This window comes from Ornithinibacillus proteolyticus (assembly GCF_039581225.1).
In the GTDB taxonomy this organism is placed as follows: domain Bacteria; phylum Bacillota; class Bacilli; order Bacillales; family Amphibacillaceae; genus Ornithinibacillus; species Ornithinibacillus massiliensis.
The window spans coordinates 1-55,770 of sequence record NZ_JBCPXV010000023.1 but is presented as its reverse complement, the minus strand read 5'-3'; the positions used below and the strand labels follow the sequence as shown (position 1 = coordinate 55,770).

The window sequence follows — 55,770 nt, the reverse complement described above, 5'->3', positions numbered from 1 at the left end:
TCCGTATATTTCCGGGTAATGATAGTGATTGTTCGTTTTTTATTACCTTTGTTTTCGTTTTGTCCCAGCCTTGTCATCCTACAGCTTGTTTCATCAGCAATTCCTTTTCATCCGAAGAATGAATTGGATATTACCATCACAGGCTTTTTAATTTGATGGAGGTTAGCTAAGTTGATGCTGTTCCAATTGCTGTTGTAACTGTTGTAATTGTTGTTTTTCTTCTGGTGTCGCATCATTCATAGCAGCTTGGATCGCATTATGAGCAGCTTGTTTATCTTGTGCTGAAGCGTTGCCACCAGTAATATTGCTTGTAAATTGGGTAACGGCATCTTTGGCTTGTTGGAATAGATTTTTTTGCATTTAGAATCCTCCTACTGTATGATTATCTGCTTCATCCCGTTTTCGTTCTGCATCGGTGAAGTTAGAACGATATGGGAACTTCTCTGCATGTCTTTTTACAGCATCTGCGCTTTGTTGGCTGAATCTTTTTGATTTACTCCCTTTGCCCAAGTAAGATTCCTCCTTAGAAAAACTAGCATTCGTTCGAATGTGTTCGTTTTTCTTATGTTGGCAGGTGAGATATTTATACTTTCCTATCTGCCAACAAAAAAGTGAACGTTTTTACGTTCACTAGTTAGTATGGAATGATGAAGTTTTTTTATAGTAGGTAAAATACGGTACACCTGTTTTTACTTTACATTCGAATTAAGGCTTAAGTATTCTTCTAAGAACAAGCCAATACCACTTTCTTCATTGGTAACCGTTACATGGTTGGCAATGGATTTTAACGGTTCAATCGCATTACCCATCGCTACACCGACACCTGCATAATCAATCATTTCTAAATCATTATCCTCATCGCCAAATGCAATAATGCGACTCTGTGGAATTTGATAATAATGCGCAATTTTTTGTAAACCTACTGCTTTATTAATTCCTTTTTTGACGATTTCAATCACGTTCCATGGAGCTCCCCATTTTCGATGTTCGATTACTTCTGCATGATATTCATCTAAATGGTCACGTAATGATGTGATATGATCCTCTTTAGGATGGATTAACAGGGAAGTAGGATCTTCATTTAACTTACTCTTTAAATTTCCAATAATAAAAGGGGTGTCATCTCCCGTTTCATAAAAGATATCGATCAAATCTTGACTATATTTATCAAGATAAACTTGATTTTTTACTTCTGCCAAAACATTATAGACATCTAAGTCATAACAAGCTTGGACAATACTTAGAGCAGTTCTTTTAGGCATTGGATTGTGAAGAACATCCCACTTTTTATCTTCTGGATGATGTATTAATGCACCATTAAAATTGACCATTGGGGTTTTTAATCCTAGTTCATGATAATATTGAATGCTTGCACGATGTGGTCTTCCAGTAGCAATCACGACAATATGTCCATCTGCCATGGCTTTAGAAATGACTTTCTTATTTTTTTCACTAATGACCTTATTGTCAGAAAGTAATGTACCGTCTAAATCTAACGCGATTAAATGTTGTTGTTTTGTCATATACTCACCTCATATGAATTAAGTTTATTCGTGTTTACAACAGATGTAAAGGAATATAAAGTAATCTTTACGTTAAATTAGTTTAATTATTTGTAAAAAAATACTATCATATTATTAACAGGACAAATAAGGGGATTATGCAGATGATTGGAATAACTAAAAAAAGTGTTGGAGGAGTGCCAAGTTTAGTTGTAGTTGATACAGAGAAAGCTAAAGCTTCTCTACCAACAATCGTGTATTTTCACGGTATAACAAGTGCAAAGGAACACAATTTACCACTGGCGTTTTTATTGGCAGAAAAAGGGATGCGAGTTATATTGCCTGATAGTTTGTATCATGGTGAAAGAGAGACAGATGAAGTATCGGATGTTCGTTACTTTTTATTCCATATTGTGTTACAAAATTTGAAGGATTTACATAGCATTAAGGTGGAATTAGAGGAACAAGGCTTACTTTTAGATGAAAGAATTGGAATTGCTGGAACGAGTATGGGTGGAATCACAACCGCTGCTGCCTTAACCCAGTTTCCTTGGATTAAAGTAGCAGGAGTATTAATGGGATCTCCCAAAATTACGACTTTCGCAAGAGAACTGGTGGCATTCTATTCGAAGGCTGGAGATCTCCCATTAACGGAACAGGAAGTTTCACAGTTATATAATTCGCTTGCAGATTATGATTTATCGCTTCAAGTTGAGAAATTAAATGAAAGGCCTGTACTATTTTGGCATGGAGATCAAGATTCTACCGTTCCATTTGATCATTCCCATAGCTTTTATCAACAGGTTAGGAACGAGTATCACGATCATGATAAAATAAAATTTATTCGTGAAGAAGGCCGAGGTCATAAGGTCAGCAGGTATGCTATTTTAGAAACGGTCAAATGGTTTGATATGCATCTGTAATGCAAATCATTTAAAAAACAAGCAAAATATGTTTAAATGAAGATATGAAAGAATAAGGAGGGAAGACCATGGATGAAGCATTAAAAGAAAATCTCATGGGAGCTCTTGAAAATGTTATTGACCCCGAATTAGGTATTGATATTGTCAACCTTGGGTTAATATATGATGTAGATCTTGATGATGATGGTGTATGTACAGTAACGATGACACTTACAGCAATGGGATGCCCACTTTCTGCCCATATTGAAGCTGACGTACAACGTGCTCTATATGATTTACCAGAAGTAAAAGAAACAAGAGTTAATATTGTTTGGGACCCACCATGGGGCAAGGAAAGAATGTCTCGTTACGCAAAAATTGCTTTAGGAATTCCGGATTAATAATTAGGGTATACCGTAATATGCCAACATAAAACAATCCCCTACCACGATTAGCATGGTAGGGGATTGTTTTATGTTTATCTTTATCTTAAGAAGAATAATGCGAAAGCACCTACAATGAAGCAGTAGAATGCAAAGTATTTTAGATTTCCTTTTGCCATAATATTCATAAACCATTTAAGCGCAAAGTATGTCGCGATAATGGATGCTATAAATGCAATTAAATACGGAATCATTAATGAATTTAATTCTGGATCAGTTACAATATCTTTAGCAGAAAGCAACCCAACCCCTAAACTAACCGGAATATATAATAGGAATGAGAAACGAAGTGCTGTTTCCTGCTTCATTCCGAGTAACATAGCAGCGACAATGGTTGCTCCAGATCGGCTAATTCCTGGGAATAATGCTACAGACTGTGCAAGGCCAGCAATTACCGCATCTTTTACCGTAATTTGTTTATCCCCTTTTTTACCACGTAAATTACGAATGATCCAAAGGGCAATACCGGTAATGATTAATGTAATACCTACTAAATATGGCTTACTTATATTCCCTACCACATCTTTCAATAAAATTCCTAGTATACCTGTAGGGATTGTTGCTACAATTAGCATGAGAATAAACTGGAAATCACTTTTAGCATCAGGATCACGAGAAACGATGTAGCGCAACCCGTTTTTTATTAATCGAACGATGTCTTTGAAATAAACCATAATAACTGCTATTAGTGAACCGAAGTTTACAAATGCTTCAAAGGATATTCCCGGTGTACCTACTCCTAATAGATCACGTGCTAATATAAGATGGCCACTTGATGAAATAGGAATTGGCTCAGTAAATCCTTGTAGTAAGCCTAATAATAAATATCTAAGTAAATCCAATAAATTTTCCATTTTTTATACTCTCCCTAGTTATCAGTTACTTAATTGGCTAATACTGTCACCTCTAATTAGGCATATGAATAGTCTAGTTGATGAGGAGGTCGATCAAAATGTCTCATAAAAAACAGGTTTATGACTTATGTAAGACACATATGCATTCTTATGTATTAGCCCAATTAGATGACGGTACCAGCTTTGATGGTATCATAACTGGTTTAGATGATGATTATGTTTACTTTGCTATACCAATTGATAGTGAAGCAACTCCGCAATTACAGCCATACATGTTAGATCAGCGTCAGTTTGGATATGGTTATCCGGGTTATGGCTTTCCAGGGTATGGTTTCCCAGGCTATGGAGGCTTTTACGGTAGACCACGCAGAAGGTTTAATCGACTAGTGTTACCACTTGCAGCACTTACTGCCTTAACCTTATTACCTTGGTATTAAATTCTTAATTGTAAATACCGGGAAGCAGCAAACCCTTGCCATGTAGTTCAAGGCAAGGGTTTTGCTTTCGAGACGAGTTACTGCTCTTTCTTTTCCTTCAATAAACCGTCTCCTAGAATGAAGATAGCAATGGAAAGAATCGCTGCCATTACTAATGTAGCTACAAGGTCTAATGATCCTCCACCCATACTGGATAGTACGTAGGATAGTACGAACGTTATTAATACAGCCCAAAGAATGGTTGCAATGTAACGCATATGTAACACCTCAATTTCTAATCTACTTTTAATTTAGCGTAATACACAATTTCTTTATTAAGTTTACCAAATGCACACATAAATGAAAAGTATTTCTTCATAGTTTACATAGAGAGGAGGCTGCCCATGTCGATTAGCATTTATAATTGTTTTTCTTGGATTGGGTATCATTATGTCCATTACTTTTTAGAAAAGGGTATAGAAGTAAACGGAATAGACAAAATTGATTCGGAGAAAAAAGAAAATCTCCATATGTTAGTCGGTAGGAATAGTTCGTTTCGCTTGATTCCACCAAATAGTATTCCGAAAGACCTTGTGGCGTTAGTCATTGGAGGTACAGAATTACCAATTTATGCGGATAGAATCATTCAAATTAGAACGAGAGAAATGAAAAAAAAGCTATCCAATGCTATAGTAATTAACGCACCTATCCTTTTTGGAGAATGGATGGAAATGACGGAGGAAGATATCAAGGTAGGAAATCGTAATGTTCGCTTTCATTCAAGAGAATTTCAATCGGACGCTATTTATATTAAAGATTTTGTTAAAGCAACAGCTCCACTTTTCCATTCAAGCAATAAACCTTCGGAACTTAGTGTCTTTTCAAAGAAAGTTTTCCTAAATGAAGCGGTAAAACTTGAAAATTCGATTTATATTCGTGACAATATACCTATAGAAGAAAACGTTAGAAAGGTACTAGCTCATTATCGACGCTATAAAGATTTGTATGAATACGATAGAAACTGAATGGAGTGCAGAATTTGAGAAGAACGTATAGTATAGCAATACTATTAATACTCGGAATAATTTTAGTAAGTGGTTGTAGCAATAAGGTAGAATCAGGGAATCTTTATAAGGCAGCTATGATTATGGAAGGGAAAATGGAAGATAAACCATGGAATCAAAAGGGCTATAAAGGTCTGTTAGAGATTGAGAAAAAACTAGGAGTGGAAATTGAGGTCATAGAAGATGTTAGTACGGAGGCTGAATTATCTAAGGCGGTAAGTGATCTTGTTGACGAAGGGACCAATCTAATTTTTGGGCACAGTAGTAATTATGGGGAAGCATTTTATAATTTATCTCAAACCTATACCGATATCCACTTCGTTTATTTCAATGGGAACTACTACAGAAATAATTTAACTAGTATGAACTTCAACTCGCATGGAATGGGATTTTTCGCTGGAATGATTGCAAGTAGTACAACGAAGACTAACGAAGTAGGCATTATTGCTGCTTATCAATGGCAGCCTGAAATCGAAGGCTTCTATGAAGGAGTAAAATATCAAAATCCACAAGCGAATGTAAGAATGGAATTTATTTATGATTGGAATGATAATGAAGCAGCTTTAGATGCATATGATCGATTGAAAAATCAAGGGGTAGATGTGATTTATCCAGCAGGAGATGCTATCAGTGAGGATATTATTAAACTTGCAGGGGACGATGGTATATATGCTATTGGATTCGTGTCCGATCAAATAAATGTCGAACCGGAAACGGTACTAACTAGTACAGTGCAACATGTTGATCGTTTGTATGTACTAGCAGCAGAGAAATTCAACGAGGGAGACCTTAATGGCGAAATAATGACATTTGATTTTGCGGATGATTATATTACAATGGGTGAGTTCAGTAAATCTGTCCCTAAATATTTTCAACAAAGATTAGTTGATTATATTGAGAAGTATAAAGAAACAGGCTTGCTTCCTAACCAATATTGATTTGCTGGTTTGATTTTCTAGTAAGGATAATTAGACCTTGCAAGTCTGTCTTTTTTGCATTAAAATTAGTACCAAGTCATAATATTTGATAACAACTTATAATGTTAGGGGATGTATTATATGGGTGTAGGAGTTATAGGAGTAGGTCATTACACACCTTCCAAAGTCGTAACGAATAAAGACTTAGAAAAAATAGTAGATACAAGTGATGAGTGGATCCGTACTCGTACTGGTATAGAAGAGAGAAGAATTGCCGAGGATGATATGGATACTTCTGATATGGCTTACCATGCATCACTTAGTGCGATAGAGGATGCTGGTATTAAACCGGAAGATATTGATTTGATTTTAGTAGCTACCGTTACTCCAGATACACCTTTTCCATCTGTATCTTGCATGCTACAGGAAAAGCTTGGTGCATGGAATGCAGCAGCAATGGATGTCAGTGCAGCATGTGCTGGCTTTATGTATGGGATGATAACTGCGAAGCAATTTATCGAAACAAAAGTATACAAACATATATTAGTTGTCGGAGCTGAAAAGCTTTCGAAGATAACAGATTGGTCAGATCGTAATACATGTGTACTATTTGGTGATGGTGCAGGTGCAGCGGTTATGGGAGAGGTTTCAGAAGGAAAAGGAATCCTTTCCTTTGAATTAGGTGCCAACGGTTCTGGTGGCAAACACTTATATCAAAAAGACGACGGATTTATTACAATGAATGGTCGTGAAGTTTTCAAATTTGCTGTTAGACAAATGCCTGAATCATCCTTAAATGTATTGGAGAAAGCTGGATTACAAAAAGAAGATGTAGATTATTTAATTCCTCACCAAGCTAATATTCGTATTATGGAAGCGGCAAGGGAAAGATTAGACATTCCAGAGGAAAGAATGGCTAAGGTTATTACAAAATATGGGAATAATTCTTCTGCTTCTATACCTATGGCTTTATCAGAAAGTGTTAAAGATGGTAAAATTAGCGATAATGATGTCATTGTATTAGTTGGATTTGGTGGAGGTTTAACATGGGGAGCATTGGCATTACGCTGGGGAAGGTAATGGATACCTGCCAGTAATGTCTGCTCTTTAATTTCTAATAATTATAGGAGGAGTACCGAAATGTCTGATAGAAGAGTAGTAGTGACAGGGCTTGGAGCTGTTACCCCAATCGGAAACGATGTGAACACGATGTGGGAAAGTCTCCTAGCTGGTAATTCTGGAATTGATTTCGTAACACAAGTAAATAAAGATGATTTTCCAGCAAAAGTTGCAGCAGAAGTAAAAGAGTTTGATCCAACATTATATGTCGATAAAAAAGATGCTCGTAAAATGGACCCGTTCACCCAGTTTGCTGTTGCTGCATCGATGATGGCGTTAAAGGATGCTAAACTTGAAATAACAGATGAGAATGCTCAACGTGTTGGTGTATGGATTGGGTCTGGTATTGGTGGAATGAAAACATACGAAGAACAATTCACTAAATTTATGGAAAAGGGTCCAAAGCGTGTAAGCCCATTTTTTGTACCGATGATGATTCCGGATATGGCTGCAGGACAGGTTTCCATCCAAACTGGTGCTAAAGGAATTAATTCCTGCTCAGTTACCGCTTGTGCTTCTGGTGCAAACTCTATTGGAGATGCGTATAAAGCTGTACAACGTGGGGATGTCGATTATATTATTGCTGGTGGTACAGAAGCTCCAATTACGAATATGGCATTCGCAGGATTTAGTTCTGCAAAAGCATTATCCTTCAACGATGACCCGAAGACAGCTAGTCGACCATTTGATAAGAATCGTGATGGCTTTGTCATGGGTGAGGGAGCAGGGATTCTGATATTAGAAACATTAGAATCAGCTCTTGAGCGTGGAGCGCATATTTATGCGGAAATAGTAGGCTATGGTGCTACTGGAGATGCATACCATATTACAGCTCCTGCTGAACACGGTGAAGGTGCTGCTCGTGCAATGCAACAAGCTCTACGCGATGCAGGATTACAGCCAGAAGAAGTGGATTATATTAATGCGCATGGTACAAGCACCGATTTAAACGATAAATTTGAAACAGAAGCAATTAAAACTGTTTTTGGCGAACATGCTTATAAACTCGCTGTATCATCAACTAAATCGATGACAGGTCACTTATTAGGAGCTGCTGGTGGAGTAGAGGCAGTGATTTCCATTAAGTCCATTGAGGATGGAGTAGTTCCTGCAACAATTAATTATGAAACACCAGATCCAGATTGTGATCTAGATTATGTGCCAAATGAAGCTAGAAAACAAGATGTTAATGTAGTCTTAAGTAATTCCTTAGGCTTTGGTGGGCATAATGTATCGCTTATATTTAAGAAATATCAATCATAAAATGATGAAGGACTGACTAAATGGGTCAGTCTTTTTTCATACTAGGAGAATGATGGGTTTCATGAGCTTGAATCCCGAAAATATAGATATTTTCTTTACAATGGAAACAGTGTGCGTCATAATCTTTTCATTAAAAATCTCCCCCTCTATCTTTTCTATCATGCCATGTAAACCACTAGCATATAATGAATTATAATCTATAGGACAAGCATAGGTGGTTGTATTATGGGATATATTCTTTTATTTTTAATCGGATTTGGACTTAGTGTCACCGGTGGTGTTACATTGATTGCCTATATGAATTTTTTACCGGCCGGTGTATCCTGGACCGAGTATTTTCTATTTGTAAGTGGTCGTTTGGAATGTTACTTTCTCCCCGTTGGCTTATTCCTTATGACATTCGTTGTATATTCATTTCCTCATCGATCTTAATCCATATTTTGCATACACTCGAATAAATTTTTAAATGATGGTCATAATGTATTTTAAAGTGAGTGTTCAAAAATTATGGTATAGATGGTAATTTTTTGAACAACCTCAGAGTGATTCATTTGGGAAGTGAGGGGTGTTGTATGTTATATTTACACGATGTTTGGGTGAACTGGTTTGAAGGAGAAGAAAACGGCTATAATGTATGTTATTTTCATGAATGGCGTAAGGATGACGGAATTGAGTTACTAGACCAAGTGCCATTACTATACATAACGGACTCACTATATCAATACATTGAAAATGATATGCATGACTTACCTCAAGGCTTACTTGATGCCATTTATAAGCGGGCATATACTCGTAAAGGACAAGAACGATCAGTGGTAGATTATGCTTGTATAGTAACCGATGGTAATGATATAGTTGCGTTCGATACGATAGGGTATCGTATCCCAATTCGAAAGAGTCGGTTAATCCCAAGACAGGAACAATTAGTCTATGAAATGATTGATAAGGCGAAACCACAGGGCTTTGGTTTTGATGATGCTAATTATGTAAAAGAGTATCATATGCTTTCCATGTCTCCGGAACTTGTATTTGGATTAACGAGAAGAGAGCGACAATTAAAGCAGTTACTAATGATGGGATTGGATCAGCTTCGTACATCGAATAATATTGAAGAATTACGTTATTGGTTAACGGAGTGGAATCCTAAGAAATATCCAGATATTCGATTTATGGACGAAAATGAGGTTTGGCAGGCATTGTATGATGGTGTCAAATCGGGTTGGAGTCTTGCCCATGAGGAACTATGTGAGAAGTTAATTAAGGGACAACCGTTCCTGGAGAAGATGTGGGAGCTTGAAAACAATGACGTAGAAGGTGCATCCAAACAGAAATCAAAAAATCAGTGAGGCTTCTCACTGATTTTTCTTTTTCACTCGGCCAAGGCCCATTGCTTTTTTAGCTTTTTGTATCGTTTTATTCGCAACTAGGGATGCTTTTTCTGCACCTTCATCTAAAATGTCGTCTAATTCACTGGATTCTAAGATTTCGTGATATCGGTCTTGGATTGGTTTTAGAACGGCAATGACCGCATCGGCTACCCCTTGTTTGAAATCCCCGTAACCTTTACCCGCATATTTTTGTTCTAGCTCAGCAATAGTCTCACCGGAGAAAACAGAATGAATATCTAATAGATTAGAAACTCCAGGTTTATTTTCTTTATCGTATTTAACGATTCCTTCTGAGTCTGTAACTGCACTTTTAATTTTCTTTTCAATTTGTTTCGGTTCATCCAGCATAAAGATAGATGCTTTCACATTTTCATCTGATTTACTCATTTTTTTCGTAGGGTTTTGTAAGGACATAATACGAGCGCCGACTTTAGGGATGCTGATCTCCGGAATGGTAAAGACATCTAGGAAACGATTATTAAAGCGCTGTGCTAAGTCACGTGTTAGTTCTAAGTGCTGTTTTTGATCATCGCCAACAGGCACTAGGTCTGCTTGATAAAGCAGGATATCCGCTGCCATTAAGGAAGGGTACGTGAATAGTGCTGCTGATACAGCTTCTTTTCCCTCTGATTTATCCTTAAATTGGGTCATTCTTTCTAATTCACCCATATAGTTAATCGATTGCATCATCCAGCCTAGCTGTGTATGTGCCGGAACCTCCGATTGAATAAAGAGGGTTGCTTTCTCCGGGTCGATTCCAGCTGCCAAATATAATGCTGCAAGAGAGCGGATGTTTTGACGCAATTTTAAACGATCTTGTGGGACAGTGATAGCATGTTCGTCCACAATACAGAAGTAACATTGATGGGTATGTTGTAGCTCAACGAATTGACTTATAGCACCAACATAATTGCCGATTGTTAATGAGCCACTTGGTTGGATTCCTGAAAAAATGGTTTTCATATTAAACACTCCTTTATTTTAAACAATAAAAAAAGCCCATTCTATCCCTATATCGAAGGGACGAATGAACCGCGTTGCCACCCTAATTATCTTAAACCGTTAAGATCACTTCATTAAAAATAAGCTCCAAAGTCCAATTCCTATTTACCTTGATGCTTGTTTACACCAGCCACAAGCTCTCTTGAAACAGCGGGTAAATAGTACTACGCCTTTTTCATTGCTATTAATATAGAGTTTGTTTTATTATATATAGCTTTTTTTTGAAAATCAAGTAGAAGAGTACGTTCTTACTAAAAAGGGTGGTTTTATGATAAGCATCCTTAATATATCATTTCATAACTGCTTAAGAACGCTCTTTTCTTTGTTTATTCATTTTATGCAGTGTATGGTTCTTTCCCCATTCATGCATGGCAGATAAAATCGGTTCTAAGCTTCGTCCATACTCCGTGATAGAATATTCAACTTTTGGTGGTACTTGAGGATATACGACTCGTTCCACAATGTCTTCTTCCTCTAACTCACGTAGTTGCTTTGTTAACATTTTTTGAGTAATACCAGGTACATTCCGTTTCAACTCACTGAATCGTTGGGTACCTTTATCCAAAAGATGTAAAAGAATAATGGGTTTCCATTTTCCTACTAGAATGCCTAGAGCATCTTCTACTTTGCACTGTTCTGGCTCAATTGTCATGATAAACACCTCCAATAGTATCCTTTTTGATACTATATTACATTAAAGTGCGTACTTGCGAAATCAGGTTCTATTGTTCATAATAACATAGGAAGAAGAAAGATAAAAGATACCTTATAAATAAAAAGAGGGAACACTAAACCTATTCCATTAATCATACATGTGATGCAGGTGAGAAAGGCGGAAGGGAAAATGGAAAAGTATAGAATCGATCCAGCGAAAGGGCTAGAGTTTGGTATTTATACATTAGGAGATCACTTACCGAATCCAATTACAGGAGAACGGATATCAGCAGAAGAAAGAATTCAGGAAATTATTGAATATGCTAAGCTTGCTGATCAAGCAGGAATTGACTTTTTTAGCGTAGGGGAAAGTCACCAAGAATTCTTTGCAACACAAGCTCATTCTGTTGTTCTAGCAGCAATAGCACAAGCAACGAAAAACATTAAAATTGCGAGTTCATCTACTATTATCTCTACGTCTGATCCGGTTCGAGTATATGAGGATTTTGCTACATTAGATTTAATTTCCAAAGGGCGAGCGGAAATCATTGCTGGCCGAGCTTCAAGAGTGGGACTTTTTGATTTGTTAGGCTATGATCTTCGTGACTATGAAGAGTTATTTGAGGAAAAATTTAATCTGCTACTTCAGATTAACGAAGAAGAAGTTGTGAATTGGAATGGCGAATATCGTGCACCACTAAAAAATGCTAAAATACTTCCACGTCCGAAAAATGGTAAAATGCCAATATGGCGTGCTGTTGGCGGAACTCCAGCTAGTGCGATGAAGGCTGGTTATGCTGGTGTGGGAATGTTTATGGCTCATTTAGGTGGCCCGGTATCCGTGTTTAAACGAACAATTGATGCCTATCGTGAAGCAGCAAGACTTGGTGGACATAATCCAGATGAATTACCTGTTGCCACAGCGGGATTCTTCTATGCAGCAGAATCGTCCCAGCAAGCTTTAAGGGATATGTATCCACATATTAATGAAGGGATGAAGCGAACAAATGGTCAAGGATTTGCCAAGCAGCTATTTGCACAAAGTGTTGATTCGCGAAGTATTATAAATGTAGGTAGTCCTCAGCAAATTATCGAGAAAATCTTATATCAGCATGAACAATTTGGACACCAGCGCTATATTGCACAAATTGATTTTGGCGGGGTACCATTTGACCGATTAATGAAAAATATTGAGTTGATTGGTAACGAAATTTTACCAGCAATTAGGAAATATACAGCAAAGAAATAAGGTGGTAAACGAGATGAAAATCGTAGGATTGTCAGGTTCGAAAGTTGGCTCTAAAACAAGAACAGCAATGAATTACGCAGTAAAATCCCTTTCTGAAACATATCCAGATGTAGAAGTGACAGTGATTGATTTGGCTGACTATGAGATTCAATTTAGTGACGGCCGAAATTATTTGGAATATGAAGGGGATACAGGGTATGTAACGAAAACGATTATGGAAGCTGACGCTATAATAATCGGAACACCTATATTTCAAGCGTCTATTCCGGCAACCTTAAAGAATATTTTTGATTTGCTCCCTATCAATGCATTCCGTGACAAGGTCGTTAGTATGATCGTAACAGCTGGATCGGCGAAACATTTTCTCATAGCTGAGCAACAGCTAAAACCTATTTTGGCTTACATGAAGGCCCAGATAGTACAGACCTATGTATTTATCGAAGAAAAGGATTTCTATTTAAAAGAAATTAGAAATGATGATGTTCTACTCCGGATTAATCGTTTAGTTGAAGATACGGTTACCCTAATGGACACCTATAAGAAAATACGTGATGAAAAAGAAGCAATGTATGATTTTTAACATGGTGGTTTAAGGACAAATTGAAAAGAGGCTAGGACAAAACAATTTCTAACATAGGATAAACCGAATATGAAAGTTAGCGCATCAAACCCGCCCCGGAAATATACTTGCGGTTAGTGCGAAACCGGGAACCCCACGTAAAACTAGAAATCTTCGCGCGATATACGATCAAATTCGCGCGAGAATCATAAAAAAACGCGCGACATTTAGCATAAATCGCGCGACAAAGAAAGTCTCGCGCGATTTATGGGGGAGCCCGCGCGAAATTCATGGGAGCTCTCGCGAAAATAGGAATCCTCGCGCGATTTTTGAGGTAGTTCGCGCGAAAATTAAGTATCGTGGGCGGCTGGTGAGCCTCCTCAGAGCTAAAGCTCTTCCGGGGTCTCAGGCCGTGCCCTTTCCTCCCACAGGAGTCTCCGTATATTTCCGGGGCTAATGTGTTAAAATGTTCTTTTTTATTACCTTTGTTTTAGTTATGTCCCAGCCTCTTTTTCATAAATTTTACTGTTTAAAGAATGGATAGAAACGCTCTTCTTCTTGAACGCTAATCCATTTCACGGTCGTGAATTTCTCTATAGCCCACTCGCCACCGAATCGGCCAACACCCGAACCTTTTTCTCCACCAAATGCTACATGTGCTTCTTCATTGACAGATTGGTCATTCACATGAATCATTCCAGTTTCAATTTGTTTGGCAACTTTGACACCATGGTTAATATCACCACTAAAAACGGCACCGCTCAGACCATATGGGGAATCGTTCGCAATGCGGATGGCATCTTGTTCATCCTTAGCTTTTATAACAGATGATACCGGTCCAAACATTTCATTTTGGGCAACAGGCATATCATTTGTTACATCTTTCAGAATGGTTGGGTAAAGTACATTTCCTTCCGCCTGTCCACCAATAACTACTTTTGCACCTTGGGCCTCACTATTTTCTATCTCTTTCAGAATCCTTTTAACTTCACTTTGGTTAATTAAAGGGCCAACTGCTGTTTCTGGATCAGATGGGTCACCCGCTTTTAACTGACTTACTTTTTCTTTAAATACATCGACAAAATTATCATAAATACTAGCATCGACTACCACTCTGTTTAAAGACATACATATTTGTCCTTGGTGTAAGTAGGCACCAAATGCAGCTGCTTCTGCTGCCCGTTCTATATCAGCATCATTCAGTACAATTAGGACATTGTTTCCACCTAATTCAAGTGCTACATCCTTCAATGTACGACCAGCAATTTCGCCAATTCTTCTTCCTACTTCTGTTGAACCTGTAAATGATACAAGTTTTGAAATAGGATGTTCGACAATATCATCACCAATTTCTGAGCCTTTACCTACAATAACATTTAGTACACCCTTTGGTAATCCTGCTTGCTCCAAAATATCTGCTATTAAAAATCCGGATGTTATTGGTGTTGATGATGCGGGTTTTAGTACGACACTATTCCCAGTTGCTATCGCAGGAGCAACGGAGCGCATTGTTAAGACTAATGGAAAATTCCAAGGGCAAATTACAGTTACCACACCTTTAGCGGAACGATAGATGCGATTTTCTTTTCCAGGTACATTGGAAGGTAATATGGACCCTGTGACACGATAAGGGAATGAAGCGGCTTCTTTTAACGTAGCGACCGTACCACCCCATTCGATTTCCGCTTTTATTCTTGTACTACCAGATTCCTTTACTAGCCAATCGATTACTTCTTCTTTGCGTTCGGTAAAAATTTGTGCTGCCTTCTCAAGAATCGTACGTTTCTCATCTGGGAGCTTTGCTTCCCATTCTTGCTGTGCTTCCTTAGCGGATTTGAATGCACGATCAAGGTCTTCTTTCGAGGCACCCTTTATTTCATTTATTACGTCATTATTATATGGGTTCGTGTTAGTAACCACACTATTACTTGAACCTTCAACCCATTCTCCAGCTATAAATTGTCTTGTGTATTTTTCCAAGATAATTCGCTTCCTTTCGGATAAATTCGATATCTTCTTACTCCTTGATGATAGTACTGAAATCGTTTTAACATCAAATTATCTGCGTAATAGCAAATCTACTTCAGACAGATTATGATAGGTCTAAAATCATTGGTTCTTCACCTTTTTTATTCATTAATCTAATTTGAATAGGTTTAATTTCTAATACAATATAGTTTGGATCATGTGGCCCATCAAACCATTTCTCCATATTCGTATTCCACAGTTTCTGCTTCAAATCTAACGAATCAGAAATATGAACTTTCCCTTCATACTCCACATACGCATCTCCGTATGCTTCACCTTCATAACCTAAAAGGATGTGTGTGTAAGGGTTGTTTTCTAATTCATCTACTTTATGTGTATGCTCTTCTGTTGCCGTATAAAGATTTAATTCCTCATTAAAAAATGTCATATAGCGTGCGTGTGGTATATTGTTTTGAACTGTTGCCATAATACCGACATTGCTATCGCTAAGTATATGCTGGATTGCTGTTTTCAGTTTATCTTGTGTCATTAGTCTCACTCCTTAATCAGTATCATTCTCATTATTCCGTTAGTGCAAAGAAAATAACCATAATTTTTAGCTATATTGGTATGAACCAATACATTAAGGTGGATGATAATAATGATTGTTACTTTGATTAAGGGAGGTGAAGAACAGATGGAAGCATTAAGAAGAATTGCATTAGCTCTAGTAATCATAGGTGCGATTAACTGGGGTTTAATTGGACTTTTCCAATTTGATTTGGTAGCTGCACTTTTTGGTGGGCAAGATGCGTTACTATCTAGAATTGTATATACGTTAGTTGGTTTGAGTGGTTTATATTGTATCACCTTATTATTCGAACCGGCTGATGAAAGAGAGACTACCGGTACTGGACGACTTAATTATGGTACCGAGTTTGGTGAAGAAGACGATTTTTCTCGCGTTAGGGAAGAAGATAGGGATGTGTAAGCCATTAGTCGTCATCATGAACATCCCTTGATAGAGTACGAATGACATTCGCTCCGGAGACGGTTTCTCCTGTATGCATGAGGGACACGATAGAGTGCTCATGTTTTGGTGGATCCCGTGCTTGACTGTACCAAGTTGAGCAAACAATCGCTTGATTTCCGGAGCGATTATACTGCTTAGCCGCTACTGTTTATTAGTAAATCATGGCTTCATTGTCAAAGTTAATAGGAAGTATAGCATATACAAGCCAATATAGGATCCTGATAGTAAAAAGAATGGGTTTAAAAAAATAGCATGAATATTTGTCATTAATACTGTACCGTCGATGATTATTTGGTAGATAGATAAAGAAGCGATTATCCCAAAAACCATCGTAGAAATAATAGCAACGATGTGGAATAGGAATCGAATATTCTTCCATGTATTGGATAAATAGTACATTAAAAAGGGTCCTATTACGATTCCTGCAATTAAAAGGATTCTCATGATAACCTCCCAGTAAAATATATTCCCATATAGTATGTACATTAGTAAAAATATCAACCAGTGCTGTAAAAGATTTTATCGCTCATATCTTTCATTCTGTGAAAATAGTAACCAATTTCTATGAAAATATGTATATCTAAATAAAGATTTGGAAATAATAAACCTATAAATACCTTCGTGCTTGAACGAAGAATAAATTAGAGGTGAAAGAAATTTGAAGAAGTATGGTTTAGTTAGTTTAATAGGGGTGCTAGTAGTTGCTGCAATAATCTTCCTATTTGTATTGGACAGCCCAGATAAAGAGAAAGAGCAAGCTAATAATGATCAGGATGATGCAATTCAGGTCTTTGAGGATTCCATTGAAGTTATAGCATCGGATGATGGCAACATCAATGCCAATAAATTATTTATTCCATGGACTATTAATAAACATGCAGGGACTTTTTATTTAAGCCAAAGGGATGGAACGATTGTTGCGATTGATGGTGATTTCGGATTAGTAGAGGTTCAAAATGTAGAAGTTTCAAAAGATATTCTACATAAGGGAGAATCTGGATTTCTTGGCTTTACATTAGCGCCAGATTTTGAAAATACGAAACGAGCATTTGCATTTCATACCTATGATAAGGAAGGGGAAATGGTAAATCGTATCGTAACCCTTGTTCTTGATGGTTCCACTTGGAAGGAAGAAGATGTGATTTTGGATCATATTCCTGGTGGGGAAATGAATAATGGCGGAAGAATTAAAATTGGCCCAGATGGTATGCTCTATGCAACAACAGGTGACCTCGGGCAAGGTGATGTAGCACAAGATTTAGATAGTTTAGCTGGTAAAATTTTACGTATGGAGCTGAACGGTGAGATTCCGAACGATAATCCATTTGAAGATTCTTATGTTTTTTCTTATGGTCATCGAAACTCACAAGGGTTGGCTTGGGATGAACAAGGGGTTCTTTATAGCTCTGAACATGGGGAAAAAGGTAATGATGAAATTAACATAATTGAAGCAGGTAAAAACTATGGATGGCCGATTATTGAGGGGGATGAAGAGGCGGAAGATATGGTTAGTCCGCTAGTACATTCAGGTGAAGATACATGGGCGCCATCTGGTGTTGCCTACCATGATGGACAATTATATATAACTTCTTTAGCGGGGAAAAGAATTTTAACGTATGATATAGCAACACAAGTGATGGAAGATTTCTATGATGAAGCAGGTCGACTTCGCGATGTGTTTATTGAAGAGGATGCATTATTTGTCATTACAAGTAATCGTGATGATCGGGGAGAACCGACTGATAAAGATGACCGTCTAATCCATCTTCCATTAGCAGAAAAAGCGTCTAATTAAATGAAAAAGAGGGTTCTAGGTTTTATTTACTCTAGAACCATCTTTTTTAAATTATTCTTTCATTAATGTTTTTAAATACTCTTTTACTGCTTCAATTTGTTCTTCTGACAATACGCCTTCAAATGGCGGCATACCACCACTACCATGTTTAATTTGTTCGATTAATTCCTCATCGGTCATCTCAAGGTTTTCAAGGTTAGGTCCATTATGGCCACCTACACCCTTGGCACCGTGACAGGATAGACAATTGCTTTCATATATCTTAAGACCTTGTTCTGCCACTTCACCACCACCATCTGTACCGGTTTGACCTTCACTTTCCTGGTTATCTGTGTCTTGTTCCTCGGCGGTTGGAGATGTATTAATTGCGTCTTCTGGTACGTCTTCTAGAGATGTGTATTCTCCCTCTAAAGAGAAGGTGTAAATTTTATCCCCGTGGGTAGTCCCGGCTAATGAATTACCAGCAGCAAAGACGGAAATATATTGCTTTCCATCAACGGAATAAGTCATTGCTGGAGCATTAACACCGGCATCAGTCATGAAATCCCATAATTCTTCACCTGTCGTTGCGTTATAGGCAATAAGCCTTCCGTCATTATGACCAGCAAATAGTAAATTCCCTTTTGTAGTTAATAATCCACTAAAGGCAATGGTCTCCCATTCCTCTTGCCATGCAATTGTATTGGTTTTAACATCAACTGCTGTGATTAATCCGTGCTGTGGTCCACCTTCCATTGGTTGCCAAATACTTCCAATCCATTCTTTCCCTTCATCAAAAATATTCGCTTCGTCTTCTTCGTTGTGTGCATAGGCAAAATAGTTACTGTTTACTTGTACATAATACAATTCTGTATCTGGATTGTAAGCAGATGGTGGCCAGTTACCTCCTCCTTGAGGCGAAGGAGTAATGGTTAATGGTTCATCCCAGAATGGTGTGAATAAATCCCCAACTTTTCCATCAAAATCATCTGGAAAATCTCGTTCGATATCTTCCTCTGTTATGGATTGTGGTACTAGTGCGTCTCCAATTGGATATGGTTGTGTAGGAGACGTTTTTTGTCTTTCATCTTGTGGTACCGGTCGTTCTTCTATCCCGATTAATGGTTCACCGTTTGTACGATCTAATATATATACCCAACCAGTTTTCCCTGTTTCTGCAATAGCATTTCTCAATTCACCATCAATTTCTACATCAAATAATGTAACTGGATTAGCAGGGTCTAAATCCCATATATCATGATGCACTTGCTGGAAGTGCCATTGGTATTCTCCTGTATCAGCATCTAAGGCTAGCATGGAGTTCGCGTAAAGATTATCTCCTTCGCGGTTACTTCCATCAAGGTCAGGTGAAGCATTCCCAGTTGAAAAATAAATCATATTTAGCTCTGGGTCAACAGCTGGAGTCTGCCAAATAGGCCCTCCGCCAGTTAGCCAGCTATTGTTATCATCTGGCCAAGTTTCAGATCCTGGCTCACCTGGTGCAGGAATTGTATACGTTCTCCATACCTCTCTTCCGATATTAGAATCATAAGCAGCTAAAAAGCCTCGAATGCCGTATTCTCCCCCAGCTACTCCTGTGTAAACTTTTCCATCATAATAGAGGGGGGCACTTGTGATGGTGTACCCTTTTTGCCATTCAGCAACAGGTGTCTCCCAAACAACATCACCAGTTTCTTGGTCTAGTGCTACTAGACGGGAATCTAATAGTCCGACAAAGACTTTTCCATCTCCTAATGCAACACCGCGGCTAATCCAACCACAGCAAGCGGTGTCAAGGCCATCGGCGAGTTGTGGTGTGTACTCCCAAATAATTTCTCCCGTAGTAGCATCAAGAGCTTGTACAACATTAGCACCGGTAACATTAAACATTACCCCATCATATACAAGAGGCGTTGACTCACCGGAATATTTGAATTCTAAACCCGAACCTAAGCTAGTAACCCATTCTAGCTTTAAGTCCCCAACATTAGATGTATCGATTTGCTCTAACGGTGAGTATCTTCGGTTGTAAAGGTCACCACCATTTGTAATCCAATTGTCAGTAGGAGCGGCTGCTAGCTCTTCAGCGGAAAATTTAGGTGCAACCTCTCCTGTGTAGTCCATATGTTGAACAGACTGATGATTCTCTTTCTCTGGATTCTTGGTTTGTTCTGGAGTAGTATCTTGTTGTTCATTTTCGTTTTGTGTATCTTCGCCAGCTGGAGGTTCAGCATGTTCGTCATCATTTATCCCTTGAAAAGCGAAAAATCCTACAGCAGTGATAATAGCTACAGCAGCAATAACAAACCATACTTGTCTATCCATATTTCAAGCTCCTTTCTTCATGACGTTATACATTAGGTTCTTTTGTAATTTGCCCTTATAACGTCAAATTACCCTTCTAATGTAAAAATCATAAGAAATGATGAAATAGAGATATATGTTCCGAATAATTTGATATTTCGGTTCGTTTAACGATGGAAAGAGAGTAATTCGACAATACGACAAAAAGAATGACAAAAATCTATTATTTTCCATTCAAAATCTAGCGTTTCTGCCTTATAATAGATGGAAAGGGTTGCAAACGAAAGGTTGTCTGCATCAACTTAACGTAAGCAAGCTACACTTATGGAATAGGAGATTGATAGAATGAAGAATACACAACTGAAGAGATTTTTAATCCCAATTGTTCTCCTGCTTGTTATTTTACTTCCGTTTGCAATACCAGAAAAAAGTAGTGGGGACGAAGAATTATTTGCCCATGATCATGTAGCAAGACAAACATCTATTCAATTAATTGAACAGGGTGTTTCTATAAAGCGCTTCGTAGTTGATTCTGGATATAATTTTGAATATCCAGATGCAGTAAGAGGTATTTATGTAACTGGTCACTCAGCGGGTGGTAGTCGATTTAATTCATTAGTGGAATTGGTGAATAATTCTGATCTGAATGCAATGGTTATTGATATTAAAGAAGACCATGGATATTTAACATTTAAACCTGATGAAGATTCACCATTTGTAGCAATTGGTCAAAATTATATTAAAGATATTCAGGAAATGATGAAAACATTAGAGGAAAATCAAATTTATCCAATTGCCAGGGTTGTAGTATTTAAAGATAGTGTGTTAGCTGAAAATAGACCGGATCTTTCGTTTACAGAGAATGGTTCTGTTTGGGAAAATAACCGTGGCGAATCATTTGTAAATCCATTCCAAAAAGAGGTTTGGGAATATAATGTTGATATTGCTAAAATGGCAGCCGAAATGGGCTTCAAAGAAATTCAGTTTGACTATGTTCGATTTCCAGAAGGGTTTGAACGTAGGGATGGCGACTTAACCTATTCACAAGGTGCCTATGAAGATAGTGAAGAAGATAATGTTCAACGGCGAGTTCAGGCTGTTACAGATTTTGTGGCGTATGCGAAACAAGAATTAGAGCCTTATGACATAGATGTGTCTGTGGATATTTTCGGTTATGCAGCTACTATTCCTGAAGCACCAGGAATAGGTCAAAACTTCTCCAAAATATCGGAAAATGTCGATGTCATTTCATCCATGATATATCCAAGTCACTGGTCTAATAATTATTTTGGAATCCCACTTCCTGATGCAGAGCCGTATCGTTTAACGGATGAATACGCTAAAGTGGAAAATGAGGTACTTTCTAAATTGGAAAATCGACCAGTCTCTCGACCATGGATACAGGATTTTGAAGCGCCATGGATCTATAATGGTACAGGTATACCAGTAACAAAATATGGAAAAAAAGAAGTGGAAGCACAGATAAAAGCCTTACAGGATAATGGAATAAATGAGTACTTAATTTGGAATGCTGGTAACACATATACCCAAAATGTTGATTATAAGCCATAAATTACGAAAAAAAGCGAAACAATAAATAAAAGTTTCGCTTTTTTTCGTTTAACTACACATACTGAAGATATAAGTGTATAACAGGGATTTAACATCTAATCCTATTTTCGTTATACTAGCAACAGAAAGGCTTTCAGGATTGTTTTACAAAATCGTTAAGAGTTTGTTAGCTTTCTTTTAGAAAATACGAAGGAGTAGATCCATGGATTGGTATGAAAAATTAAGTAAATATTTCCCTATTGAAGAAATGAAATCAAAGGAACATATGGAACTGTTATTGAAGGAAAAAGGGGACGTTTACCATAAAGATGATGGTCCATATCATGTTATGATGTATGCTGAATTTGATTCCTTTATTTTTATTGATTATGTATGGGTTTCAGCTAAAGCGAGAGGACAAGGTATTGGACATAAGTTAATTGAAAAATTAAAAGAACATAATAAACCGATAATATTAGAAGTAGAACCGGTTGATTATGATGATTCAGATACCGAAAAACGACTTCATTTTTATAAGCGTGAAGGGTTTAAGCATGCTCAATCAATTGGATATAATCGACGTTCATTGGCGACTAATGAGGAGACCCCAATGGAAATTTTATATTGGTCACCGAATGATGAATCGGAAGAAGTCATTTATGAGCAAATGAGAAAAATGTATGAATCGATTCATACGTATAAAGATGAACAGCTTTATGGGCAGTCTTATCAACCTGTAGATGAAGTATTAACATTTAATGAGGACAGAGAGTCAGAGGATATTTTATCGAGGCTAGATAGAAATCAGATGAAATAATATTTATAATTCGGTCGTCTTAAACCTTTGGTTAAGACGACCGTTTGTGGTGTTTAAAAGTGTAGTGTTTTCAATGTGTATTGCTTATTTTATATCGTTTTTCCTTCGGTGTTTCCGGCAGGGATATTGTTTAAGCGATCTGCTAATGCAAGACCTACATTTGGCGATTCAATCTCATCGTTAGTTAACAATGTGTCCTTGAAGTCATAAGCATTAGAACCGTGTTCTGCAAAATCAAGTCCTGCAATTTCTTCCTCTTTCGATACACGAATTGGAACAAACTTGTTTAATACATACGTAAATCCACCAATGGTAAAGGCTACCCATAAGATGACCGCGAGTACCCCGATGGCTTGAATTCCAAGTTGTGCAAATCCATTACCATAAAACAGGCCAGTAGAAGTTGAAAATAAACCTACAGCCAATGTACCCCATATACCAAGTAGACCATGTACGGTAATTGCACCAACCGGATCATCAATTTGTAACTTAGCATCGAAGAATCGAATTCCTTCTACGAGAATCACTCCAGAAATTAATCCGACTATAATAGAGCCGCCGAGAGATATTTCGGCACACCCTGCAGTAATTCCTACTAATCCTGCTAATACACCGTTTAATGATAATGAGGCATCCACTTTCTTGTATCGGAATCTGGTGTATAATGCACTTGCAACTAAGGCAGCAGAGGTAGATAACAAAGTAGTGCCAATTACCATGGGGACTAATGTTGGATCAGCTGCTAGTGTGCTACCCCCATTAAATCCAAACCATCCAAGCCATAGGATAAAAACACCTAACGCGCCGAGAGGGATATTATGACCTGGTATTACGTTAACTTTTTTCCCTTCGTATTTACCTACGCGAGGTCCTAAAATAAGAACAACTACTAATGCGCCTACAGCGCCTGTTAAGTGAACTACGGTAGATCCAGCGAAATCGCTAAATCCAAGAATCGTTAGCCAACCGTCTCCTTGCCAAATCCAATGTCCCACTACTGGATAAACAATTGCCGTCATAGCTATCACAATTAAAATATAGCTTCCAAGCTTAATCCTTTCTGCAACAGCACCAGACATAATGGTGGCACAGGTGGCTATAAACATTGCTTGGAAGACAAAGAAACCAATATCCTCTACGCCGCTAAGCAAAAAGCCATCGGAACCGACTATAGAGCCAAAAGTACTTCCGAACATTAAACCATACCCGACAACAAAGAATAAAATTGCTGAAACACTAATGGTTAAGAAGTTCTTCATTAATATGTTTAACGTGTTTTTGGATCTAGTAAACCCTGATTCGACCATCGCAAATCCTGCATGCATGAAGAATACAAGAAAAGCGCCTAACATTACCCATACTAGGTTAATGGCTAGCTCTAATTCTTCTGTATTCATTCTTTCCCCTCCTAATCATAAACTCATTTTATAAAATGGCTTGCGCTCCTCGTTCCTTTGTGCGAATTCTAATGACTTCTTCAATCGGATAAATGAAGATTTTTCCGTCACCAATTGCTCCTGTGCTACAAGTGTTGATGATTATGTCGACTATTTCATCAACTTGACTATCATCCACGACTGTTTCTACTTTAAGCTTAGGTAATAACTGTAGCTGAAACGTAGTACCGCGAAATAATCCGGTTTGCCCTTTTTGTTTCCCAGTACCAGCTGCTTCTGTAATCGTTAAACCGCCTATCCCTATCTCGGATAAGCTACTACGTAAAGATTGGAATGTTTCTGGACGTATTATGGCTTCAATCTTTTTCATCTACTCCCCTCCTTGTGTTAGGTTTCCTCACATTATAATTAAATGATAAGGGGAATATTGGAAAAAATCAAGAATTAATTTAATTTAATGTAATATAACCTAACATTATATAAAGGTGTTATTAGAGGATGGCTTTTACATTAATTATATCGATTTTGTGAATTTGACATTTTTAGTGAAAATAATCTATCTATTACTTGACAAATGATGTATACTATACTTATAGGTTATTTAAAGTAATTTTAATTTAATAACCGATTAAAGGTTTACGAATTGTAAACAGTAATGAGGAGTGAAGTAACATGGTAACACTTTATACCTCACCTAGTTGTACATCTTGCAGAAAAGCAAAAGCTTGGTTGAAAGACAACCAAATTCCTTTTAAGGAGCGGAATATATTTTCTGAGTCGTTAACTTTAGATGAAATAAAGGAAATATTAAGGATGACGGAAGATGGTACAGATGAGATCATCTCAACACGTTCCAAAGTATTCCAAAGTTTAGACGTAAATATTGATCAGCTTCCTTTAAAAGAATTATTTACTTTGATTCAAGAGAATCCAGGCTTACTAAGAAGACCGATCATTATAGATGAAAAAAGGCTGCAAGTTGGCTATAATGAAGATGAGATTCGCAGGTTTTTACCAAGAACTGTACGAACTTTTCAATTAGAGGAAGCTAGAAGAATGGTTAATTAAGTGACCATCTTTTCCAAAGTAAAAGCGCAGATTCCTAATTTCAAGAATCTGCGCTTTTAGTATGTTAGAATGATGACAAATTCGATGAAATAAGTTAAAATAATATTTTAAATAATTATATATAGGCATATTAATTTTCATATTGCAATATGCTAACATACAATATAAATAAGATGGTATTCTTTTTTCAATAGATAAGAATAACTAGCTCTATTGAATATAAAAAAGGAAGAAGCCCAGTAAGCAATATATGGGCAGGACACTTAAGCCGAGTATAGTAAACACGCCTTAAGTGAAGCTTCCAACTCGCTGGAGCTAGATTGAAATAGAAGGGAGAGAATTGCATGGAAATCGAAAGAATTAATGAGAACACAGTAAAATTCTTTATCTCTTATGTGGATATTGAAGATCGAGGTTTTCAACGGGAAGAAATTTGGTATAATCGTGAGCGTAGTGAACAATTGTTCTGGCAGATGATGGATGAAGTGAATTATCAAGAAGACTTTCATGTAGATGGCCCTTTATGGATTCAAGTTCATGCTCTAGAAAAAGGATTAGAAATTGTTGTTACAAAGGCACAGCTTTCTAAAAATGGAGATAATCTAGAATTTCCAATTGATGAAGATGGCTCTACTATAGATATTCCTGTAGATGAAAAAGTAGAATCATTCTTAGAAGAAAAGTTTGGTAGAAGCGATAATGGCGATAATGATGATGCAGATAATGACTTCGTTGAGGAGAATTTATGGATTATTGCTGGCTTTAAAGACTTTGAAGATGTTATACAACTCAGTCACCACTTCCACAATGATACAGGAAGTGAGGAGGAAACATTATATTATTATAATGGAAAATACTATCTCTATATGGAATTTTCGCAAGATGTACTAGATGAACATACACAGGAAGATATTATTTCTCGTGTATTTGAATATGGAGATGATTCAAATATCACCATTCATGTACTAGAAGAGTATGGAAAAAAGATTTTCGATACCACTACTTTTGCTGATATTCGCTTACATTTCCCTGTGAATCCATAGGATACCTTTTATAGGTATCTTATTTTTTTTGCAGGAATTTCATCATCTCTATCGAAATAGTATGATGGAGGTGATTGGTTTGCTACAAGCAAAATTAAATAATGGAAAGCTAATTACGTTATTCGAGTTTTCCAAGCAGGAGATTGAAGTACTTCGATCTGATCATGTGTTTTTTTGTCCTGTGTGTAAGGGAAAGGTTATTATTAAATCAGGCTCCAAGATAATACCTCACTTTGCTCATCAAAACAGGAAGAATTGTCAAACACATGAAGGAGGGGAGGGGATCTATCATGAGCAAGGCAAGATCATGCTATATCAATGGCTAATTAAGCAAGGCTTAGAAGTGGCGCTTGAACAATATATTTCGTCAATCAAGCAGAGATGTGACATTTTCCTTAGCGTCGGTAAAAAGAAAATTGCATTGGAATATCAGTGTGCAAGGATACCCATTAAAGAGATAAAAAAGCGAACATGGAGTTATCTAAGTGTCGGAATTCAACCAATTTGGATTTTAGGTGCGACCAACCTCAAACGAACTACTAAACACTCCTTCAAGGTCGACCACTTTCTATTGCAGTTTTTACATCAGTTCCAGGATCAATCTATCCCCGTATTATATTTTTTCGACCCACATAGCAAATTTTTCACGATGATTGGAAATGTATTTCAAATAGGAAAAAGACGAATGATTGGAGATTTCATTATTAAAAAACTTGATTCCATGATTTTTCTTGATATGTTTAAAATGTCTGTGTTTTCAAAGGAACTTTTCCTTAATGAATGGAGAAAAGCAAAGTATCAGTACAGGATGTATCAACCTAAAAAATTATATGGCACCGAGTTGAGTTGGTACAATTGGTTATATTACAAAGGTACACACCGAGAGTTCTTGCCCTCCGTTATATATCTTCCTATCTCCTCCCAATATAAAATGTTAACCTCACTATGGGATTGGCAAAGTAGGATTTGTTTAGAGTTTATTGACCCTATCCCTATTGGAGCAGTTTTTTCCGTCAATTCTTGCCATTTTCAGCTTCGTAAAACGATATCAACAGATCCGTTCCCTTTAATACAGCCCTCTGCTGACCCCATTATGGAATACCTTCATCTATTGACCGCATTAGGAATTATTGAACAGATCTCCGAGCATGAGTTTCGTAAAAGTAAAAACTTACACCATTATTCGCATATAGAAGACGCTCTTAAAGGAGATGAAGAATTATTGAAAGAACTTTTGAACATTTTCGAGACAAAATACGAGCATGATTCATAATTAATTCGTTATACTAAATAATATAGTTATTAGAGTATTTTCTAATTTTTACTGATAACTATATTGTGGAATGATGTAAAGGAGGAAGATTAATGGCAAAGGCAACAAAAGAACTTCAAGCAAGAAGTGAAGTACCGGTTGAAAGAACGTGGAGATTAGAGGATATCTTTGAAACGGATGCCGTATGGGAAGAAGAGCTTAATAGTTTAAAGAATGAAATTCCTAAAATCTCAGAGTATAAAGGAAAGGTTGCAGAATCTGCAGACTCTTTATATAACGTTCTAAACTTGCAAGATGAATTGTCAGAAAGACTTGGTAAGCTTTTTACATATGCACATATGCGTTATGATCAGGATACGACAAACTCATTTTATCAAGCATTGAATGCAAAAGCAGAGAATGTATTAACATTTGCGCAAAGCTCTATGAGTTATTTAGTACCAGAGATTCTGAAGATGGATGAAGCAACGATAAAGACTTACCTGGAAGAGAAAGAGGAGTTAAAGCTTTATGAACATGTGTTAAATGAAATTATTAGACAACGTAAACACGTATTAGGAGAGTCAGAAGAAGCTCTTTTAGCAGAGGCGTCTGAAGCTTTATCTAATGGGTCACAAACGTTCGGTATGTTAAATAATGCAGATTTAACATTCCCTACCATTACCAATGAAAAGGGAGAAGAAGTCGATCTAACACATGGTCGCTACGTAGGGTTCTTAGAATCAAAGGATCGTCGAGTGCGAAAAGAAGCATTCCAAGCAATGTATAACACGTATGGACAATTCAAAAATACCTTTGCTTCTACACTAAGTGGTACGGTTAAGTCGCATAATTTTAATGCGAAAGTTCGTCATTATGATTCAGCTAGACAGGCTGCGTTAGACAATAATAATATTCCGGAAACAGTATATGATAATCTGGTTGAAGCGGTTAATGAGAGATTACCGTTATTACACCGTTACGGAAAATTACGTAAACAAATACTAGGTGTGGATGAAGTGCATATGTATGATATGTACACACCATTAGTCCAAGATGTTGACATGGAAATCCCATATGAGAAAGCACAAGAATATGTATTAGAAAGTCTTAAGCCTCTTGGAGAAGAATACTTAGAGGTCATTAAGGAAGGCTTTGCTAATCGTTGGATTGATGTGGAAGAAAATAAAGGTAAGCGAAGTGGTGCATACTCTTCAGGTGCTTATGGTACGAACCCATACATTTTATTGAACTGGCAAGACCGTGTGAGTGACCTGTTTACATTAACACATGAATTAGGACACTCAGCACATAGTTATTTCACAAGGAAGTTCCAACCATATCGTTATGGTAACTATTCCATCTTTGTAGCGGAAGTGGCATCTACAGCGAATGAAGCATTACTTAACGACTACTTATTAAACAATCTTAACGATGAAAAACAAAAGCTATATATTTTAAATCATTTCTTAGAAGGATTCCGTGGTACTGTTTTCCGTCAAACCATGTTTGCTGAATTCGAGCATGAGATTCATAAACGCGCACAAGCAGGGGAAGCACTAACAGCAGATAACTTAACAGAAATTTATTATGAGCTAAATAAAAAATATTTCGGTGATGAAGTGGTATCAGATGAAGAAATCGGTCTAGAGTGGGCAAGAATTCCTCACTTCTACTACAACTACTATGTTTATCAATATGCTACTGGGTACTCTGCTGCGACAGCATTAGCTAATAAAATGCTATCAGGGGAAGAAGGAGCAGTTGGTCATTACCTAGATTTCTTGAAATCTGGAAGTAGTGATTATCCGATTGAAGTATTGAAAAAAGCTGGTGTCGATATGACATCGAAACAACCAATCTTAGATGCATTAGATGTATTTGAAGAAAAACTAACAGAGATGGAGAATCTTCTGTTAAATAAATAAGGAAAAGGGTGGCCTTTAAATCGGGTCACCCTTTTTACTTTAGAGGTACTATAAGAAGTAGTCTGGTTAGGAACATAAGCAAATTAGCCACGATATTTATTTCGATGGGTGAATGAAAATAAAGTAAAATAAATACATAAAAACAGAATCGGTAATGTGATATAAATTGGGATTAGTTGCATTAACCCAAATAGATTTAGTAAAACAGCAAACAACGTTAAGATAATAAACAAGTATGGAAGTAATTCTCGCAACATAATTTCCTCCTTATTCCGATCAGAAAATCGTCTATTAATATATATGTAAGTCAAAGTAATAATAGAAGTGACAGATTTGTGAAAAGAAAAACAAACTAGTTGCGAAAAATGGTTGTAACTGATATATTATTAATGTGAGATGAATCACAAACAAAACCCCTTTGTTTGATCATGAAACTTTCTCCCATCCCCCTTTGTTTTGATACAAAGAAGTGAGAAAAAGAAGGATATACGCTGCCCCGTATATCCTTTATTTTTTCTTAAATGAGTAAAAAACCAAGGTATCCCCCCTTGGTTTTTTCTCGTTTAATATCATCGTTATCTTTGTTCATTAAATTGCCAAAATGTCCCGTGTTTAGCAGGAATCTTTTCTACAATTTGCTTTAATTGGAGTTTTTTCATTTCACGTTCTGCTTTTTCCAGGGTCCAGTTGTACACGACAGATACTTCCTTTGTTCCAACCACACTAAAACATTTTACGAAATCTTCTAGCGAAGGATGTTGTGAAGGAATCGGCAGGTGCTCTGTCATTTCACTTAATACTCGGACATAAATTTCGTAAGGGTAAAGACCAGAGATTTTTATTCCTTGCTCTTCAATATTTTTATGGAAAAACACCATCGTTGGCATGTAATCAATTTCCATTTCACGGTTTAATTTATAATCACATTGTAATGCTTTCCTTGCCGAATCGGAATGTAAATCATTTCTAAATTCTTGAATGTCTAGCTTGGCAGCTTTTGCACACTCCAACAATACGGATTCTTTAGAGATATCCATCTTTTTTAAGAATAGGCTTTCTTGTACTTTGCGTAAGAATACTTTTCCATAACGTATTCCTTGAAGCTCAGCAGCTTTAATAGCTAAATAGGCTGTGATAGGGGAGTGAATTGGGTTTTCAAGCCATAAATCACCATCACAACTCATTCCTGTTCTAGATGCGGTACGTTCCCAAATCTCTCTAAGTCTTTTTGGTTGATCAAAATTATCATGATTAAGCGGCCTAGAGGCTCCTGAAATTATTGGTCTTAGCGTAAACAATCGTCCATATTCAATTGATAGCTTTTTTAAATACGGCTCAAGTGACCAGCATTCCGGACACATCGGGTCGATAAATACATATATTTCAATTGGTTTTTTTACAGTATCACAACTATATTCGGACGATGTGTTTGCTTTCTGTGAGCTAATTAGCTCAGTTCGTTCCCAGCTCACATCGATTCTCCTTTCTATTGTTCGGGTGTATTCATCATATGATTGGCGGTCATGGTCAACTTTTCAAATATAGCTGTACGGTATGGTTCTTCAATTTCCACTTCTTCTAATGCTGCTTCCATGCAATCTAACCAAGCATCTCTTCTTGAAGGTGTAATTTCAAATGGTAGGTGTCTACGTCTCATCATAGGGTGTCCTCGTTCTTCTGTATAAATAGGAGGACCGCCGAAAAATTGTGTTAAGAATAATGTCTGTTTCCTTGCGGTTTCTGTAAGATCCTCTGGAAAAATAGGAGTGAGTTTCGGATGATTTCCAACTCGTCTATAAAAAGCAGCCACAAGCCGTTCGATAGTCTCATAGCCACCAATTTCTTCAAATATTGTTCGATGATTCACGTTTATTTACTCCTTATCAATGGTGTCTATATTGTAGCAACAATAAATAAGGGTGAGCAAATAATCTGATTGTACTATATTTTAAGATAGACTAGAAAAGAATCTTGCTATTTTATTTGGTGTATCTTTTTGGGTAATATGATATGTTTCTAGAATGTTCGTAAGAGCTTTTAAACCGGCTTCTTTACTTTGTGATTCTATCTCTAGCTCATAGTCTTCCACATGATTATATTGACTATAATCTAAAACAATTATGAGTCCATTTTCCTGGTATTCGCGCCGGATTGTAGTTAGACTACCTACATAGTGTAACTCATCTGTTTCGATATTCATTTGATTTAATTGAATGGTGGTCGCTTCTTTTGCGATTGGATGTTGACTAATCCATGATAATGCTTCTGCCTCGGTTAGGGAGTCATGTGTTTCTAGTAGGCCATCTTGATGAGGCTCTTTTAATGTTAGTTGGTATTGATTATTTTTTTTACGAATTCTTAATGCTGCATGATGTTGACGTAGTTTAAAGTCTGCTGTTTCGAAGTAGTAATTTATTTGTTCTTTCCCTTCTTTTGGAAAAGGTAGATTATGCAATAGGGTTTCATATTCTTCTTTTGTTAATAGGTTTTTATATTCGATTTCGATTTCTTGTGCCATTTGGTACCTCCAGGAATTTCTTAATTACATTGATTATGGCGAAACAGAAGTAATTATGCAAAGAATATATATTTCTTTTGTGTTAAAATAAAAACGAAATAGTCATTACAGGTGGTGTTCCAAATGAATTGGGAAGCAATACTTGCACCTTATTCACAAGTAGTTGAAGAACTAAAGGTAAAATTAAAAGGCATGCGTGCACAATTTGAATATGAGACAAGACATTCTCCGATAGAATTTATTGTTGGACGTGTGAAACCGGTGCAAAGTATTTTAGAAAAGGCAGAAAAAAGAAAAATACCGCTTAATCGAATTGAACAAGATATCCAAGATATAGCTGGTATACGAGTTGTATGTCAGTTTGTAGATGATATTTATACCGTTGTCGAAATGCTGAGATCTCGTAAAGACTTTACCATAGTAGAAGAGAAGGATTACATAGCTAATGAAAAAGAAAGTGGATATCGTTCTTTCCATATGCTAATTGAATATCCAGTTGAAACTATTCATGGGAATAAAGTGATCATGGCAGAAATTCAAATTCGTACATTAGCGATGAATTTCTGGGCTACGAATGAGCATTCTTTGAATTATAAATATAAAGGTAGAATTCCAGAGGATATTAAGTTGAGGTTACAGCTTGCTGCAGAAGCCGCATTTAAGCTAGATGAAGAAATGTCAAAAATAAAAACTGAAATACAAGAAGCGCGACGGATTTTTCATCGGAAATAAATGTTTTGGATAGGAGGACATGAGATTGAAGTTTAAAATCATTTCAAAGGGAGACGATAGATCGAATAAGATTAAAGCTAAAATGAAACAGCATTTAATCGACTTTGATCTATTATATGATCGCGAAGAACCGGATTTGGTTATTTCAGTTGGAGGAGATGGCACTTTTTTAGAAGCATTCCATCGCTATAACCATAGACTTAGCCAAACAGCTTTTATTGGGATTCACACTGGCCATTTAGGGTTTTATGCCGATTACTTGCCTGAGGAATTGGAGAAGCTTGTAATCGAAATTGCGAAGACACCTTATCAGATTGTGGAATATCCATTATTAGAGGTTACAATTCGCTCGAAAACTGGAAATAAGACGGATAGATATTTGGCATTAAATGAAGCAACGATTAAAACCCCCGAAAGCTCTGTTGTATTTGATGTTGAAATTAGAGGAGAACGGTTTGAGACATTTCGTGGAGATGGCTTATGTATATCGACACCTTCTGGTAGTACGGCTTATAATAAAGCACTAGGTGGTGGGATTATTCACCCGACTCTAGAGGCAATTCAATTAACCGAAATGGCATCAATAAATAATCGGGTATTTCGTACCATTGGTTCTCCGTTAATTTTACCAAAGCATCATACTTGTTTATTAAAGCCAATAGTCGATCGTAGCTTCTTTATAACGATTGACCATATTACCCATAATTACACGAATGTGAAATCTATTCAATGTCGCGTGGCTAAGGAGAAAATTCGTTTTGCCCGGTTTAGGCCGTTCCCGTTTTGGAATCGAGTACGTGACTCCTTTATTGCAGAGAATAATTAAAGTATAGGTGATAACTTCGATGAGATGGATCATCCAGAATGACACAGATGGAAAACTATTACGTGAATTTTTACGAAATGATCAAGACTTTTCAAGACGTCTATTGAAAAGTCTTATTTATGATGGGGGAAAAATACTCGTTAATGGCAAGCCGGAGAATTTGCGCTATAAGTTAAAGTCCGGAGATATTGTGTCGGTAGAGTTTGCAATGGAGGTAAAGGGGCCGCTTATGCGAGCTGAGAATATACCACTAGATATCGTGTATGAAGATGATGCGATAATGGTTATGAATAAGCAAAGTGGTATTGCTACTATACCATCCATTATTCATCAAAGCGGCACATTAGCGAATGGGATTCTATATTACTATGAAACACATAATATCCCTTATACGGTTCATGTCGTTACAAGGCTTGATCGAGATACGTCAGGCTTATTATTAATAGCCAAACACCGTTTAAGTCATTCCATTTTATCAGCCAGTCAAAAAAAGGGGAAGGTGAAACGTAAGTATTATGCTTTAGTTGAGGGGATTCTTAAAGAAAAACAAGGTATTATCGATGCTAATATTGCTAGAAAAGAAGGCTCTATAATTGAACGAACTGTTCGGGAGGACGGTCAAAGAGCAATCACGCATTATCAAGTTGTACAGGAAACGGATTCCCATAGTTTACTTGCTGTACAGCTTGAAACAGGAAGGACGCATCAAATTCGTGTGCATTTTTCTCATATTGGCCACCCGCTAGCAGGAGATGATTTATATGGAGGTAAGAAAACGCTAATAAATCGTCAAGCGCTTCATTGTTTTGAGCTAGGCTTTGAGCACCCTGGAACAAAAGAATGGATGACTTATCAAGCCCCTTTACCAGAAGATATGAAACAGATCCTTCCAGACATGTAATTAGCTGTCTGGGAAGGATCGGAATTTATCTGGATGAAAAGGTTGTTTAGATGGAACACTGACAATACTTTCTTCTGGGAGTTGAAATGCGGTTAATTTGTTACCAAATACGCACCCTGTATCAATATTAATCGTTTTGTTTATGATTCGCGGTTTCCGTACAGGTGTATGACCATACACAATCCAAGCATCCCCTTGATAATGCTGTGCCCAATCTCGGCGAATCGGTCTACCTGCCTCATCAAATTCGCCCGTAATATCTCCATACAATACAAATGTTTTTACCTTTTTGTCATTACGTCCAATATAAGCTTGTTTAATTCCTGCATGAGCAACGACTGCATTTACTTCTGGTAATTGTAGGTAGAGTGGTGCTTCCTCATATAGTTTTATGAACTGACTTCGGATTTGGTCCTGCACTTTTTCGTTTAAGGCCATATACTCCATTATGGTAGTCTCCAAACCATGCTGATGTTGCACTTTATTACCTAAGAAATAACGATACAATTTATTACAATGATTACCTGGTACATATTTTGCCTTTTTGTGCTTCACGACCATCTCATGCACAATTTGAATCACGTTAATCGATTCTGGGCCACGGTCCGTTAGATCCCCAACAAGTACTGGAATACGGTTGTCGGGGTGAAGGTAGATACCATCTATGCTTTGGTAACCTAATTCCTCAAACAAACTACAAAGTTCTTGGTAGCAGCCATGAACATCACCAATAATATCTACTTTCATTCTATCACCTCATTGTAAAAGGAAAGCGAGAATAGTATCTGCTATTCTCGCTTATTCAAACATATATTTTTTTGTTCGAGAGTGAATATTTAATACAATCCCAATTGCTAATAGATATGTTAAGGTTGAACTACCACCATAGCTTAAAAACGGTAACGGCAAACCGGTGATTGGGAGTAGCTGAATAGACATGCCGATGTTTTGAAATATTTGATATGCAAACATCCCTATAGTTCCAGTTACAATATAGCTTGCATAACTGTCATTACTTTGAATGGCGATATAAATTAGGCGATATAGTAATAGGAAGAATAATGTTACAACAATACTAGAACCAATAAAACCAAATTGCTCTGCAATAGCGGTAAATATCATATCCGTATGGCGTTCAGGGACGCTTACTTGCATGACTTCAATTCCTTTTCCGAAAAGCTGACCAGACCCAATAGCCATCATCGCTTTCATTAATTGATAACCAGATTCAGAGTACTGTTCAGGACTAAGCCACCCGTAGAAACGACTAGATACGTGTTTAAACACGGTCTCTTCTAAAAATACAGCTATAGAATCTGGGAAAAGGAAGTAGGCAGCAACAATTAATCCTATTCCGCCTAATGCAATTAGTATAATACTTAAAATCAAGCTCCAGCGAATTCCGGATACTAAAATCATTGCCCCTGTAATAGCGGCAAGAACTAATAATCCACCTAAGTCAGGCTGTACTGCTATTAGTCCCATCGGCGGAAGGGAAAGTAATAGTATTTTGCATAGTAACCATAAATCATTCTTAACAGTTGGTTTGAGATATTTTTGGTTATGGAAATACATAACATGTGCCAACGTTAAAATGAGAATTACTTTCATAAATTCAGCAGGCTGTAGAGTTCCAAGTACAGGGAATTTAAACCAACTCACAGCATTATTTACTTCGTGGACAATCCCTGGTGGAAACCCAAAAAACAGCATGAGTAACATGACCATACCAATTCCATAAAGGATCCAGGTTAATTGCCTGAAACGGTCATAGTCAATTTGCATAAGTAATGCGATGATAAGTCCTCCACCAACATACCAAATGATTTGTTTTTGAAAGAAGTTTTGGTCTGCTAATGTTGCAGGTAAGGTGGGTTCGACCGTATATATCGTGAAAACACTCACGATACCTAACAGCAGTATAATTGATATTAATGTATAATCAATGTTATTTTTATTAGTATTCATGATTGTTCCTTACTTTCTATATGATACTTTTGTTATTTTTAAAACATAGTTTACGCATTATACTATTATAGCATCTTTCTGTAATTAGATGAATGATTTTTACAGGTATGTATAACGATGATAGATATATTTAAAAGGGGGTTGCATATGGACAATAAAGAGGAAGTAAAGGGGGAAGCGTTCAATAGGCTTCTAGAAATTTTACAAAGTGAAAATATATACGGTTTTAGAGAACGTTTTCTAGACATGCACCCATATGATCAGGCGTTATTTTTTACGGAAGTAGAAAAAATGGACCGTATGTTAATTTATAGCTACCTCTCTCCAGAGGAAGTGGCGGCGATGATGGAGCATATTGGGCTTGAAGATATTCAACCATTCTTCACTGAAATGGATACGAACTATGCTTCCATGGTATTTGCTGAAATGTCGACCGATGATGCGGTGGACATCCTAAATGAGATGGAGAAAGAAAAGGTTGTAAGCTTTTTAACAATAATGAATAAAGCGGATGCTGAAGACATTAAGGATCTTCTTCATTATGAGGAAAAGACTGCGGGTAGTATTATGACAACTGAGTTCATCTCGGTAAACAAAATGCAAACCGTGAAAGATACAATGAAGCAGTTGAAAGAAGAAGCTCCAGATGCGGAAACGATTTATTATTTATATGTGGTCGATGGTGACAAAAGATTAGTCGGCGTTCTGTCATTACGGGATCTTATCATTGCTGATGATCATACAACGATTGAAAGTATTATGAATGAAAAAGTTTTCCACGTCTCTGTGGCAGAAAATCAGCAAGATGTTGCTAAATCCATGCGGGATTATGATTTTCTTGCCGTTCCAGTTGTTGATTTTCAACAACATTTATTAGGAATTATTACCGTTGATGATATTTTAGATGTTATGGAAGAAGAGGCTAGTGAAGATTATTCTCGCTTAGCAGGTATTTCTGATGGGGATAGTAAGGATACTAATCCTTTAATAGCTGCAAAGAAACGTTTACCATGGTTAATTATATTATTATTCTTGGGATTATTGACTGCTAGTTTAATTGGTCAGTTTGAGGAAACCTTAAATCAAGTTACCATACTCTCTATTTTTATTCCGTTAATTGGGGGGATGGCTGGGAATACAGGAACCCAGGCGCTAGCAGTAGCTGTTCGGGGACTGGCTACTGGTGAATATGGTGATTCTGGTAAGCTAAAATTGATTCTTCGTGAAGCGGGTACCGGGCTTATCACGGGAACGGTGTGTGGTTTGATTATAACTGTCGTCATCTTTTTATGGCAGGATAACATATATTTAGGAATTCTAGTTGGCTTATCAATCATGTTAACCTTGATTGTGGCAACACTTGCTGGTTCATTTATTCCACTACTAATGGATCGTTTTCGTATTGATCCAGCTGTAGCTTCCGGCCCATTTATTACGACGATAAATGATATTATTTCGGTACTAATATATTTTGGACTAGCTACGACTTTTATGCGTTTATTGTTATAAGCAATATGTATAGATAACTGTTTAGCTAAAAAAGCATATGGTTTTCGGTTTTTTATATAAACCAAGTAAACGAATATAGATATGTCTTGAAAGGAGGCTGGGTCTAAATAAGAGAATTAAATGTAAAATCGAATGATACACGATACTAGCTCCGGAAATATACGTAGACTCCTGTAGGAGGATAGGGCAAGGTTGAGACTCCTAAAGAAGTAGCACAAGAAGGCTCACCAGCCACCGGCGGTAAAGAAGACACTGCGAGTTTCTCTCGAGAAGATGTCGCCCCTGTATTGGAAGTGAAATGAAGTATATTTCTGGAGCGGGGTCCTTGCTCATCATCCGGTTTTTCCTAGGTAAATTCTTTTGTCCCATCCTCTTCTTAGTTTTCTGCGAGGAACAAGCACTTTTATAAATAGGCATTTAACACCATTTAATTCTTTAGGTCATATAATAGGTTGACGACAAAGAATAGAAAGGGGTTTAGTAAATGAAACGCAGAAAATATGCAAGAGAACCGTTACTATACATTCATCAACCCACAGTGGATACGCCAACCGCACCGATGCAGCATTCCTATACGTCTACAAAAAAACAAACAAACCAATCTGTCTCCTCATCGCCTACCCATTCAGAAGCTGGAGCTAAATCACAAGAGACAATAAAAAAAAGACCTAGTTTAAACGCATTTAGTACAGGGATATCGAATGCCAATGAAGTAAAAGAACCACAAGTGAAAAAGAGACGTCCATCTTTTCCTACACAAGATCTAGAAGAGATGGAATCATCCTCATCAAGCTTGGAGGAAGTGTCGGAGGATAATAAATTAGAGCGGAAGAAGTTTAAAGAAATGACCCTTATGGAAAAAATAGACTATTTCATAAAAACACCAAGTCATTTACCAAGAATGCGGTGTGAAGTAGTTACAAACGACAATAAGTATCGAGGGATCATGTTAGACAAGGAAAATGAAGTGATAAAGATGAGGGTCGGAAGAAGAACAACAGAGGTTTCAATAGAAGATATTACAGATATTAGACTTTTAGGGTTTTAAATAGTAAAAGAAAACACCATGGAAAGCTATCCCATGGTGTTCTTATTTATCAATCAAATACACTAATAGCTGGTAAGCAAGTTACATGACAGAAGCAATCTAGGTCAACAGTGATACAGATACCAGTGTTTTCTAGATTATGAGTTGATTGATCACAAGGATCCTTTAAATGATCACATTCGCAAGGATCGTTAGGATCACGTAGTAACTCTAGAACAGCACAGCAGTCGTCTGTTACAGTTTTCACACGGAAGATAAAGCTAGATTGAAGCTTACCGATAGTTCCTAATCCGTTCCCACGTCTTGCACCAAATCCTTTAAATGGTTTGCAATCACCTGCGCAGTATAAAATGACAGGTACCGTATCCAACCCATTACCTGGATCTGTTTCACCTAATAAATCATTGATTGATTGCTCACAACTAGTATCACAGCAATTTTCAATAACATCGTTTTGAGCATCTACAATATCACGAAGAATCTCACAAACGCAGTTTTCTTTTGCTGATACACCTTCTACTCTACCATGGCCACAACCCATGAAACATTTCTCCTTTCTAAAGCTAATTGACTATTGTCTCTAATAGAATATGTACATCGTGTTATATGGTGTGGGCGACTGTACGATAAATATTTTTAGGTACTTATCCATGTTTAATGAAGTAAAACAATCAAATAAATAGGAATAAAAAGGGCACTTGACCATACCCATTTTAAATAATGACATAGACTAATATCGAGCAAATATCATGGAGGAGTGACATTCATGTCAGAGAATAATAGAAGAGTAATTCGTGTTAAAGACCTTGTTATTGAAGCAGAAAATGTCATTATTAGACCGGAAAGAAAACGAGATCGTTTCTTTGGTGGATTCAGACAAGACGAAGGTAATGAAAGATATGAGTCAAGCAGCATAGATAACCGTGACCATGATGAATTAGACGATGAAAGAAAAGGTCGCGGACCATTTTCTTGGATTTAACGTATTAACATTAGTTTGCCACCATCCATAACTATAAGCAGCTTAATTGCTGCCTTTTTTTTGCTTATAAAGGAATGGAGGGAAGAAATGGATAGAGAAAAATTCATGAAAAATCTCGAAATTATAGAAAGACACCTTGAAAAGAATGAAAAATGGTTGCAAAGTCCGGAAAAGAAAAAGGTACTATTTGAAAAGGAAATGATTGCGTGGAATACACGTTTTATGAAGAATATGACAGATATTGAAAATTGGATAAGGGATTTTGAAAAAAGAATGGGGGAGTAAGTATTATAGAACAGACATAAACTAATAGAAAATTACGAATAACTTTACAAATAGGGTTGAGGAGGTAGAAATATGGGATATATATTACCAATTCAACAACATGAGTATTCCGATTATCAAAGAAGAATGGTAACGAATAAAAGAACAATTACGACCGTGGAAAAACCATATAAAGCTGGATTACAGGCAAAATATGAAGAATTACAGCATCAAGAAGAAATTAGGAATAATAAAGTAGACTTGATTCTAAATGAAGTGGAGCAATCTGTTTCCGAATTTAGTGAAGTCGATGCTATCTATACAGAGATTACAGGTTTAGGGCAATTTATTAATGAACGTATTTAGTAGGTTGGATGATGTGTATGGCGTGTAGCTTAACTTAGTTCAATTTAATTAAGCGCACTTTATATAGAAGTATTTTTCTTTTATTTCATTATGTTATAATTTTTATAAAATAATGAAAATAAGGAGGGATACGTATGAGATGGTGTGATTTGGGAGAACCATGGAAAAGAAGTTTCTTACAAGCTTGGGAGGCATATTGTCATGGGTCTATCCCAATAGGTGCAGTACTTGTTAACCAGGATGGAGAAATTATGTTAGAAGGAAGAAATAGAATACATGAAAAAACTGCCCCAGCAAAGCAAATTTGTTCCAATCGTTTAGCACATGCTGAAATGAATGTATTACTACAATTAGAGCTAAGTGATTATAACCTACTCGAGGGGGCAGCAATTTATTCCACAATGGAACCATGTATTCAATGTTTCGGTGCCATTATCCTTTCCAAAATCAAACAGGTTTACTTTGCTGCTTTAGATGATAAGCTTGCAGGTGGTACAACGATTAAGGATCAACATGGTTTTATTGCGTCGAGAAATATCAAGGTAAATGGGCCACATCCTATTTTAAGTGAAATTCAAATGATATTAAGAACGGATTTCTTGTTGCGTTATGAAAATGCTCGTTCTGCAGAATTAATTGCTGCACATGCGATTGATTATCCAATAGGAGTTTCACTAGGAAGGGATTATTTTGCTTCTAATAAACTTTTGTACATAAAGGATGAACCGAACACATTTCCGAAGATGTTTGATGAAATGGTGGTTGATATTAGAAAAATGAAAGAAGAGGTTAGGACATAACTAATAGAATTAAATGTAAAACCGAATGATACACGATACTAGCTCCGGAAATATACGTAGACTCCTGCGGGAGGAAAGGGCAAGGTTGAGACCCCTAAAGAAGTGGCACGAGGAGGCTAAGGCAGCCGCCCGGCGGTAAAGAAGACACTGCGAGGTTCTCTCGAGCAGATGTCGCACTTATGCTGTGATAAGGTGCAAGGTAGACACTGCGATGGTCTTTTCGAGCAGATGTCGCCCCTGTACTGGAAGCAACCGCAAGTATATTTCCGGAGCGTGGTCGTAGCTCATCATTCGGTTTTTACTTTAAGATTCATCCTTTTGTCCCAGTCTCCTATCAACTTCGCCATCATGCTATTTCTTTTGTTTTCCTCGATTAATAAATGGTAACACTAATAATTCCTCATCCTTCATGTATTCAGCATAAAAAACATCCTTTACATTATCGTATCCTTGTTCTTTTAACTCATCCATTAGCCATTCCTCGGTCAAGTTTCTTTCCTGTAAGTTGTCATAAATGATTTCCCCATCATTAATTAACGTTACAGAAAGATTAGCAGGTTGAGGTGCTAGCTTCATATCCTTCCGTGTAGGCGTTTGGAAATCTGACTTTTTTAATACAGATAATGTACCATTCGTTTCTAATATAGCATACTCCACCTCTCGTAAAGTGAATACATCTTTACCACGGAGCATATGCTGCAATTGATTGATGTCTAATTTATTCTTTTTCATCACATCTCTAATTAATTTTCCTTTACGTATCACTATTTCTGGTGATCCCTCTAATAAAGGTCTTGTTGACTTGAATTTTTGGGTGATAATTTCTGTGACATATAATAAACTACCCCATAATAATAGAACATACCCAATTTGTAATATACCTGAGTTGTCATCAAATAAAGCATTCCCAACCAATTCACCAAGGATGATTGCTGAAATGAAGTCAAAGGCAGTTAGTTGTGATATTTGTGTTTTTCCTAGAATTTTTGTCAGGAGAAATAGAGCAAAGAAACCAAAAATAGTGTCCACTAGCATTTGAGAATATGAAGGCACAATTAACCGTCCCCTTTCCACTAATAGGGTTTCCCAATTGTGCTATGTAATGCGTGAAAATAATAAAACAGCTCGCCCAGCGAACTGTTTATTGCAATTCTTTTATCATTGTCACATGTGGTATTCCAGCATCCATAAATTCACCTGAAACAGTGTGGTAGCCTAATTTTTTGTAAAATTCCTCAGCATGGGTTTGGGCATTTAATTTGGCTTTGAAATAACCTTTTTCTTTAATTGTCGCTTCCATGGCTTCCATCATGGCTCTTCCAAACGATTTGCCACGGTATTCTTTTAAGATACAAATCCGTTCCAGTTTACCGTATTCTTCAACAAATCGTAATCTGCTAGCAGCAATAGGTTGTTCATCCATGAATCCAACGAAATGAATCGCTGTTTCATCGAATTCATCCAGTTCTTCTTCTGGCGGAACCTGTTGCTCCTTCACAAATACGCTTGTACGCACGTCATATGCCTGTTTCTTTTCTTCAGCTGTTTTAGCTATTTTGATGTTCATACAAGTTCCTTCCCAAATACGAATGATTCATAAACCGTCCAAGAACCATTTTCTAATTGATAAAGAAGCTGGAAGCGATCAACTACTTCTTCGAATTGGAAGCTTTTCATTTTCAATTGACCCAAAATATCCGAGTATTCATCATCTAATAATTTTTGGCCAATCGTAATATGAGGTACAAATGTATAGCGCTCGTTTTGTGGGAATTTTCCCGTATGAAGATTTTCATATAACGCTGTAAGTTCTGGTGTAGGTTCTACTTTTAAGTATATGGTGTTCGTCACAGGAACAAAAGAACTCACTTTATTAATTCGAATAGTAAAGGCTTTTGTTTTGTTAGCAACACGTTTTAGTTCTGGTATTAATTCCTCAATCATATGATTATCTGCTTCAAAAGCTTCTTTTATCGTGATATGTGGTGGAATTAATGGATAATGCGGATCATAACGCTTCCGATACGAGTTAGCTTCATCTTGAATTTTTTTGGATGGAAAAATTGCGATACCGTATTTCATGTAAAAACCTCCTATTCATTTATCCGTATGAGTACATTTGTACATTTTAATTTATACCAAAAACTGCTGTAATGAAAGTGTTTTTTTACCTATTTACAACAACCCGTAAATTAGTCAGTAAAAATGGTTTTTAAAGCATGTTTCATATCTTGTTGCCAATATTTCCAGGTGTGTTCACCATTAGGAATTTCCTTATAGTGATAAGTTAATCCTTTCTGGTCTAACAGCTCTTTTAATTTTCTATTTGGTGTAAGAAAATCTACATCGTGCTCCCTCGTCGTTTGAACACTAGTTTCTGCTAATCCAATGGTGTGGTAAATATCTAATGCCTGAATGTTAGTAGCCTTATCAACTAATGATAGTACGATATCATCGACTAGAGGTGATTGGATAATCACTTTTCCAAACGTATTCGGATACTTAATCGCCAGCAGTAATGCAAAGGTACCAGCTAACGAATCTCCCATTAACGCTCGGGCGCCTCCCATATGATAGGTAGGGAGGAAGTCGTCTAATAATGGTACAACTTCTTTCATTATAAAATGACAGTAGCTATCATATTGTTCACCAGACGGATGGTATTTGTTTAACCGATCATAGCGGTCTTTATAATGAATACCGACAAAAATAGTATTTTCAATTTCCGCCTCATCGTGCAGTTGGTCACTAACTGTTGCTACTCTTCCTAACTGATAATAGTCATTGCCGTCTTGCATGATACAGATATGATATTTATACAATGGTGAAAAAGCCTCCGGCAAATAAATCTTCAGTGTCATGGTTTCACCGAGATAACTACTATTTATTTCTCTTTCTAGCATTTTACCTTTTCTTGCCAATATATTCACCCCATAAGCATTTAACATAGCACTAGTTTATCACGAATTGCTTGCATTGTAATCTTAACTGCCGACTACTTCACGAAGCTGTCCTTTGTATAGGTTATAATAGTTTTCTTTTAAGTCTAATAATTCATTGTGATTCCCTTTTTCTAAAATAGCTCCATGCTCCAACATCACAATTTGATCTGCTTCTTGAATGGTGTTTAAGCGGTGAGCAATAATGAAGCTAGTTCTACCCTTCATTAATTCTTTCAACGCTTCCTGGATTTTTAATTCGGTGATGGTGTCAATATTACTAGTTGCTTCGTCTAGAATAAGTATAGTAGGCTCAGCGATAAAGGCTCTAGCAATAGTAAGTAATTGCTTCTGTCCTTGACTAATTCCACTGCCTTCTTGGTCTAGTATGGTGTCGTAGCCATCAGGTAATTGGACAATAAAATCATGGGCATTTGCTTTCTTCGCTGCTTCAATGACATCATCGTCAGAAGCAGTTAATCGACCATATCGTATGTTTTCCCTAATCGTATTATGGAACAGGAAGGAATCCTGTAGTACAAATGCCATATGTGAACGAAGGCTAGAGCGTTTTATATCTTTTAAATCGATACCATCAAGTGTAATACGACCATGATCATAATTATAAAAGCGAGAGATTAGGTTAATGATGGTCGTTTTACCAGCACCAGTATGACCAACAAAAGCTACGGACTGGCCAGGTTTTGCTTCAAAGCTAACATTGTCAATGATAGTTTCTTCTTCATAGCCGAAAGACACATTCTCAAACTTGAAATGGCCATGAGTACGATGTAATTCAATTGCTTTGTCTTCATCTTGTTCTTCTTCCTCTTCGTCAATTACATTAAATACACGCTCAGCACCCGCAACCGCAGAGAGAAGCAGGTTGAACTGGTTAGAGAGTTCATTTAACGGTCGAGTAAATTGTCGAGCATATTCGGTGAAAATGACAATAGTACCAACTGTTACTAGTGTAGTATTAATGGCAAGAATACCGCCAACAAGAGCAATCATCCCGAAGCTTAGAAAGTTCAGCATGTTCATTACCTTTGGGATAAATCCAGAAATGGTTAATGCCCAAAATCCTGAATGGTTCAAATCTTTATTTTTGACTTCAAACTCATTGATTACTCGTTCTTCCTGTGAATAGGTTTTAACGACGTGCTGTCCGGACACCGTTTCTTCTACATAGCCGTTTAGTTCACCAAGTCTTTTTTGCTGTAATTTATATAGTGGCCCAGTGCGTTTGGTAATCCAGCGGGTTGCAAAAAACATTACCGGAATAATGGTCATCGTAACGAGTGTTAATAATGGACTTAAGTAAAGCATGACCCCAACCGTACCTAGTAATGTTAATATACTAGAAAATACTTGAATAACAGATTGGTTTAATGTGTTATTAACATTATCGATGTCATTCGTAATACGGCTCATTAGTTCCCCATGCTGCCTTTTATCGAAGTAGGCGATTGGCAATCGGTGAAACTTATGGAACAGTTCAGATCGTAAATCATAAACCGTATTTTGAGCGATACCAATCATCCAATAATTCTGCAGGAACACGGATGAAGAATGTAATAAATAGACGAAGAGAAGACCAATTATGAGCATGCCTAAGCCTGCTACTTCCCTATCTACTATGAAATCATCAATTGCCTTCCCGACCATAAATGGTCCAAGTAGACTCATGGCAGAACTAATTAGTACCATGAAGATAACGAACCATAGCTTCGCTTTCTCACGAGCAAGGTAGGACCATATTCGCTTAATTGTACCCCATGTATTCTTTGCCCTTTTTTTCGTTACTTCTTCGGAAATATTTTCGATCGGTATTTTCTCATATTGAAAAGGATCTTTAAGCTGCTGTTTAATGGACATTCAGATACTCCTTTCCAAATTGTGATTCCACAATTTTTCGATATAACTCAGACTTTATTAGAAGTTCCTCATGCGTACCAATGTGTAGCATTTTTCCTTCGTCTAATAGTAATATTCTATCGGCATTCATTGCCGTAGATACTTTTTGCGTGATAATGAATAGTGTATTAAGATCGTCTTGAATCGCATCTAGCAACTTAGCTTCTGTAGCTAAGTCCAGTGCACTTGTACTATCATCAAGCATAAGGATTTTAGGCTTGCGAATTAGTGCTCTGGCAATCGATATACGCTGCTTTTGCCCACCAGATAGGTTTACCCCTTTTTGACCGATTTCTGTTTGGTATTGATTTGGAAGCTCCATAATCGTTTCATGAATTTGGGCATCCTGTGCTGCTTTGATAATTTGTTCTTGTGTTGCATTTTCTTTACCCCAGGATATATTGTCTATAATTGGCCCACTAAATAGTAATGGGCTTTGTGGTACATAGCCAATTGCCTTTCGTAGCGCATCTAATTTATAGAATGTGATTGGTTTATCATCAATGAAAATAGCGCCACCCGTCACGTCGTATAGTCTTGGAATCAGTTGAAATAAAGAAGATTTCCCAGAACCAGTAGCACCGATAATAGCAAGCTTTTCACCTGGTTGAACGGTAAAGGAAAGGTTGCGAATAACCGATTCTCGTGAAGTAGGATAATGGAAGCTAACATCTTTAAATTCAACTTTTCCATTGGTTACACTTTGTTCTTCTGTTGCATCTTCGGAATCAAGTAAGTCTACTTTTTCTTCTAGAACCTCACTGATTCTTTCTGCGGAAGCTTTCGTACGAGAGATAGCCATTATAATGAAAGAAAACATTGATATTGCCATCGCTACTCGCATCGCATAGTTTACAATTGCTACAACATCCCCGACCTCTGCTGTACCAGCAACAGACTGTACATTTCCAAACCAAAGAATGAAAATAATACTCAAGTTCATGACAAATAGTAAGATTGGTGTGGAAGCTTCTACAAAACGAAATGTTTTTCGGGTCGTATCGCGTAAGTTTGTATTCGAAGCTGTAAAACGATTTTCTTCATGGTCTCGTCTAAAGAAAGCTTTAATCAATCGCATGCCTGCAAGATTTTCTTGCATGACACGGTTTACATGGTCAATACTGTTCTGTACGCGGTTAAACATTTTAGAAGCAATTTTTAGTACCCATACTAAAAATACAATCAGAAGTGGTACGGTGATTAAAAAAATAACTGCTAGCTTTGGATTAACAATAAACGCCATTATTACACCGCCGATAGTGATAAGTGGTGCTTTTGCCATAATCCGTAACCCCATGAAAATCGTATTCTGAATTTGCCGAACGTCGTTTGTGAACAGGGTCATGAGATGGGAGGTTGGAAAACGATTTAAATTAGCAAAGGAGAATTCCTGTATTTTCCGGAATAGTCTTTCACGAAGGTCGTGCGCAAACCCCCAACTCACATGGGAAGAATAAAAGGAATTAATGATTCCAGAAATAAATGAGAATAATGCAAGACCAATCATAATGCTGCCCCACATTACAATATTGTTTAAATCCTGGTTGATTACGCCATCGTTAATCATTTTTCCAAGGAAAAATGGTAGTAGTAATTCGACGACAAGTTCAACGAGCATGAGTAAAAAAGCAACAATTGCGGGTAATTTATATGGTTTTAAGAAGGAAAAAACTGTTTTCACGTGAAATATGCCCCCGTTGTCGAAATTATGAATTTTTTAAATTTAAAAATATAATGCTTTTTTATTATAAAGGATAATTTGATTTAGTTCCAAGAATTTATTTCGTGTTTTGAAATAAATGGCGGAGAAGGAAAGGGGAATGGTTGTTCCGTGAATTCCTAAAATGAGAGTTGCCCATCTATTAATATGGGTGAAAGGACACCATTTCCTAATTACTGAATCTAGTGTATTTTATCATGATGAATAGTTTATCAGAAACTAGATTGTTTCTTGATAGAATGCTGTTGGTTGAGTGTAATGCAGTTATAGAAATAAAACCAACTGATGTACTAGGTGGCTGGTCCAATCGGGCAAGCCACTCTTTTAATATAAAGATAGTAGGAGGGGATTTGAAATGTCTAAAATTTATTTAGATCCAGGTCATGGTGGAACAGACCCAGGAGCGGTAGGGAACGGATTGCAAGAAAAAAATGTCAATCTAGCAATCGCCCTAAAAGTTCGCGATATTCTTAATCGTGACTATGACGGCCATAGTATTCGCATGAGTCGTACTAGTGACACTTCACGCACGCTAGCTCAGCGTACAAATGATGCAAATAGCTGGGGAGCAGATTATTTTGTATCTATCCACATTAATGCTGGTGGTGGTACTGGTTACGAAGACTATATTTATAATGGCAGTGTTTCCAGTAATACAGTCACCTACCGTGATAGGCTTCATGCGGAGATCATGCGGCAAGTGGATTTTGTAAATCGTGGAAAGAAAAGAGCAAACTTCCATGTGTTACGTGAGACCAATATGCCAGCTGTACTAACTGAAAATGGCTTTATTGATAATGCAAGTGATGCAGCTAAGCTAAAATCTGATGCTTATTTAACCCGCATTGCCCTAGGCCATGCTAATGGTATTGCTCAAGCTCTAGGATTAAGACGAAAATCGAATGGCGGTGGTCCTGGTACGTACACCGTACAATCTGGTGACACACTGTGGAGTATCGCCCAAGCCCATAATATGACAGTGCAACAATTAAAAGATTTAAATGGATTAACAGACGACACAATCTACCCAGGTCAAGTGCTAATTGTTAGTGGTGGGGCAGTATATTACACGGTTGTAGCTGGTGATACATTATGGAGTATTGCACAGCGCTATAATACTACTGTCAATGCCTTAAGGAGCTTGAATGGATTGACAAGTGATGTTATCCATCCGGGAGATCGATTGAGAGTTAGGTGAATGTGTATCTGTTATCAAATAGATCCTGTGTAGAAATCTCTGTAGGGTAAATTAATAAAACAAAGCGATTCCCAATTCGTTTAGGAATCGCTTTGTTTGAAGTGATGATTCCGATTGGGCTCGAACCAACGACCTCCACCCTGTCAAGGTGTAGAAGTAGGGGGAAACAAGAATTTTATCAGCACAAAAACCCTTATTTTACAACACTTTTAACTGATTACGAACTATCAAAAATCATCAAGAACCAATTTTCTTGCCGTCAAGTTGTCGGCGGTTTGTCGGCAAGTCTTCTTTCTCTTTTACATTCCTATTTAGCAGTTCGGATAATCTAGTTGTTGCCAATTCATCTATTGTTTGGACACGATGTCCGTAAGTATCATTTGTGATGCTAATTCCAGAGTGTCCAGCACGTTTCGATATTTGCGATAGAGGTATCCCTAACTCAATTAATAATGTAACCATGGTATGTCTTAAAGCATGTATATTAACGTATCGCAACTTATGACGTTTCAAGAATCGTTCCCACCAGTTTTTCATGCTATCTGGATTAAAAGGTTCCCCATTTTCGTGAGATAGTAGCAAGAAGTGTTTTCCTTCTCGCCATAATTCCTCTTTCTTAAAGCGAGACCGTTCTTCTAATCGTTGTTCTATCAATTCTTTAATGGGTCCTATTAAATCTTCTGGAATGGAAATATCACGCCTCTTGGCACGTCTACTACCTTTTTTGATTTCTCCAATCACATACCCATGTTCTTTAGTATATGTCAAAGCTTCCCGAACATGAAGTATTCTTCTATCCAAATCGATATGTTTCAATAGATCTAATCCATAGATTTCGGAACGTCGCATACCGCTGACGATAGCAAGCTTGAAAGCTATGTTCCAGTGTAACAACTCTTTATCGAGAGCTTGATATACCGTAATTGCTTCATCAATGGTGTAAGGTTCTATTTCTTTATACTCTACTGTAGGTTTTTTTACCCCTTTTAACGGAGATTCTTCTAAGGCTTTAATCTCAACTGCAAAATTAAAAATGTTATTTAGTATACGGTGATAATACAAAATTGTACTGGTAGCAAGAGGTTTATTTTTATTTTCTTCTTCTTTTTTCTTATCCTTGTATTTAGTAAGTCTCATTCCTTCTTCTTCTAAGTTCGCTAAAAAATCAATAATATGAATCGGTTTAATTTCATCTAGTTGAAAATATTGAAAAGCTGGAATGATTCGTGAGTTTAAATAACCCATATAGTTTTCGTAAGTGGTTTCAGATAAGCGTTTTTGAGCGCACTTAGGTTTCCAAACATTTTCCACGAATTCAACGAATCCAATATCTTCTAGATCCATGTATCCTTTATCGAATAATTCGGCTATAAACTTTGCAAGCTCAATATTCGCCTCAGTTTCATTTTTAGCAGTAACGGTTTTGTATTTCCTGTTTCTACCCTTACCATATAGTTTTTTACCAACATCAACTTCTAATTGCCAACGTCCGTTACCACGAGGTCTAGCATAGCCCTTTCTTTTTTTGTTGTTTTTGGATGTCATCCTAAATACCTCCTACTATTCTGGTGCATTTCTAATCTTCTAAGTGCAAAATCAAATTCCACATTAAACTTTTGAGAGATAATACTAGCTGTTAAATAAGGTATTTTCTCTAACATGAAGGTTGGAACACAAAAATGATAAACGAAATGGTTCGCTTGATATTCTTGCAATTGCCTAAATAAAGGATGCATGACCAATTGGTTTCCACAATGCCGAAGATAGTGACATAACTCATGAGCAAAATCATACCATTCCTTGGTTCTTGTGCTTTTCGTGAGATTTATTTCATTTTCACAACGAAACACTTTGTTTTCTTCATACGTAATCTTTACCCCTAATTTTCTTGCAATAGAATGCATCTCTAAATGTTCTGGTTTTGTTACTTGTATAGATAGTAATAGTTGGTGAATGAAATCTTCTAGATGTGAATACAAACTATGACCCCCTGTCGATATAGAATGTATGTTCTGTTAATTTGTATAAGAGAGGGTGTACATTTAATTGCACACCTAATTTCGGTCTTTGTATTTATTTATCCATCAGCAATTGTATGCCAAACGGCAACTCACCACCAAGATATTCATCTGATAATTGTCTAATGAGAACCCCAGCATCATAAGAGCTATCATAAGCACTTTCGCTGTCTCCGGTTAATTCGGATTCTATACTTTTTAGTAAAGAATCTGCTAAGTCAAATAGTTCTTGAGTAGGCGGTGTACCTTCTTCGTAATTATCTTCTATATCTTGAACAGCTAGATTAATGTCTGTTATTGCTTCGTTTAAGTATTTTGCTTTTTCTTCGTTAGTCGTGCTTAAAGTAAAAGCGCTCGAATACTTATTTGTCATAGTGTTTAAGTAATATTCGACTCCTTTGTCTAACATTTCACTGCGTTTTTCTTCTGTGTTTCCCTCAAACTCCTCTGGTTCTGTAGCAGTTTCTGTATTGCAAGCTGCCAGAAGTACAAAAAAAATTAAGATTAATAGATATTTCTTCACCTTAATCCTCCTTTTATTTCTCTTTTTGACTCTTTTTAAATTTTATATACTCATAAACTTCCTGCATTTCTTTAGCTGTTAAGGACTCCATATCTTTAAACATAAGGTCTATGTCAGGGAACTCTGAAGCTATTTTTTCTATAATTACTTCCTTATTTGACTTGCCATTCTCTTTCTTGGTGTTATCCGTTCTTCCCATCAAATAATCGGTGCTTACGTCAAACACCTCAGCAATTCGGTTGATTGTATCAAATGGAGGCATTTTAGTGCCGTTTTCATATGCTGTATACGTGACTCTAGCAACACCGATTTTTTCTGCAACATATTGTTGAGTCCATTTTTTATTGGTTTCTTTAAGTTTTTCTCTGTAGCTTCTTAATCTACTGCCGAACTCTTTCATTAAATACCACTACTTTCTCATACTAATATTACTAATTATATATGTTTCTCTAAGTAACTTCATTAATTGTTTCTAAAAGTATAAGTTTTTTAAGATAATATGTTGACATGTTCCTTTTAAGAACATATAATAATAATCAATAAGACGTTCCTTTTAGGAACTAAGGAGGTGCAACATGAGAAAATGGTTAAAAGAAATACGTGAAAGCAAAGGATTAACGCAAGAACAAGTAGCTATCTTATCAGGTATTTCAAGAAGTCATTACACCCATATTGAACAAGGAAACAAAACACCATCTGTTGAGGTTGCAAAATCAATTGCTAAAACATTGAAGTTTAACTGGGTGCTTTTTTTTGAAAACAATAGTTCCTTTAAGGAACAAATTGAAATGGAGGCAATCTAATGAATCAGTTAGTTTTTAAAAACAATGATCAAGTAGTTACAAGTTCTAGAAATGTTGCAAGAGATTTTGATAAACAACACAAACATGTATTAGAAGCCATCGATGCTATTAAGGGGGTTGCCGAAAATTGGGCAGACCTATTTTTCGAGACAACTTACGTCCACGAGCAAAACAAACAAAAATATCGCCAGTATCTTATGAATCGTGACGGCTTCACTTTACTGGTAATGGGTTTCACTGGTAAGAAAGCTATGGATTTCAAACTACGGTACATGAACGCATTTAACCAAATGGAAAAAGAACTTAAGCAACCAAGAGCTCTAACAGAAAAAGAGCAACGCATCGAAATGTTAAAGCTATCACTAGAACTTGAGGAAAAAACTCAACAACATGATGAACGAATTACCAATCTAGAAGAAACAATGCGTATAGATGGTGCTCAAGAACACACGTTGAATAAAAAAGGTAAGCAAGTTGTCGTTGAAGCACTAGGTGGTAAAAGTTCACCTGCATACAAAAGAATGGCTTTTAAAGTGTTCTCTGCATTTTGGAGAGATTTTAAAAATCATTTCGAAATCCCTCGCTATGGCGATTTACCCAAAAAGAGATATGAAGAAGGATTGCGTTTTATCGGAATGTGGCAACCTTCCACAAGCCTAAAAATAGAAATCAATGAAGTTAACAGTCAACAAATCTTCAACGAGGTGATTTAAATGGAAACAATGGATTCTAAACAAACAGCAGCTTACATCGGTGTCTGTGTAAACACTCTACGCAAATATGTACATGATGAAGGTCTACCAGTCTTGCGATTCCCAGGCAGAAGGAAGTGGGTATTTCGTAAAGACTTGGTAGACGAGTGGGTCGAGAAGCGATCTCAACCAGAAATCATAAATGAACCAAAGCAAAACAAAGATTACGGCAAGTTACGAGTTTTAATGCCGTAAAAAAAGCAATCTAACAATCTACCGAGTGGGGGTCGGTAATTACATTATAAGTCTATTAATTAAATATTTGGGTTCCATGACGGAAATGTTTCCATGGTGGAACATTCCCCCTAGAAAGGAGGGGAGACCTTGCAGTTAGACGGACAAACGCTCCGGCAAATGAGAAAGCGCAGAGGTATGAGTCAAGACGCACTAAGTCGAAGGTTACATATGTCTCGAAGCAACATTTCAAAATTAGAAAGTGGAAAGTTAGAGATTCGTGGTAAGGATTTACTTCGATGGGTACAAGAGACAAATGCCCAGGACATGTTAATAGCCATAGCATGCCAAGTAGATTTATCGGCAGTTACAGACATGGTATCTCAGCTTTCTCTTTTAGCTGGAACAATTCTAATAGGATGGTGTTTCTAATGAAGCAAAATGAAAATTATCTACTAGTTATGTCAGTTTTACCTTTAATAAGTATCATCATTAGCCATTTATAGGAGGGGTTTTATGAGAGAACAAGTACTACCACAGGATTTGAAGTCAGCAAAGCAACATCTTAAATGCTATGAGGAGTGCAAAGAGCTAGCTGATGTGCATGTGAAACACGGGAATTATGATATGGCATTACATCGTTTAACAGATGCGATTAAATCAATTCATGAGTTATCTAGTTTAGCACGCAAAAAGCGCTTTATTGATCGTCACAACGAACTTGTAAAACGCATGAGCCAAGAGGGGATACAAATTCAAATTATAAGAGGTATTCACCATGATTAAAAAACTAAACAACTTTTTCTTTGATGAAGATGAAATTAGTGTATCGGACAGTATTTGGTTTTACGGAATAGCTTTGGCAGTTCCAGTTATTATCTTCATTACTGTAATAATAGCTAGTTAGAAAGGAGTAAATGCATGACTACTAAATTACCAGTAGCAAAACACTTAACTGATGAAGAGTATCAGATTTTATTAGATGTTTACTCAAAACACAATCGTAGCATGGGATTAGAAAAACGAAAAGATTACACATTATCACATATTGTAAAAGTTGAAAGAAATAGAGAAGAAAAATGCTTAGAAGTATATTACGTGAATGGGGATTGGTGGCACTATGCAGCAGATGGCACATGGTATTAAACAAAAAAATAACCCACTGACGGCAATCAGTGAGCATACACGGTAATTAAATTCTATCACTCAACCTCTGAAAAGGCAAGGACTTGTTAGTCCTTCCTTCCAGAGCTTAGGAGCACTTTTACCCCTTGGGTGTTCCTGCTTTGGAAGGGTTGACTAACCCACACAGCGTGTTCACTACCTGCTGTTAAATATGGTCAGAAAGGAGGGCTAATATGTACAAAATTATTGGAATTGAGTCGGCTAGACCAATGGATGGCACCTATTGGAAAGTTGGCGAAAAACTTTATATTGACGGAGAGCCGAAAGAAGTAACTGAAATCAAGGATCTTACTTCAGAATTTCCAGACTCCATCGATAGACAGTATGACATTTACGTAGAAGGAAAACTTTATCAATCGCTTGTGAATATGCCAGTAATCATCACTTATGATACTGAATCGAGAAAGGAGGTATGACATGGAACATCCTGCAATTACACACATGGAAAGGACAGGCCATCCAACATACAGTCCTAAACGTGAGGAATATGGTGTGGATGCACTTGGTAATGAAGTATTTGTCGGGGAAGAGATTCTTGTCCTAGAAGATGATTTTTATCTGGTGGAAGAATTGACTGCCCAAAGTAAAGAAATCCTTGAACAACTTGGCGCTACCTACAAAATTGCTGCATAAAAAAAGGAACCGAGCGAGGTTCCAAGGTTTTTGACTGATTAATATGCCTTTATTATACCAAAACGTGTGATAAAGGCAAGGGGGAGGGTTTAAGTGAATTATTACAATTGGTTTTTCAAGTTAGTGAAAGATCACCCTGAATTACCAGTAAACGTTATCTATATAGGTATCTGCAAATCAATAGCGAATGACCAGCGAACAACAAAAGGAGATTTTATAGATGCTACCAGAGCTTTTGAAGATTATAAGGAGGAATTAAATAATGAGCGAATTAGCCGCACAGTATCAGCAAGCTAGTAATAATAGCGCACTAGCGCAATCTACAGCAAGTAGAGAAATGGAAGAAGTTAAGGGTCAGATTTTCATGGCTCGTCAGTTTCCTAGGAATGTGTTTCAAGCCGAACAACGTATTTTGGATGCATGTAAGAGACCTTCACTTGCGCAAACGGCAGTCTACAGCTACCCAAGAGGTGGAACTAAAGTTGAAGGCCCATCTATCAGACTTGCAGAAGTTATAGCTCAAAATT

69 protein-coding genes, 1 pseudogene and 1 other annotated feature are annotated in these 55,770 nt (G+C 36.9%); of the genes and pseudogenes, 40 read left to right on the top strand and 30 right to left on the bottom strand.

The window, feature by feature from the left end:
• Positions 1-162 precede the first annotated feature (162 nt).
• The 3 genes from AAIB49_RS12040 to AAIB49_RS12030 all read right to left on the bottom strand — a co-directional run bounded on the left by AAIB49_RS12040 (position 163) and on the right by AAIB49_RS12030 (position 1,523).
• Positions 163-360 (bottom strand): DUF3813 domain-containing protein, encoded by a 198-nt coding sequence (locus tag AAIB49_RS12040; protein ID WP_186869377.1) that lies wholly within the window; start codon positions 358-360, stop codon positions 163-165.
• A complete protein-coding gene (locus AAIB49_RS12035) occupies positions 361-510 on the bottom strand; it encodes a hypothetical protein (RefSeq protein WP_186869378.1) in 150 nt (49 codons plus the stop codon).
• 179 nt (positions 511-689) lie between these two features.
• A complete protein-coding gene (locus AAIB49_RS12030) occupies positions 690-1,523 on the bottom strand; it encodes a Cof-type HAD-IIB family hydrolase (protein WP_186869379.1) in 834 nt (277 codons plus the stop codon).
• Between the two features lie 143 nt (positions 1,524-1,666).
• Here AAIB49_RS12030 and AAIB49_RS12025 point away from each other — a divergent pair, with 143 nt between their 5' ends.
• Positions 1,667-2,425 (top strand): prolyl oligopeptidase family serine peptidase, encoded by a 759-nt coding sequence (locus AAIB49_RS12025; RefSeq protein ID WP_343458163.1) that lies wholly within the window; start codon positions 1,667-1,669, stop codon positions 2,423-2,425.
• A gap of 68 nt (positions 2,426-2,493) precedes the next feature.
• On the top strand, positions 2,494-2,805 hold the full coding sequence (locus AAIB49_RS12020) for a metal-sulfur cluster assembly factor (protein WP_186869381.1): 312 nt from the start codon (positions 2,494-2,496) through the stop codon (positions 2,803-2,805).
• 83 nt (positions 2,806-2,888) lie between these two features.
• Here the strand turns inward: AAIB49_RS12020 and AAIB49_RS12015 are convergent, their stop codons facing one another.
• Positions 2,889-3,701 carry an undecaprenyl-diphosphate phosphatase gene (locus AAIB49_RS12015; protein WP_343458162.1) on the bottom strand — a complete coding sequence of 271 codons (813 nt, stop codon included), beginning with the start codon at positions 3,699-3,701 and terminating at the stop codon, positions 2,889-2,891.
• Positions 3,702-3,799: 98 nt separating this feature from the next.
• On the opposite strand from AAIB49_RS12015, the gene AAIB49_RS12010 reads away from it, so the two are divergent.
• Positions 3,800-4,138, top strand: a complete 339-nt coding sequence (locus AAIB49_RS12010; protein WP_186869383.1) for a hypothetical protein — start codon at positions 3,800-3,802, stop codon at positions 4,136-4,138.
• 77 nt (positions 4,139-4,215) lie between these two features.
• On the opposite strand, the gene AAIB49_RS12005 is transcribed toward AAIB49_RS12010, so the two are convergent.
• Positions 4,216-4,395 (bottom strand): YjzD family protein, encoded by a 180-nt coding sequence (locus tag AAIB49_RS12005; protein WP_186869384.1) that lies wholly within the window; start codon positions 4,393-4,395, stop codon positions 4,216-4,218.
• A 126-nt stretch (positions 4,396-4,521) separates the two neighbouring features.
• On the opposite strand from AAIB49_RS12005, the gene AAIB49_RS12000 reads away from it, so the two are divergent.
• The 6 genes from AAIB49_RS12000 (at position 4,522) to AAIB49_RS11975 (ending at position 9,826) form a co-directional block, all read left to right on the top strand.
• Complete coding sequence (locus AAIB49_RS12000) at positions 4,522-5,142, top strand: hypothetical protein (protein ID WP_343458161.1); 621 nt, start codon at positions 4,522-4,524, stop codon at positions 5,140-5,142.
• A gap of 14 nt (positions 5,143-5,156) precedes the next feature.
• Complete coding sequence (locus AAIB49_RS11995; protein WP_186869386.1) at positions 5,157-6,119, top strand: BMP family ABC transporter substrate-binding protein; 963 nt, start codon at positions 5,157-5,159, stop codon at positions 6,117-6,119.
• A 120-nt stretch (positions 6,120-6,239) separates the two neighbouring features.
• Positions 6,240-7,178, top strand: a complete 939-nt coding sequence (locus tag AAIB49_RS11990) for a beta-ketoacyl-ACP synthase III (protein WP_186869387.1) — start codon at positions 6,240-6,242, stop codon at positions 7,176-7,178.
• A gap of 60 nt (positions 7,179-7,238) precedes the next feature.
• A complete protein-coding gene (gene fabF / locus AAIB49_RS11985) occupies positions 7,239-8,480 on the top strand; it encodes a beta-ketoacyl-ACP synthase II (RefSeq protein WP_186869388.1) in 1,242 nt (413 codons plus the stop codon).
• 225 nt (positions 8,481-8,705) lie between these two features.
• Positions 8,706-8,912 carry a YuzI family membrane protein gene (locus AAIB49_RS11980; RefSeq protein ID WP_186869389.1) on the top strand — a complete coding sequence of 69 codons (207 nt, stop codon included), beginning with the start codon at positions 8,706-8,708 and terminating at the stop codon, positions 8,910-8,912.
• Positions 8,913-9,052: 140 nt separating this feature from the next.
• Positions 9,053-9,826 carry a YjbA family protein gene (locus tag AAIB49_RS11975; protein ID WP_186869390.1) on the top strand — a complete coding sequence of 258 codons (774 nt, stop codon included), beginning with the start codon at positions 9,053-9,055 and terminating at the stop codon, positions 9,824-9,826.
• Positions 9,827-9,832: 6 nt separating this feature from the next.
• Here AAIB49_RS11975 and trpS read toward each other — a convergent pair whose 3' ends face one another.
• Both trpS and AAIB49_RS11965 read right to left on the bottom strand, forming a co-directional pair.
• Positions 9,833-10,831 (bottom strand): tryptophan--tRNA ligase, encoded by a 999-nt coding sequence (trpS, locus tag AAIB49_RS11970; RefSeq protein WP_186869391.1) that lies wholly within the window; start codon positions 10,829-10,831, stop codon positions 9,833-9,835.
• A gap of 53 nt (positions 10,832-10,884) precedes the next feature.
• Positions 10,885-11,058 (bottom strand) — a binding site (T-box leader).
• Positions 11,059-11,174: 116 nt separating this feature from the next.
• Positions 11,175-11,522, bottom strand: a complete 348-nt coding sequence (locus AAIB49_RS11965; RefSeq protein ID WP_343458160.1) for a winged helix-turn-helix transcriptional regulator — start codon at positions 11,520-11,522, stop codon at positions 11,175-11,177.
• Positions 11,523-11,714: 192 nt separating this feature from the next.
• Between AAIB49_RS11965 and AAIB49_RS11960 the strand changes: the two genes are divergently transcribed.
• Positions 11,715-12,773, top strand: coding sequence for an LLM class flavin-dependent oxidoreductase (locus AAIB49_RS11960; protein ID WP_339215882.1), 1,059 nt, complete (start codon positions 11,715-11,717; stop codon positions 12,771-12,773).
• 13 nt (positions 12,774-12,786) lie between these two features.
• Positions 12,787-13,353, top strand: coding sequence for an NADPH-dependent FMN reductase (locus AAIB49_RS11955; RefSeq protein ID WP_343458159.1), 567 nt, complete (start codon positions 12,787-12,789; stop codon positions 13,351-13,353).
• A 501-nt stretch (positions 13,354-13,854) separates the two neighbouring features.
• On the opposite strand, the gene AAIB49_RS11950 is transcribed toward AAIB49_RS11955, so the two are convergent.
• Positions 13,855-15,312: an aldehyde dehydrogenase family protein gene (locus AAIB49_RS11950; RefSeq protein ID WP_445254514.1), complete on the bottom strand. Its 1,458-nt coding sequence runs from the start codon at positions 15,310-15,312 to the stop codon at positions 13,855-13,857.
• Positions 15,313-15,424: 112 nt separating this feature from the next.
• Positions 15,425-15,850, bottom strand: a complete 426-nt coding sequence (locus AAIB49_RS11945) for a pyridoxamine 5'-phosphate oxidase family protein (RefSeq protein WP_343458158.1) — start codon at positions 15,848-15,850, stop codon at positions 15,425-15,427.
• A gap of 147 nt (positions 15,851-15,997) precedes the next feature.
• Here AAIB49_RS11945 and AAIB49_RS11940 point away from each other — a divergent pair, with 147 nt between their 5' ends.
• A complete protein-coding gene (locus AAIB49_RS11940) occupies positions 15,998-16,291 on the top strand; it encodes a DUF378 domain-containing protein (RefSeq protein WP_339217797.1) in 294 nt (97 codons plus the stop codon).
• 201 nt (positions 16,292-16,492) lie between these two features.
• Here the strand turns inward: AAIB49_RS11940 and AAIB49_RS11935 are convergent, their stop codons facing one another.
• Positions 16,493-16,777: a transposase gene (locus tag AAIB49_RS11935; RefSeq protein WP_339215878.1), complete on the bottom strand. Its 285-nt coding sequence runs from the start codon at positions 16,775-16,777 to the stop codon at positions 16,493-16,495.
• Positions 16,778-16,991: 214 nt separating this feature from the next.
• On the opposite strand from AAIB49_RS11935, the gene AAIB49_RS11930 reads away from it, so the two are divergent.
• Positions 16,992-18,128, top strand: a complete 1,137-nt coding sequence (locus AAIB49_RS11930; protein WP_343458157.1) for a PQQ-dependent sugar dehydrogenase — start codon at positions 16,992-16,994, stop codon at positions 18,126-18,128.
• Positions 18,129-18,179: 51 nt separating this feature from the next.
• On the opposite strand, the gene AAIB49_RS11925 is transcribed toward AAIB49_RS11930, so the two are convergent.
• Positions 18,180-20,432, bottom strand: coding sequence for an outer membrane protein assembly factor BamB family protein (locus AAIB49_RS11925; protein WP_339215875.1), 2,253 nt, complete (start codon positions 20,430-20,432; stop codon positions 18,180-18,182).
• A 324-nt stretch (positions 20,433-20,756) separates the two neighbouring features.
• Here AAIB49_RS11925 and AAIB49_RS11920 point away from each other — a divergent pair, with 324 nt between their 5' ends.
• Together AAIB49_RS11920 and AAIB49_RS11915 are read left to right on the top strand one after the other, a co-directional pair.
• Positions 20,757-21,983 (top strand): putative glycoside hydrolase, encoded by a 1,227-nt coding sequence (locus tag AAIB49_RS11920; RefSeq protein ID WP_339215874.1) that lies wholly within the window; start codon positions 20,757-20,759, stop codon positions 21,981-21,983.
• A gap of 202 nt (positions 21,984-22,185) precedes the next feature.
• Entirely contained in the window at positions 22,186-22,779 is a 594-nt protein-coding gene (locus tag AAIB49_RS11915; RefSeq protein WP_343458156.1) for a GNAT family N-acetyltransferase, read from the top strand.
• Positions 22,780-22,868: 89 nt separating this feature from the next.
• Here AAIB49_RS11915 and AAIB49_RS11910 read toward each other — a convergent pair whose 3' ends face one another.
• On the bottom strand, positions 22,869-24,176 hold the full coding sequence (locus AAIB49_RS11910; RefSeq protein ID WP_343458155.1) for an ammonium transporter: 1,308 nt from the start codon (positions 24,174-24,176) through the stop codon (positions 22,869-22,871).
• Between the two features lie 28 nt (positions 24,177-24,204).
• Positions 24,205-24,546, bottom strand: a complete 342-nt coding sequence (locus tag AAIB49_RS11905) for a P-II family nitrogen regulator (RefSeq protein ID WP_339215869.1) — start codon at positions 24,544-24,546, stop codon at positions 24,205-24,207.
• Positions 24,547-24,848: 302 nt separating this feature from the next.
• On the opposite strand from AAIB49_RS11905, the gene spxA reads away from it, so the two are divergent.
• The 4 genes from spxA to pepF all read left to right on the top strand — a co-directional run bounded on the left by spxA (position 24,849) and on the right by pepF (position 29,467).
• Positions 24,849-25,244, top strand: coding sequence for a transcriptional regulator SpxA (spxA, locus tag AAIB49_RS11900; RefSeq protein ID WP_186871367.1), 396 nt, complete (start codon positions 24,849-24,851; stop codon positions 25,242-25,244).
• Positions 25,245-25,588: 344 nt separating this feature from the next.
• On the top strand, positions 25,589-26,287 hold the full coding sequence (mecA, locus tag AAIB49_RS11895; protein ID WP_343458154.1) for an adaptor protein MecA: 699 nt from the start codon (positions 25,589-25,591) through the stop codon (positions 26,285-26,287).
• A 79-nt stretch (positions 26,288-26,366) separates the two neighbouring features.
• The gene (locus AAIB49_RS11890) at positions 26,367-27,560 is read left to right on the top strand and encodes a competence protein CoiA (protein WP_339215865.1); all 1,194 of its coding nucleotides are present in this window, start codon (positions 26,367-26,369) and stop codon (positions 27,558-27,560) included.
• Positions 27,561-27,652: 92 nt separating this feature from the next.
• Positions 27,653-29,467, top strand: a complete 1,815-nt coding sequence (pepF, locus tag AAIB49_RS11885; RefSeq protein WP_339215864.1) for an oligoendopeptidase F — start codon at positions 27,653-27,655, stop codon at positions 29,465-29,467.
• 83 nt (positions 29,468-29,550) lie between these two features.
• Here pepF and AAIB49_RS11880 read toward each other — a convergent pair whose 3' ends face one another.
• The 4 genes from AAIB49_RS11880 to AAIB49_RS11865 all read right to left on the bottom strand — a co-directional run bounded on the left by AAIB49_RS11880 (position 29,551) and on the right by AAIB49_RS11865 (position 31,985).
• Positions 29,551-29,724 (bottom strand): hypothetical protein, encoded by a 174-nt coding sequence (locus AAIB49_RS11880; RefSeq protein WP_339215862.1) that lies wholly within the window; start codon positions 29,722-29,724, stop codon positions 29,551-29,553.
• A gap of 318 nt (positions 29,725-30,042) precedes the next feature.
• Positions 30,043-30,939, bottom strand: coding sequence for a ClpXP adapter SpxH family protein (locus tag AAIB49_RS11875; RefSeq protein WP_339215861.1), 897 nt, complete (start codon positions 30,937-30,939; stop codon positions 30,043-30,045).
• A gap of 14 nt (positions 30,940-30,953) precedes the next feature.
• Positions 30,954-31,334, bottom strand: coding sequence for a globin domain-containing protein (locus AAIB49_RS11870; protein ID WP_339215859.1), 381 nt, complete (start codon positions 31,332-31,334; stop codon positions 30,954-30,956).
• Positions 31,335-31,415: 81 nt separating this feature from the next.
• Positions 31,416-31,985 carry a CYTH domain-containing protein gene (locus AAIB49_RS11865; RefSeq protein WP_339215858.1) on the bottom strand — a complete coding sequence of 190 codons (570 nt, stop codon included), beginning with the start codon at positions 31,983-31,985 and terminating at the stop codon, positions 31,416-31,418.
• Between the two features lie 123 nt (positions 31,986-32,108).
• Between AAIB49_RS11865 and yjbM the strand changes: the two genes are divergently transcribed.
• From yjbM to AAIB49_RS11850, 3 genes are read left to right on the top strand one after another with little or no spacing between them, the layout of a single operon-like run.
• Positions 32,109-32,717 (top strand): GTP diphosphokinase, encoded by a 609-nt coding sequence (yjbM, locus tag AAIB49_RS11860; RefSeq protein WP_186871359.1) that lies wholly within the window; start codon positions 32,109-32,111, stop codon positions 32,715-32,717.
• A 25-nt stretch (positions 32,718-32,742) separates the two neighbouring features.
• Positions 32,743-33,543 (top strand): NAD kinase, encoded by an 801-nt coding sequence (locus tag AAIB49_RS11855; protein WP_186871358.1) that lies wholly within the window; start codon positions 32,743-32,745, stop codon positions 33,541-33,543.
• 19 nt (positions 33,544-33,562) lie between these two features.
• On the top strand, positions 33,563-34,444 hold the full coding sequence (locus AAIB49_RS11850) for an RluA family pseudouridine synthase (protein ID WP_339215856.1): 882 nt from the start codon (positions 33,563-33,565) through the stop codon (positions 34,442-34,444).
• On the opposite strand, the gene prpE is transcribed toward AAIB49_RS11850, so the two are convergent.
• Together prpE and AAIB49_RS11840 are read right to left on the bottom strand one after the other, a co-directional pair.
• On the bottom strand, positions 34,445-35,191 hold the full coding sequence (gene prpE, locus AAIB49_RS11845; RefSeq protein WP_339215854.1) for a bis(5'-nucleosyl)-tetraphosphatase PrpE: 747 nt from the start codon (positions 35,189-35,191) through the stop codon (positions 34,445-34,447).
• A gap of 51 nt (positions 35,192-35,242) precedes the next feature.
• Entirely contained in the window at positions 35,243-36,412 is a 1,170-nt protein-coding gene (locus tag AAIB49_RS11840; RefSeq protein ID WP_339215852.1) for an FtsW/RodA/SpoVE family cell cycle protein, read from the bottom strand.
• A 147-nt stretch (positions 36,413-36,559) separates the two neighbouring features.
• On the opposite strand from AAIB49_RS11840, the gene mgtE reads away from it, so the two are divergent.
• Together mgtE and AAIB49_RS11830 are read left to right on the top strand one after the other, a co-directional pair.
• Positions 36,560-37,921, top strand: coding sequence for a magnesium transporter (gene mgtE / locus AAIB49_RS11835; RefSeq protein ID WP_339215850.1), 1,362 nt, complete (start codon positions 36,560-36,562; stop codon positions 37,919-37,921).
• A gap of 484 nt (positions 37,922-38,405) precedes the next feature.
• On the top strand, positions 38,406-38,969 hold the full coding sequence (locus AAIB49_RS11830; RefSeq protein ID WP_339215849.1) for a CotO family spore coat protein: 564 nt from the start codon (positions 38,406-38,408) through the stop codon (positions 38,967-38,969).
• Between the two features lie 49 nt (positions 38,970-39,018).
• Here AAIB49_RS11830 and AAIB49_RS11825 read toward each other — a convergent pair whose 3' ends face one another.
• Positions 39,019-39,510 (bottom strand): CotY/CotZ family spore coat protein, encoded by a 492-nt coding sequence (locus AAIB49_RS11825; RefSeq protein WP_211741693.1) that lies wholly within the window; start codon positions 39,508-39,510, stop codon positions 39,019-39,021.
• A gap of 225 nt (positions 39,511-39,735) precedes the next feature.
• Here AAIB49_RS11825 and AAIB49_RS11820 point away from each other — a divergent pair, with 225 nt between their 5' ends.
• From AAIB49_RS11820 to AAIB49_RS11805, 4 genes are all read left to right on the top strand, one after another.
• The gene (locus AAIB49_RS11820; protein ID WP_211741692.1) at positions 39,736-39,951 is read left to right on the top strand and encodes a hypothetical protein; all 216 of its coding nucleotides are present in this window, start codon (positions 39,736-39,738) and stop codon (positions 39,949-39,951) included.
• 87 nt (positions 39,952-40,038) lie between these two features.
• A complete protein-coding gene (locus AAIB49_RS11815) occupies positions 40,039-40,236 on the top strand; it encodes a hypothetical protein (RefSeq protein ID WP_339215846.1) in 198 nt (65 codons plus the stop codon).
• A 72-nt stretch (positions 40,237-40,308) separates the two neighbouring features.
• Positions 40,309-40,581 (top strand): hypothetical protein, encoded by a 273-nt coding sequence (locus AAIB49_RS11810; protein ID WP_211741690.1) that lies wholly within the window; start codon positions 40,309-40,311, stop codon positions 40,579-40,581.
• A 134-nt stretch (positions 40,582-40,715) separates the two neighbouring features.
• A complete protein-coding gene (locus AAIB49_RS11805) occupies positions 40,716-41,381 on the top strand; it encodes a nucleoside deaminase (protein ID WP_343458153.1) in 666 nt (221 codons plus the stop codon).
• Positions 41,382-41,732: 351 nt separating this feature from the next.
• Here the strand turns inward: AAIB49_RS11805 and AAIB49_RS11800 are convergent, their stop codons facing one another.
• From AAIB49_RS11800 to AAIB49_RS11775, 6 genes are all read right to left on the bottom strand, one after another.
• Positions 41,733-42,434 carry a YetF domain-containing protein gene (locus AAIB49_RS11800; protein WP_425516481.1) on the bottom strand — a complete coding sequence of 234 codons (702 nt, stop codon included), beginning with the start codon at positions 42,432-42,434 and terminating at the stop codon, positions 41,733-41,735.
• A gap of 88 nt (positions 42,435-42,522) precedes the next feature.
• On the bottom strand, positions 42,523-42,948 hold the full coding sequence (locus AAIB49_RS11795; RefSeq protein WP_339215842.1) for a GNAT family N-acetyltransferase: 426 nt from the start codon (positions 42,946-42,948) through the stop codon (positions 42,523-42,525).
• Positions 42,945-43,463 (bottom strand): YjcG family protein, encoded by a 519-nt coding sequence (locus AAIB49_RS11790; protein ID WP_343458152.1) that lies wholly within the window; start codon positions 43,461-43,463, stop codon positions 42,945-42,947. Before AAIB49_RS11790 ends, AAIB49_RS11795 begins: the two co-directional genes overlap by 4 nt.
• 110 nt (positions 43,464-43,573) lie before the next feature.
• Positions 43,574-44,302 (bottom strand): alpha/beta hydrolase, encoded by a 729-nt coding sequence (locus tag AAIB49_RS11785; RefSeq protein WP_211741687.1) that lies wholly within the window; start codon positions 44,300-44,302, stop codon positions 43,574-43,576.
• A gap of 63 nt (positions 44,303-44,365) precedes the next feature.
• The gene (locus AAIB49_RS11780; protein WP_211741686.1) at positions 44,366-46,198 is read right to left on the bottom strand and encodes an ABC transporter ATP-binding protein; all 1,833 of its coding nucleotides are present in this window, start codon (positions 46,196-46,198) and stop codon (positions 44,366-44,368) included.
• Positions 46,188-47,918, bottom strand: a complete 1,731-nt coding sequence (locus tag AAIB49_RS11775) for an ABC transporter ATP-binding protein (RefSeq protein WP_339215839.1) — start codon at positions 47,916-47,918, stop codon at positions 46,188-46,190. Before AAIB49_RS11775 ends, AAIB49_RS11780 begins: the two co-directional genes overlap by 11 nt.
• A 394-nt stretch (positions 47,919-48,312) precedes the next feature.
• Here AAIB49_RS11775 and AAIB49_RS11770 point away from each other — a divergent pair, with 394 nt between their 5' ends.
• Positions 48,313-49,155, top strand: coding sequence for an N-acetylmuramoyl-L-alanine amidase (locus tag AAIB49_RS11770; RefSeq protein WP_339215837.1), 843 nt, complete (start codon positions 48,313-48,315; stop codon positions 49,153-49,155).
• A 237-nt stretch (positions 49,156-49,392) separates the two neighbouring features.
• On the opposite strand, the gene AAIB49_RS11765 is transcribed toward AAIB49_RS11770, so the two are convergent.
• The 4 genes from AAIB49_RS11765 to AAIB49_RS11750 all read right to left on the bottom strand — a co-directional run bounded on the left by AAIB49_RS11765 (position 49,393) and on the right by AAIB49_RS11750 (position 52,096).
• A complete protein-coding gene (locus tag AAIB49_RS11765) occupies positions 49,393-50,700 on the bottom strand; it encodes a site-specific integrase (RefSeq protein ID WP_343458151.1) in 1,308 nt (435 codons plus the stop codon).
• Complete coding sequence (locus tag AAIB49_RS11760) at positions 50,697-51,134, bottom strand: ImmA/IrrE family metallo-endopeptidase (RefSeq protein ID WP_343458150.1); 438 nt, start codon at positions 51,132-51,134, stop codon at positions 50,697-50,699. The genes AAIB49_RS11765 and AAIB49_RS11760 overlap by 4 nt, the downstream gene beginning before the upstream one ends.
• 94 nt (positions 51,135-51,228) lie before the next feature.
• Positions 51,229-51,696 (bottom strand): hypothetical protein, encoded by a 468-nt coding sequence (locus AAIB49_RS11755; RefSeq protein ID WP_343458149.1) that lies wholly within the window; start codon positions 51,694-51,696, stop codon positions 51,229-51,231.
• Between the two features lie 13 nt (positions 51,697-51,709).
• Complete coding sequence (locus AAIB49_RS11750; RefSeq protein ID WP_343458148.1) at positions 51,710-52,096, bottom strand: helix-turn-helix domain-containing protein; 387 nt, start codon at positions 52,094-52,096, stop codon at positions 51,710-51,712.
• 175 nt (positions 52,097-52,271) lie between these two features.
• Between AAIB49_RS11750 and AAIB49_RS11745 the strand changes: the two genes are divergently transcribed.
• The 11 genes and pseudogenes from AAIB49_RS11745 to AAIB49_RS11695 form a co-directional block, all read left to right on the top strand.
• Complete coding sequence (locus tag AAIB49_RS11745) at positions 52,272-52,499, top strand: helix-turn-helix transcriptional regulator (protein WP_343458147.1); 228 nt, start codon at positions 52,272-52,274, stop codon at positions 52,497-52,499.
• On the top strand, positions 52,499-53,212 hold the full coding sequence (locus tag AAIB49_RS11740) for a Rha family transcriptional regulator (RefSeq protein ID WP_343458146.1): 714 nt from the start codon (positions 52,499-52,501) through the stop codon (positions 53,210-53,212). Before AAIB49_RS11745 ends, AAIB49_RS11740 begins: the two co-directional genes overlap by 1 nt.
• Positions 53,213-53,446 carry a helix-turn-helix domain-containing protein gene (locus tag AAIB49_RS11735; protein ID WP_343458145.1) on the top strand — a complete coding sequence of 78 codons (234 nt, stop codon included), beginning with the start codon at positions 53,213-53,215 and terminating at the stop codon, positions 53,444-53,446.
• Between the two features lie 129 nt (positions 53,447-53,575).
• Positions 53,576-53,857: a helix-turn-helix domain-containing protein gene (locus AAIB49_RS11730; protein WP_343458144.1), complete on the top strand. Its 282-nt coding sequence runs from the start codon at positions 53,576-53,578 to the stop codon at positions 53,855-53,857.
• Positions 53,858-53,941: 84 nt separating this feature from the next.
• The gene (locus AAIB49_RS11725; RefSeq protein WP_343458143.1) at positions 53,942-54,211 is read left to right on the top strand and encodes a hypothetical protein; all 270 of its coding nucleotides are present in this window, start codon (positions 53,942-53,944) and stop codon (positions 54,209-54,211) included.
• Complete coding sequence (locus tag AAIB49_RS11720; protein ID WP_343458142.1) at positions 54,204-54,332, top strand: hypothetical protein; 129 nt, start codon at positions 54,204-54,206, stop codon at positions 54,330-54,332. The genes AAIB49_RS11725 and AAIB49_RS11720 overlap by 8 nt, the downstream gene beginning before the upstream one ends.
• Before the next feature lie 14 nt (positions 54,333-54,346).
• Complete coding sequence (locus tag AAIB49_RS11715) at positions 54,347-54,571, top strand: hypothetical protein (protein ID WP_343458141.1); 225 nt, start codon at positions 54,347-54,349, stop codon at positions 54,569-54,571.
• A 212-nt stretch (positions 54,572-54,783) separates the two neighbouring features.
• Positions 54,784-55,026 carry a hypothetical protein gene (locus AAIB49_RS11710; protein WP_343458140.1) on the top strand — a complete coding sequence of 81 codons (243 nt, stop codon included), beginning with the start codon at positions 54,784-54,786 and terminating at the stop codon, positions 55,024-55,026.
• A 1-nt stretch (position 55,027) separates the two neighbouring features.
• Entirely contained in the window at positions 55,028-55,243 is a 216-nt protein-coding gene (locus AAIB49_RS11705) for a hypothetical protein (RefSeq protein ID WP_343458139.1), read from the top strand.
• Between the two features lie 93 nt (positions 55,244-55,336).
• Positions 55,337-55,540 (top strand): hypothetical protein, encoded by a 204-nt coding sequence (locus tag AAIB49_RS11700; protein WP_343458138.1) that lies wholly within the window; start codon positions 55,337-55,339, stop codon positions 55,538-55,540.
• Positions 55,506-55,770 (top strand): annotated as a pseudogene (locus AAIB49_RS11695) (hypothetical protein); the annotation flags it as partial. The gene AAIB49_RS11700 and the pseudogene AAIB49_RS11695, both read left to right, overlap by 35 nt.

Excerpts from the sequence above, each read along its gene's own strand:
- AAIB49_RS11820 (WP_211741692.1), top strand. The coding sequence starts at position 39,736 with ATGTCAGAGAATAATAGAAGAGTAATTCGTGTTAAAGACCTTGTTATT.
- AAIB49_RS11745 (WP_343458147.1), top strand. The coding sequence starts at position 52,272 with ATGAGAAAATGGTTAAAAGAAATACGTGAAAGCAAAGGATTAACGCAA.
- AAIB49_RS11945 (WP_343458158.1), bottom strand. The coding sequence starts at position 15,850 with ATGACACAAGATAAACTGAAAACAGCAATCCAGCATATACTTAGCGAT.
- AAIB49_RS11795 (WP_339215842.1), bottom strand. The coding sequence starts at position 42,948 with ATGAACATCAAAATAGCTAAAACAGCTGAAGAAAAGAAACAGGCATAT.
- AAIB49_RS11770 (WP_339215837.1), top strand. The coding sequence starts at position 48,313 with ATGTCTAAAATTTATTTAGATCCAGGTCATGGTGGAACAGACCCAGGA.
- mgtE (WP_339215850.1), top strand. The coding sequence starts at position 36,560 with ATGGACAATAAAGAGGAAGTAAAGGGGGAAGCGTTCAATAGGCTTCTA.
- AAIB49_RS11705 (WP_343458139.1), top strand. The coding sequence starts at position 55,028 with ATGGAACATCCTGCAATTACACACATGGAAAGGACAGGCCATCCAACA.
- prpE (WP_339215854.1), bottom strand. The coding sequence starts at position 35,191 with ATGAAAGTAGATATTATTGGTGATGTTCATGGCTGCTACCAAGAACTT.
- AAIB49_RS11965 (WP_343458160.1), bottom strand. The coding sequence starts at position 11,522 with ATGACAATTGAGCCAGAACAGTGCAAAGTAGAAGATGCTCTAGGCATT.
- AAIB49_RS11980 (WP_186869389.1), top strand. The coding sequence starts at position 8,706 with ATGGGATATATTCTTTTATTTTTAATCGGATTTGGACTTAGTGTCACC.
- AAIB49_RS12015 (WP_343458162.1), bottom strand. The coding sequence starts at position 3,701 with ATGGAAAATTTATTGGATTTACTTAGATATTTATTATTAGGCTTACTA.
- AAIB49_RS12040 (WP_186869377.1), bottom strand. The coding sequence starts at position 360 with ATGCAAAAAAATCTATTCCAACAAGCCAAAGATGCCGTTACCCAATTT.
- AAIB49_RS11935 (WP_339215878.1), bottom strand. The coding sequence starts at position 16,777 with ATGAGAATCCTTTTAATTGCAGGAATCGTAATAGGACCCTTTTTAATG.
- AAIB49_RS12030 (WP_186869379.1), bottom strand. The coding sequence starts at position 1,523 with ATGACAAAACAACAACATTTAATCGCGTTAGATTTAGACGGTACATTA.
- AAIB49_RS11920 (WP_339215874.1), top strand. The coding sequence starts at position 20,757 with ATGAAGAATACACAACTGAAGAGATTTTTAATCCCAATTGTTCTCCTG.
- AAIB49_RS12000 (WP_343458161.1), top strand. The coding sequence starts at position 4,522 with ATGTCGATTAGCATTTATAATTGTTTTTCTTGGATTGGGTATCATTAT.
- AAIB49_RS11725 (WP_343458143.1), top strand. The coding sequence starts at position 53,942 with ATGAGAGAACAAGTACTACCACAGGATTTGAAGTCAGCAAAGCAACAT.
- AAIB49_RS11925 (WP_339215875.1), bottom strand. The coding sequence starts at position 20,432 with ATGGATAGACAAGTATGGTTTGTTATTGCTGCTGTAGCTATTATCACT.
- AAIB49_RS11850 (WP_339215856.1), top strand. The coding sequence starts at position 33,563 with ATGAGATGGATCATCCAGAATGACACAGATGGAAAACTATTACGTGAA.
- fabF (WP_186869388.1), top strand. The coding sequence starts at position 7,239 with ATGTCTGATAGAAGAGTAGTAGTGACAGGGCTTGGAGCTGTTACCCCA.
- spxA (WP_186871367.1), top strand. The coding sequence starts at position 24,849 with ATGGTAACACTTTATACCTCACCTAGTTGTACATCTTGCAGAAAAGCA.
- yjbM (WP_186871359.1), top strand. The coding sequence starts at position 32,109 with ATGAATTGGGAAGCAATACTTGCACCTTATTCACAAGTAGTTGAAGAA.
- AAIB49_RS11990 (WP_186869387.1), top strand. The coding sequence starts at position 6,240 with ATGGGTGTAGGAGTTATAGGAGTAGGTCATTACACACCTTCCAAAGTC.
- trpS (WP_186869391.1), bottom strand. The coding sequence starts at position 10,831 with ATGAAAACCATTTTTTCAGGAATCCAACCAAGTGGCTCATTAACAATC.
- AAIB49_RS11710 (WP_343458140.1), top strand. The coding sequence starts at position 54,784 with ATGTACAAAATTATTGGAATTGAGTCGGCTAGACCAATGGATGGCACC.
- AAIB49_RS11915 (WP_343458156.1), top strand. The coding sequence starts at position 22,186 with ATGGATTGGTATGAAAAATTAAGTAAATATTTCCCTATTGAAGAAATG.
- pepF (WP_339215864.1), top strand. The coding sequence starts at position 27,653 with ATGGCAAAGGCAACAAAAGAACTTCAAGCAAGAAGTGAAGTACCGGTT.
- AAIB49_RS12005 (WP_186869384.1), bottom strand. The coding sequence starts at position 4,395 with ATGCGTTACATTGCAACCATTCTTTGGGCTGTATTAATAACGTTCGTA.
- AAIB49_RS11715 (WP_343458141.1), top strand. The coding sequence starts at position 54,347 with ATGACTACTAAATTACCAGTAGCAAAACACTTAACTGATGAAGAGTAT.
- AAIB49_RS11910 (WP_343458155.1), bottom strand. The coding sequence starts at position 24,176 with ATGAATACAGAAGAATTAGAGCTAGCCATTAACCTAGTATGGGTAATG.
- mecA (WP_343458154.1), top strand. The coding sequence starts at position 25,589 with ATGGAAATCGAAAGAATTAATGAGAACACAGTAAAATTCTTTATCTCT.
- AAIB49_RS12010 (WP_186869383.1), top strand. The coding sequence starts at position 3,800 with ATGTCTCATAAAAAACAGGTTTATGACTTATGTAAGACACATATGCAT.
- AAIB49_RS11805 (WP_343458153.1), top strand. The coding sequence starts at position 40,716 with ATGAGATGGTGTGATTTGGGAGAACCATGGAAAAGAAGTTTCTTACAA.
- AAIB49_RS12020 (WP_186869381.1), top strand. The coding sequence starts at position 2,494 with ATGGATGAAGCATTAAAAGAAAATCTCATGGGAGCTCTTGAAAATGTT.
- AAIB49_RS11955 (WP_343458159.1), top strand. The coding sequence starts at position 12,787 with ATGAAAATCGTAGGATTGTCAGGTTCGAAAGTTGGCTCTAAAACAAGA.
- AAIB49_RS11905 (WP_339215869.1), bottom strand. The coding sequence starts at position 24,546 with ATGAAAAAGATTGAAGCCATAATACGTCCAGAAACATTCCAATCTTTA.
- AAIB49_RS11840 (WP_339215852.1), bottom strand. The coding sequence starts at position 36,412 with ATGAATACTAATAAAAATAACATTGATTATACATTAATATCAATTATA.
- AAIB49_RS11975 (WP_186869390.1), top strand. The coding sequence starts at position 9,053 with ATGTTATATTTACACGATGTTTGGGTGAACTGGTTTGAAGGAGAAGAA.
- AAIB49_RS11815 (WP_339215846.1), top strand. The coding sequence starts at position 40,039 with ATGGATAGAGAAAAATTCATGAAAAATCTCGAAATTATAGAAAGACAC.
- AAIB49_RS11780 (WP_211741686.1), bottom strand. The coding sequence starts at position 46,198 with ATGTCCATTAAACAGCAGCTTAAAGATCCTTTTCAATATGAGAAAATA.
- AAIB49_RS11720 (WP_343458142.1), top strand. The coding sequence starts at position 54,204 with ATGATTAAAAAACTAAACAACTTTTTCTTTGATGAAGATGAAATTAGT.
- AAIB49_RS11865 (WP_339215858.1), bottom strand. The coding sequence starts at position 31,985 with ATGGCACAAGAAATCGAAATCGAATATAAAAACCTATTAACAAAAGAA.
- AAIB49_RS11750 (WP_343458148.1), bottom strand. The coding sequence starts at position 52,096 with ATGAAAGAGTTCGGCAGTAGATTAAGAAGCTACAGAGAAAAACTTAAA.
- AAIB49_RS11740 (WP_343458146.1), top strand. The coding sequence starts at position 52,499 with ATGAATCAGTTAGTTTTTAAAAACAATGATCAAGTAGTTACAAGTTCT.
- AAIB49_RS11810 (WP_211741690.1), top strand. The coding sequence starts at position 40,309 with ATGGGATATATATTACCAATTCAACAACATGAGTATTCCGATTATCAA.
- AAIB49_RS11940 (WP_339217797.1), top strand. The coding sequence starts at position 15,998 with ATGGAAGCATTAAGAAGAATTGCATTAGCTCTAGTAATCATAGGTGCG.
- AAIB49_RS11960 (WP_339215882.1), top strand. The coding sequence starts at position 11,715 with ATGGAAAAGTATAGAATCGATCCAGCGAAAGGGCTAGAGTTTGGTATT.
- AAIB49_RS11790 (WP_343458152.1), bottom strand. The coding sequence starts at position 43,463 with ATGAAATACGGTATCGCAATTTTTCCATCCAAAAAAATTCAAGATGAA.
- AAIB49_RS11765 (WP_343458151.1), bottom strand. The coding sequence starts at position 50,700 with ATGACATCCAAAAACAACAAAAAAAGAAAGGGCTATGCTAGACCTCGT.
- AAIB49_RS11825 (WP_211741693.1), bottom strand. The coding sequence starts at position 39,510 with ATGGGTTGTGGCCATGGTAGAGTAGAAGGTGTATCAGCAAAAGAAAAC.
- AAIB49_RS11830 (WP_339215849.1), top strand. The coding sequence starts at position 38,406 with ATGAAACGCAGAAAATATGCAAGAGAACCGTTACTATACATTCATCAA.
- AAIB49_RS12025 (WP_343458163.1), top strand. The coding sequence starts at position 1,667 with ATGATTGGAATAACTAAAAAAAGTGTTGGAGGAGTGCCAAGTTTAGTT.
- AAIB49_RS11880 (WP_339215862.1), bottom strand. The coding sequence starts at position 29,724 with ATGTTGCGAGAATTACTTCCATACTTGTTTATTATCTTAACGTTGTTT.
- AAIB49_RS11735 (WP_343458145.1), top strand. The coding sequence starts at position 53,213 with ATGGAAACAATGGATTCTAAACAAACAGCAGCTTACATCGGTGTCTGT.